This is a genomic window from Janthinobacterium rivuli, assembly GCF_009208735.1.
Classification (GTDB): Bacteria; Pseudomonadota; Gammaproteobacteria; order Burkholderiales; family Burkholderiaceae_D; genus Janthinobacterium.
In genome coordinates this window covers 1-52,550 of the sequence record NZ_WFLJ01000028.1, presented here as the reverse complement: position 1 = coordinate 52,550, position 52,550 = coordinate 1, and the positions used below count along the sequence as shown (strand labels likewise).

Sequence of the window (52,550 nt, the reverse complement as noted above, 5' to 3'; positions counted from 1 at the left end):
AGCGCGTGCCGGGGCCGCCTGGCGCCGCGCCGCGCGCACCGGCGCGGCCGCCGGCGCCTTCAGTTCCAGCAACGACTCCTTGGTGGCGCCGCCCGTGGTGACGGGCGCCGGATCGACCTGGTTGCGCAGCACCAGCGACAGACTGCCCACGCTGCGCGCCAGGTCCAGCTTTTCCACCTGCTCCGGCGTCAGCTCCAGGGTCACGGCATTGACCACCTTGGGCTTGTTGTCGTCGCGGCCGGATTCCTGCGCCACGGCCAGCACCAGGATGCGTTCGAGCACGATCTTGGAAATGGCCAGCGGCCCGCCGCCCGCAGGCCTGGCGCGGTCATCCTGCGTATGCACGAGAATGTCGACGAAATTGCCCGGCAGGGCGAAGCCGGCCACGCCCACCACGTCATTGACGCGCACGGTCATGGCGCGCTTGCCGGCAGCCACGATGGCCGACAGGCCGCCCGTGGCGCCGGGCGGCGCGAGCTTGCTTTCCAGCACAGGCTCGCCCCTGCTGACGGCCGTGCGCGTGATGCGCCCGTCCAGCGCGCCGGCCTCGCCAAACGCGCCCGGCGGCATGGCGCCCGCCGGCCAGTCCATGCCGCGCAGCATGGCCGGCGTCACCTTCGCGCCCACGCCGATATTGACCAGCGCGACCATCACCGTCTGGCTGGCCGGCGTGCCTTGTCCAGCCATCCAGCGCGCGGCCGCCAGCACGGCGCCGCCCGCCATCAGCAACGCCAGCAGCAGCACGATCGCAACGCGGCTATTTCTCATGATTTTTCCTCTTGGTAAAACTTGGGTTTCCGGACGGGCACATCATGCATACCCGCCGGCTGCCAGGGCCAGCCAGATGGCGGTGCCGGCGGCAATGGCGATCGCGTATGGCAAGTTGCCACCCGGTACGGCAGGCGCGCCGACACGCGGCACCTCGCCTGCCGCGGCGCGCAGCCAGCCTTGCAGCAGCAATTGGCGGGCATTGGCCATGGATTGGCGCAGCGTGCCCCGGCACAGGGCGACGGCCAGCGCCAGCACGCCGCCCGCGAGCAGGCTGCACAGCACGGCAAACACGACGGGGCGCGGGCCAAGAAACGCCCCCACCATCGCCATCAGCTTGACGTCGCCCGCGCCCAGTGCCTTCATCGCATACATGGGCAGCAGCAAGCCCAGGCCGACGGCCAGGCCGCCCAGCGCCAGCCACGGCCCGGCCGGCGTCGCCCCGGGCAAGGCCAGGCTGTTGAGCAGCACGCCAAGCAGGGCGCCGGAAAACACCAGCCGGTTGGGAATGCGCCGGCGGCGCACGTCATGCCAGACAGCCGCGGCAAGCAGCCCCCACAAGACCATGGCGGGGCTGAACGTCCAGAAAGAATGAGGGTCCATCGTGTACCTGATGCAAGCCGAGCGCATGACGGCATGCGCATCGTTGGGCGGGAAGTCGGCAGGCCGCCGCGCATGGGCAGCGGCCTGTCGGGGTGCAGCGCGGTGGGCGGGCGCCTTAGATCGCCGCGCCCGTCAGCTTGGTGCCGATCGCCTTGAAGGCGCCATCGAGGCCGGTGGTGAAATAGCCGACGGCCGTGACCAGCGCCGCAGCCACCAGCGCCGCGATCAGCGCATATTCGATGGCCGTCACGCCATCTTCTTCGGCGATAAAGTTTTTAATGCAATTCATATTATTCCCTTTCAGGTCAAGTTTCAAACATGATAAAAACTGAAAATACAGTCTGAAAATAAAAACATCATCCTTGTTTTTATTTGCCAATTTCTGATGCGTGTATTTTATATAAACAAACATAAAATCGAATCAGAGAAAAGTCATTTTATGCGCAGTACAAACCATCTTAATTTTTTGTCTATAATCAGTACATATGTACTGTCATTCCGCGTGGACGGGCTCGGCCAGCCGGTTGCGGGTGGCGTACACATATAATTCCAGGCGGTTGGTGACATCGAGCTTGCTGTAGATCGATGTCAGATGATTACGCAAGGTTTGCTCCGAGATAAAAGCGCGCTGGGCTATCGCACGGTTCAGCGCGCCATTTCCTTCCACCATCATGGCAACGATCTTGCGCTCCTTCAGCGTCAGCCTGGCGATCCGCTGCTCTTCCGGATCGGGCGCCGCCTCCGGCTTGTTCAGCACGCCCAGCATGCTGTCGAGCAGTGCCGGTTCCAGGCACAATTCGCCCCGATGCAGGCGGGCGATGGCGTCGACCATTTGCTTGACGGACGTTTCCTTGCCCAGCACCGCGCGCGCGCCGCTGCGCACGGCGCGCCCGCATGCGGCCTGGTCCTGCGTGCCGCTAAACAGCAATGCGCGCGACACGCCATTGCCGAGCAGCTGCGGCAGATAGTCGATGGCGCAGGCGCCGCCGCAGCCAAGGTCGGCGTCGAGCACGATGACGTCGGGACACAGGGTCCGGGCCAGCAGCAGCGCGCTGTCGATCTCGGTGGAACTGGCCACCACCTGCATCGCCGGCTGGGCGCCGGCGAGCAACTGCTCCAGGCCCCACAGCCAGGTCTTGTGGTCCGACACCAGCATGACGCGGATGACATTGTTTGTTGACATGCTTTACCTCTCTACTTGTAGCCCACTCCCATCGGGGAATGCTGTTGATCCGAATCGGCTTGCCTGCCTCGTCCGCGCGCGCCTTCTGCTGCCGCGCGCAGGGGAAAGAAGTCATGGGGGCACAAAGGAAGAGGCCTTGGGCCGGCACCCGCCGACGCGGTGCGTGCCCAAGGGCAGCGGTCGCCGCATGCCGGGTGGGTGCCGATGGATGGGCAGCGTGGCCAGGGCGGGAGCGCCACGGGCGCGCCATCGCTGCTGCCACCGCTGCTGTTGCTTACATTGCAGCATTTTTGTTGCATCACCTTGCAAAACAAGTCCTTGCCTGCACGCAGGACAATCCTGACACCAGGCCTGTTTTCATATCCGCGCATATTACTCCCGGCCCTGTCGGGACGGAGCATGCACGTTTGAAATAGCGCAGTTAATTACGATTATCTTGACCTGTAATAATTTAAATGGCGGACACACCCTTGAAAATCGATATAGAATAATCGCCAGTCAAATGGCGAAATGCCAGCCGCCCGACATTCGTCCTCGCGGAACTTAACCGGATTATTCCCATGCGTTTAAAACAGGCCGATTCCCGCATATTCCGCAAGCCTGGCGGACAAGGCGGCGCCACCCTGGTTGAATTGGCCCTGATAACACCGGTCTTTCTCATGCTGATAATCGGCGTCATCGAATTGAGCATGGCCTATTTTGCCAACATGACCATGCAGCACGCGGTGCGCGAAGGCGCGCGCTATGCCGTCACGGGGGCCAAGGACCTCGACCCCGACAGCGCCAACCAGCAGCGCTACCAGGCCGTGATGCAAAAAATACGCGACAGTTCCATGGGCATGTATGACAAGGTCAGCCCCGTGATCTCCGTCAACGGCAGCGATGCGGTGGGCGCCGCCATGTTCGGCCAGGCCGGCGATATCGTCGTCATTTCCGTCGATTGCCGCTGGGCATTCGCCACGCCTTTGATCCGTGCCCTGTTCCGCGACGGCCAGGCGCATTTCGTGGTGGCCGCCACCATGCGCAATGAAAGCTTTGGCGGCCTGTGATGCGCGCGCCAGCCCCCCGTTTTCCGCGCCGCGCCGCGCGCGGCATCGCCGCCGTCGAATTTGCCATCGTGCTGCCCTTGCTGGCCTTGCTGCTGTTCATGCTGGCCGACCTGTCGCGCGCCATCCAGGCCAAGACCATCCTGCTCAATATCAGCCGCGAAGGCGCCAACCTGTCCGCGCGCGCCACGTCCGACCTGAGCGCCTCCAGCCAGGGCATCATGAATGCGCTGGCGGCCACCACCCCGCCGCTGGACATGAAGGGACGCGGCATGATCTACATCACCAAGATCATGGGCTACACGGCAAAGAGCGGCTTGCGCAATATCGTGCTGGAACAGTACCGCTGGGAGGCTGGCGCGCAGGCCAGCGGCTACCTGCCCGCCAGCCAAGTGTGGCGATGCGGCAGCTGGAGCGATGGCACGTGCAGCGGCATCGCCAGGGACGAATACGCCCCCACGGTGTCATTGATGCAGAACCAGCTGGCCGACGGCGAACTGATTTACGCCGTGGAAACTTTCTACAATTTCGACATGCTGTTCGGCACCTTGAAATTTGGCAACAGCACGACGCCCGTGCTGGCGCCCAACCTCACTTCGATGACGGTATTCTGATGCGCATTCCACACAAGCGGCAAGGCGGGCAAGTACTGGTCATGGTGGCGCTGTCGGCCGTCGTCCTGATCGCCTCCGTGGGCCTGGCCATCGATTCGGCCCTCGGCTACTTCGTCAAGGCCAAGCTCAACGCGGCCGTCGACGCGGCCAGCCTGGCGGCCGCGCGCGGCGTCACCGCGGGCAGCTCGGAAGAGGCACAGCGGGCCAGTGCGCGCCGGTCGGCAAGGGATTTTTTTGACATCAATTATCCGGACCACTTCCTGCTGTCGACGCCGACCCTCGATCCCGTCGACGTCACGTTCGACAGGGGTACCGTCACCATCGACGTTTCCGCCAGCGCCTCGCTGCCCGTCTCGCTGATGGGCGTACTCGGCTTCAAGACCCTGAACGTGGCGGCCAGCGCGCAAACCATCCGCAAGGACCTGGACATGGTGCTGGTGATGGACACGTCGCGTTCGCTGGAAAACAATGCGGACGCCGTGCGGGCGGCGGGCAAGTCCTTCCTGAACAAGTTCAACTCCACGGTCGACCGGGTCGGCTTGCTGCATTTCGCCTCGGAAGCGCAAATCGACGTGCCGATCAGGCAGGTCGAGCGCGGTTTCGACCGCGGCGGCATGACCATGAAAGGCGGAAAGATCGATCAATTCACCTTTGTCGGCGGCACCAACTCTTCCGCCGGCATGTTCCAGGCACGCAAACAGCTGAACGACATCGCCCAGGTCGACCGCTCCAGCCTGCGCGTCATCGTGTTTTTCTCCGATGGCTCGCCGGCGGCGTTTTCCGCGTACTTTCCCAACAAGGACAACAAATGCGAGGAAGCAGGCGGCCTCGCCACCTTTCCGAAACTGCAAAACCCCGCATTGGCGGGCCTGTACAGGATGAAAGTGAGCGACTCGCTCCAATACGGCGATTGCGCCGCCAGTCAGATCACCGCGCTTCCCGCCTGGTATAACGCGAATAATGACGCGGCGCGGCGCGAGTTTCCCATCGTCACCAATACGCCCCGCGTCGTGACCGCGTCCACCGCCTCGGCGCAGGCGCAATGGACGAATGTGCACCGCGCCTCGCGCAACCTGGTCGAAGCGATGGCGGCCAAGGCGCGCCAGGAAGGCATTTTCGTCTTTACCCTGGGCATGGGCGCATCGCTGAAGACCAGGGAAGGGCCGGACAACGAGCTGGGCGAAGACTTGCTGCGCTGCCTGGCCAATACCACCGATGCGAAAGCGGCTTGCCGCAAGCCGGCCGAACCCGTGGGCCTGTACTGCTATGCGGCCACCGAGAGCGAGCTGAGCCCATGTTTCACGCGGCTCGCCTCGGCCATCCTGCGCATTTCCAGGTAGCACCTGGGCGCCGCCTGGAAGGCGAAGCAGCTGCAACCCAAGGTACCCCAGAAGCCGGAAAAATCGCTGATCGGCACGGCCGACTTGCAAAAACCCGGCCCCGCCGGCAGGCGGCGGAGACGGTATCCGTGAACAATCAATGGCCTTCGCTGGCGTTGAACATGGATTTGGCGTAGATCAAGCCCAGGCCATAGCCGCCGCCGTGCGCCACGGCCGTCGCCACCGTCTCGTTGTAGGTCTCGCCGCGGGCCCAGTCGCGCTGCAGTTCCAGCAAGTATTGCACTGACGTCAACGGCTGCGCGCCCGCCTGTATCATGCGCTGCATGGCCATCGCATGGGCTTCATCGGAGACGTCGCCGCTGGCGTCGGCGATCACGTAGACCTCAAAACCCTGTTCCAGCGCCGACAGGGCTGGCCCCACGATACAGACGGACGTCCACAGGCCGGCCAGCACGATCTTGCCCTTGCCGTAGCCATTCACCTTGTCGGCGATGCGCGGATCTTCCCAGGTGTTCATGCTGGTGCGGTCGATCGGCGCCTGCTCGGGGAAGACGGACTGGATTTCGTCAAAGATCGGGCCGGAGAACGACTTGGCCGCCACTGTTGTCAAAATCGTCGGCACCTTGAATTCACGCGCCGCCTTGGCCACCAGGGCCGCATTGTTGCGCAGCAAGGCCAGGTCGATGGAGCGGGTGGCGAACGCCATCTGCGACTGGTGGTCGATCATGATCAGGGTATGATCGTTCGGGGTCAGCAGTTTTTGGGCGGCTTGGGCGGTGGCGATAGGCATGATGTTTTCCTTAGTGAAAATAATTGAATATGAAAAAGAAATCTCGTTGTACGGTGTTTCTGCTCCTGCCCTTGCGTCACGCTGTGTGTGCCGGGCCAGTGCTATGCAGTATGGACGAGATACTTTGAAAACAAAAACGGAAAGAATGCCAAGCTATATGCAATTTTTTCGATGATACGAAATAAACGCAACAGCAACCCACACATCAAGGAGAAAACATGGGATTTGAATTCAGGATCACGGCCAGCCTGACGCCGGAACAGCGCCAGCACCTCGCGCAGTTGCCAGAGTTGGCGGCGCCGGCGCCGCGCCCGCCCGGCAGCGCCAGGCCCGATACCGAAGCCAGGCTGACGGAAGCCGGCCTGTATGTCTGCCAGCACCTGCGCCCGGACCCGTGGCACGGCCTGGCCGTCCTGCGCGCCTGGCTCGATGCGCAGGGCGTGGATTACGCCGTCGCGGAGATCGACGACTAAGAGCCTACAGGGAACCTTCGAGCATGATGCGCAGCATGCGGTAGCTGCCCGCATCGACCGTGCGCAGCAGGCTGCTGCCGCCGTCCGCATACAGGCTGCGCGTGCGCTCAAGCTGGCGCAGCAGATTGGCGCCCGACACGCGCAGGCGCAGCTGGTCGCTGAATTTCCACAAGGCGTACAGATCCAGTTCGCGCCGGGCACCCTGCCAGGCCAGCAGCTGGTTTGACTCGCGCGACGGTCCACCGCCCTGGTAATGCAGATTGCCGCCCAGGGTCAACGGCTTGCCGGCCAGCCGGTAATCGGCGCCCAGGTTGGCGCTCCACGGCAACTGGCCATCGAGGCGGTTGTCCGGACCGGCGACGGCGTCCACCGTCGACCAGTTGCGCGCCACGTTCGCCCGCAGGTCCAGCGCGGGGGCGCCCGCCCACAGCGCCGACAGCGGCAGCTTCGCCTCCAGTTCGATGCCGCGCACCTGCGCCCTGCCCTGATTGACGGGCGTGGCCACCCAGCGCCCCTTGTCCTGGTACAGCCGGTCCAGCATCACATCGCCGATGCGCCGCAGCGAGGCGCTGGCGCCCAGCATGGCGCCTTCCGCAGGATAGTATTCGTAGGCCGCGTCCAGGCCCCACGCCAGTTCCGGACGCAGCGCCGGGTTGCCCTGGTTGTCGGGGTTCACGGGGCTATTGCCGTTGTCGTTGAGGTAGGGGCGCGGGATCAGCTGGAAAATCTGCGGCGCCTTGTAAGTACGCGTGACGGCAAGGCGCAGCTGATCCTTGCCGGCCAGCTTCCACAGGCTTTGCAGCACGGGACTCCATACCTGCGCGCGCACATCGACGGGGCCGGCGCCACCGGTGGCGCTGGCCGTGCGCCAGGTTTCCCAGCGCAGCCCCAGATACAGCGACCAGCGCGCGGAGACTTCCCATTCATCCTGCGCGAACAGGGCCAGGCGCCGCACCGTGGCCGCATAGTCTTCGTCCGGCAGCACGGGTGGCCCGCCCGACGACAGCTGGCGTTCGCGTCGGAACTCCGTGCGCCGCCGGTTGCCCGCATCCCAGCCCGCCGCCAGCGCATGCCCCTCGCCCAGCGTCCGCCGATAGGTGCCGCTGGCCTGCATGCCCACATCGTCCACGCCTGCATCGACCCGGCGCACATTCGCCGGCCCGGGCGCGGCGCCGACACCCTGGAACAGATAATCGCTGCCGCGGTGATTGGCATCGAGGCCCAGTTTCATATCGAGGCTGGCCCCCTGTCCGAGCTTGCGCAGCCAGTGCAGATCGCTGCGCACGCTGCCGCTGTCCTGACTGAAGGCGGCGTCATTGTCCGGATAGTCGGTATGCCCGCCCAGGTAAGACGTTTCCACCACCTGGCGGCGGCTGGCCAGGCGGCGCCAGGTGACCAGGCTTTGCCAGGCCAGGCTGTCTTCGCCCGCCAGCGCCCATTGCAGGCGGGGCGCCAGCTCCAACGTATCGCTCTTCACGCGTTCCGTCAGCGGCATATGGCGCACCACCGTGGGTTTGCCATCCGCATCGTATGCGCGGTTCCATTCATCGGACAAGCCCCGACGCCCCGTGTGAGCGAGCGTGCCGGCCAGCGCGTAGGACAGGCGGCCGTCCTGGTCCGCCCACTGCACGGTGGCGCTGCCGGCGGGCATGCCATGGCTGCCGGACGCCCCCAGCTTGAAGGTGCGTTCGCGCCGCTTGCCCGATTTTTTCAGCACGATGTTGATGGAACCGGCGATCGCCTGGGCGGAAAATTGCGCCGTGGCGGCGCGCATGATTTCCACGCGCTCGACCAGTTCCGGGTCCAGCGAGTCGAGCGAAAAACCGGGCGACACGGGCACGCCGTCGAGCATGACGAGGGTGTAACCCTGGCCCAACCCGCGCAGCTGGAGCTGCCCGCCCTGCCCCGTGCCGGCTGGCGCGCCGATGGAAATGCCGGGCAGGCGCTTCAGGGCATCGGCCAGCACGCGGTCGCCCTGGCGTGTCAGTTCCGCGTGGCCGACGACGATGGCGGCCACGGTGTCGTCGCGGCGCTGGTCCGCCTTGCTGGCGGTGACCGTCACGGAAGGCAGGACGTCCTCGGCACGGACGTGCGCCGTCAACGGCAGCGCAAGGCTGCACAATAAAATACTCAATCGCATGGGGAATCCTGAAAGGTCGATGGTGGTGTCGGGTGTGCGCTCGCGCGCACACCCGACCTGCGGCCTGATAACACTAGCGGCCGAACTGCTCCTTGCGCAGGCGCAGGGCGCGCGCGGTGGCCTTGGCATCGAGATCGGCCAGCCACTGTTGCGGATCCTGCAAGCGCCCGTCCCGGGTGACCTGGAAATGCAAATGCGGCCCCGTCGCCAGGCCTGTGGCGCCCACCGTGCCGATGGCCTGCCCGGCCGTGACGGCCGTGCCGGTGGTGAGCGTGACCCGATCGAGATGGGCATACAGCGACTCGATGCCGGCGCCGTGGTCGATGCGGACGGCCTTGCCAAAGCGCGCATCTTCGCTGACGCTGGCGATGCCGTCGGCCGCCGCATGCACGGGCGTGCCGCGCCTGGCGCCCAGATCGATGCCGCTATGGCCTTGTGGCGTCATCTGGCGCACCACGCCAAAGAAGCCGGTCACGCGCATGCTGTCCAGTGGATTGCGCCAGACCGCGGGCGCGGGCGCCGACGCCGGCGCAGTGAGCATGCTGGCTGGCGTCGCTGCCACGGCCCACGCCAGTGCCGGCTGCAGCGCCAGGCTGGCCGCGCCGATCGCGCACAGCAACAGCGCCATCAACGCCCGCAAGGCGGGAGCCGGGCGAGCCTGCCCGTCCCGCATGCGCAGCAGGCGCTCGGCCATGCTGCCGCCGCCAAAGGCCAGTCCCGGCAGCGGCTGCGCCTGCAGCCCGAGCTGCCTGACCAGGGCCGCCGCATATTGCTGGCGCTGGCGCGGCGCGCGGCCGGCCAGGACCTGGCGGTCACAACCGAGCTCTTGCGCCCAAGCCAGCTGGCCGGCCAGCCAGCGCGCGACCGGATTGAACCACAGCAGCGCCTGCAGCATGGTGGCCAGCAGCCGGAGCAAGGGGTCGCGCCGGCGTGCATGGGTCAGCTCATGGGCGATCACCAACTGCCGTTGTTCCGGCGTAAATTGCGCCAGGTGCGCCGGCAACAGCAAACGCGGCCGCCACACGCCCACCAGCATCGGCGAGATCGGCGCATCGACTTCCAGCACCTCCAGGCCATGCAGCCGCCGGCGCCGCGCCAGTTGCATCAAGGCGCGCAACATGGCGTGGCCACGCCGCCAGCGCCAGGCTGCGCAAGCGACGCCCAGCAGATAGATCAGGCCCCAGGCGCAGGGCACCAGGGCCAGCCATGAAGCGGCGGATGGCAGCCCGGCCGCCGGCACAGCCGTGGCCAGCGGCACGTCGGGCGCCGCGCTGGCCAGCGAAACAGGCACGCTCACCTCGGGCACCACGCTCAGCTGCCGCGTATTAGGCAGCAGCGGCAGCACAAACACGGCGGCCAGCACCAGCTGGGCGCCGAGCCACACGCTGCGCTGCGCCGCCAGCGCGGGCCAGCGCCGCTGCGCCAGGCTCAGCATTGCCCACAGCAGCGGGCCGGTCGCGAGACAGGCGGCGCTGGCCTGCAACAGCGTGAGGGAAAACAGCAGCATCGCTTATTCCTTTCCCTCGAGCGGCCAGTCCTGCAGCAGCTGCTCCAGCGCCACCAGTTCCTGCTGGTCCACCAGTTTGCTGCCTGTAAACATACTGACCGGCAAGGGACTGTCGATTTCCATCACGCGCCGGCCAAAGTCGTGGGCAAACGCGGCCAGGGTCGCCACCTTGTCCACGTTCGCCTCATACACGAGCACGCCATGCACGCTGCGCTGCAGCAGCATGCCCTTGTCCAGCATGCGTTCGAGCGTCTTGCGCGTGGATGAAAACGACCACCCCAGCTCTTCCTCGACGCGGGCGTGCAGTTCGCGCGCGGACAGCGGGTGGTCTTTCCACAAGGCTTTCAATAATGATAATTCGGTAACGGATGGCGTGGCCATGGAAATCCCCTCATGTGACGAATGAACCAATTATGCGACATGCGTCACATGCGCGCAAGCGAAACTTGCGACACATGTCGCAAGGCCAGCCTGCCCGCTCCTGGCCTTGCAAACTTGAAACAGTTGGAACGCTTTTTTGCCAGGCTGTTATACTTCGCGTGTGCGGCACATATGACCAGTCCCCTTGCCGCTGTCTTTCGACCCCTAATCTGATTGCCTGCGACTGGCGCCTCACGATGGCGACAGGCCGATCTCACAATAAAGTTACCATGTCCTTTTCCTCCCTCGGATTGTCCGACGCTATCGTACGTGCCGTTACCGAACACGGCTACACCGTGCCTACCCCCATCCAGTCGCAGGCGATTCCCGCCGTGCTGGCTGGCGGCGACTTGCTGGCCGGCGCACAGACCGGTACCGGCAAGACGGCCGGCTTCACCCTGCCCGTGCTGCACCGCCTGTCGACGGACGCCAATGGCGCATCCATCACCAGCAACACCTCGACGCGCCCGATCCGCGCCCTGATCCTGGCACCGACGCGCGAACTCGCCGCGCAGGTCGAGGAAAGCGTGCGCGCCTACAGCAAGTACACCAAATTGAACTCGACCGTGATCTTCGGCGGCGTCGGCATCAACCCGCAAATCAAGCAGCTCAAGCATGGCGTCGACATCCTCGTCGCCACGCCGGGCCGCTTGCTGGACCACATGGGTCAGGGCACGGTCGACCTGTCGAAAGTGGAAATCCTGATCCTCGACGAAGCCGACCGCATGCTCGACATGGGTTTCATCCGCGACATCAAGAAAGTGCTGGCCGTGCTGCCGCCGAAACGCCAGAACCTGCTGTTCTCGGCCACGTTCTCGGAAGAGATCAAGGCCCTGGCCGACGGCTTGCTGAACAAACCGGCCATGATCGAGGTGGCGCGCCGCAATTCGACCGTGGAAGTGATCAAGCAAAAGATCCATCCGGTCGACCGCGACAAGAAGCACCCGATGCTGTCTTACCTGATCAAGTCGAACAACTGGACGCAAGTGCTGGTCTTTACGCGCACCAAGCATGGCGCCAATAAACTGGTCGAGCAGCTGGGCGCGGACGGCATCGGCGCCCTGGCCATCCACGGCAACAAGAGCCAGTCGGCGCGCACGCGCGCGCTGTCCGAGTTCAAGGATGGCACCCTGCAAGTGCTGGTCGCCACCGACATCGCCGCGCGCGGCATCGATATCGACCAGTTGCCGCACGTCGTCAACTACGACTTGCCGAACATTCCGGAAGACTATGTGCACCGTATCGGCCGCACGGGCCGCGCCGGCGCCAAGGGCGAAGCCGTGTCGCTGGTCTGCGTGGATGAGCACGAAATGTTGAAAGACATCGAAAAGCTGATCAAGCAAACCCTGCCGCGTGAAGTGATTCCGGGCTTCGAGCCGGACCTGAACGCCCGCGCCCAGCCTGTGCAATTGCGCAGCGGCACCGGCGGCCACCGCAACAACAGCCGCGCGCCAGCCGGCGCCGTGGTGCGCGTGAAAACCGGCGGCAGCGGCGCCAAGCCACGCAGCGCCGGCCCGGCCGGCGGCGGTGGCGGCGGCAACCGCAGCGGCAATGCGCCGCGTTCGGCGGCGTCGCATCGCTCCGGCGGCCGCGGCCGCTAATACCCGCTGGTAAGCGTATCGCAGGAATAAAAACCGTTCCAGGACTTGCTTCTGGAACGGTTTTTTCATGCACGCCACCATTTGCCGATTTGGGCTAGGATAGTGTCCATCATCCTCACCTGCGTACTGCCATGCCGAACTTCGCTGCCAACCTCAGCATGATGTTTACCGAACTGCCCTTCCTCGACCGCTTTGCCGCCGCCAGGGAAGCGGGCTTCGATGCCGTCGAATTTCTTTTCCCCTATGCCGTCGAGGCGCGCCAGATCGCCATGCGGCTGGAGCGCCACCATCTGCAGCTGGCCGTCTTCAACTTCCCGCCCGGCGACTGGGAACACGGCGAGCGGGGCATCGCCTGCGATCCGCGCCGTGGCGACGAATTCCGCACGAACGTGCAGTTGGCGCTCAATTACGCGCTGGCACTCGGGGCGAAACAGCTGCACTGCATGTCCGGCATCGTGCCGCCCGGCATGAGCCTGGAACGGGCGCGGCAAAGCCTGATCGGCAACCTGCAATATGCGGCCGACGCCTGCCGTCCGCATGGCATCAACGTGCTGATCGAGCCGATCAACCGCTACGACATGCCAGGTTACTTTCTCAACCATAGCCAGCAGGCGGCCGACATCATCGCCGACTGCCAGCGCAGCAATGTGTTCCTGCAGTACGACATTTATCACATGCAACGCATGGAGGGCGAGCTGAGCAACACCATCCGCGCCCTGCTGCCGCTGATCCGCCACATCCAGATCGCCGACACGCCGGGCCGCCACGAACCGGGCACGGGCGAGATCAACTACCGGCATGTGTTCAAGCTGCTCGACCAGGTCGGCTACGCTGGCTGGGTCGGCTGCGAATACCGTCCCGCCAGCGACACGGTGGCGGGCCTGGGCTGGCGCGAGCAATTGACAGGCACGGCGGCCATCGCTGGCACGCCGGGCGCCTGATCGCAGCGCGCTTGCGCCCGCACAAGGCGGGCGGCGCGGACCGGCACGACAATACCTTTCCATACAGTATTTTCTGTCGAGAGGTGACGTGTCCGCCCTGCCCGCCCGCCATCGCCGCGCCCTGCGGCTGTTCCCTGGCCATCTGCACCTCTGCCTGGCTATCGTACTGTGCGGCTGCGCCACCGCGCGCCCCGAGCTGGCGCAAGTGCGCGCCCTGGCCGCCGGCACCGGTGCCGTGACCGCCTTCAGCGAGTTGTCGGAGCGCCACGTGGACACCTACCAGCGCGCCCGCCCCTACCTGTCACCCGCCGAAGACGCGCGCGAACGCCTGCTCGATGCGCAACGCCGCGCCGCGCAGGCCGATGTCGCGCGCCTGGCGCAGGCCGTGCGCCTGTACCTGCAGGCGCTGGGCCGTCTGGCCGATGCCGATGCGTATGAGGTGCAGCCGGAACTGGCCGGCGCCGGCGCCGCCATCCGCGCCTGGCCCGGCAGCGGCATCGACGACCGCCATGTGAGCGCCTACACGCTGTTGCTGCAGCAACTGTCGCGCCTGGGCGGCGCGGCCAGCCAACAGGCGCACCTGGGGCAAGTGCTGCACGATGGCGACGCGCCGCTGCAAGCCCTGCTGGCCGTGCTGGCGAAAAACATGCAGCAAAGCAAAACCGAGGAATTCCGGCTGTTTGGCCTGCGCCATACGCTGACGCGCCGGCAACTGGCGGCACTGGCGCGCGAACACGCCCGGCTCGCCGCCGCCCTCACCACCACGGAGGCAAGATGGACGGATCGGTAAGCAGCGAACGGCGCGAGGCTGCTCTCAGCAGCGCCATGCGCGTCGAGCAACTGGCAGACAGCCTGTCGCAGGCGGCCGTCACCCTGCACGGCGCCGTCATGCGCGCCATCCGCAAGCGCGCCAGTCAGGGCGAAAATGGCATCAGCCACAGCCAGGCGCAAGCCGTCTTCGCGCTGGAAGTGGCCTTGCGCCAGCAAGCCAACCAGCTGTATGCCGATGCCGCCGGGCACACGGTGGCGGGCCTGGACACGGCGCAGCGCCAGCTCAGCGGACTGCTCGACACGGTGCGCCTGCGCATCGCCCGCAACGACGACGTGCGGCACTGGATCAGCCTGGCGACGAGCTTGTTGCACCTGGGCAGCGCCGTCCTCGCCGGCAATCCCGAGCGCATCCTCGGCACCCTGGGAAAGGTGCGTGAGCGGCTGCAAGAGATGGCGCCGGACTGATTGAAATCGGCTGGCAAGCGCCTATACTGGGACGTCCCCGCCTGGCAATCGTGCCTGCGGGGCGATGACCAGAGGAGGCCAATATGCGTATCGAACCGTATTTGCAATTCGATGGAAACTGCGCGCAGGCGCTGGAATACTACCGCCAGCACCTGCATGGCACGGACCTGTGCCTGATGCCGTATCGGGGCTCGCCGGCCCAGGAGCAAGTCAAGGAAGACTGGTATGACAAGATCATGCACGGCTCCGTGCAGCTGGGGCCCACCATGCTGATGGGCTCGGACGGCGGCTGCGACGAGGGCGCCAAGGGCATGAGCGGCAGCGCGATCTGCCTGACCGTCGAGACGCCGGAGGAGGCGGAACAGGTCTTCGCGGCGCTGGCGCGTGACGGCAAGGTCCAGATGCCGCTGGAGGAAACGTTCTGGGCCAAGCGCTTCGGCATGCTGAAAGACCAGTTCGGCGTGGCCTGGATGGTCAACTGCCTGAAAGAGCCAGCATAGAACGGCCGCTGCCAGCCTGCGCCGCGTCAAACGCGGCGCGGGTAGTAGCGCAAGCAGAACCGCCCATCCTGGACTACCATATAGGAGAGATTCCCGAGGGGTGATGGCCATGAATGGATTGCCGCAAGACCAGCTGCAGCGCCTGCAGGGCGTGCTGGAGCAACGCAAGCTGGCACTGCTGGAACAGATCGAGAACGAAGCGGCCGAAGCGGACGCGCGCGCCTCCTTGCTCAATGAAATCGAAGCCTCGCCGGCCGACAATGCCAGCGTGCGCACCTTGAACGCCCTCGTCAGCGAAGCGGCCGAGCACAACGTGGCGCAGCTGGCCATCATCAAGCAGGCGCTGGCCAAGTTTGCCGATGGCAGTTACGGCCTGTGCGACAACTGTGGCGAAGCCATCGGCCTGTCGCGCCTGAACGCGCGTCCCGAAGCGCGCCTGTGCATCGATTGCCAGACGCGGCTGGAAAAAGCCCGGCGCGGGCTACCATGACTGCGCAACAACAAAGGGCAAGGCATCGCTGCCCTGCCCCCTGTTTCCCAGCGTGACTGCCATGCTGCCTGCCGTCCCCCGCCAGCATCGTGCGTGACGGCTGGGTGGACGGGTCTCCTCTACTGCCATTGCCCTACTGCAAGCGCCACGCTTGCTAACTCATGTGCTGTCCGCCATTGATGGCGATATTCGCGCCCGTGACGAACGCCGCCTCGTCGGACGCCAAGTAAGCCACCAGGGCCGCCACCTCGTCCGGCTCGCCCAGGCGGCCCAGGGGAATCTGCGGCAGGATCTTCGTTTCCAGGATATCGGCCGGCACGGCCGTCACCATCTGCGTGCGCAGGTAGCCGGGCGAGACGGTGTTGACGGTAATGCCGTGGCGCGCCACTTCCAGCGCCAGCGCCTTGCTGAAGCCATGCACGCCCGCCTTGGCGGCCGCGTAATTGCATTGGCCAAACGCACCCTTCTGGCCATTGACGGACGAGATATTGATGATGCGGCCCCAGCGCTTAGCCAGCATCGGCTCGAGCACCTGCTTGCTCATGTTGAACAGGCTGTCGAGATTGGTGCGCATGACTTCTGACCAGTGCGGCAATTCCATCTTGCGCATGCTCTGGTCGCGCGTGATGCCGGCGTTGTTGACCAGCACGTCGATGCGGCCGAACCGCGCCAGCACGCTTGCCACGGCTTCGCTGCAGGCGGCGAAGTCGGTCACATCGAGCGCCAGCGGATGAAAATAGTACTGCTGCGATTGCTGTTCGTCGAGCCAGCCAGCCACCCGTGCATTGCCCGGCGTATGCGCCGCCACGACGGCAAAGCCCGCCGCATGCAGCCTGCGGCACAAGGCCGTGCCCAGGCCGCCCATGCCACCCGTGACCAGCGCTACCTTTTGTTCTTTCATTGCTGTCTCTCCCGCTTGTTATGGTTGTTCTGCGTGGGATCAAGTGTAGGTGGCACTTTTGAAACAGGCCTTGCGCCAGATCAAAGGCTGAGTCTGCATACATCTGCGCAGCATCCATGCAAGGAAAATTATCAAAATTATACTCACCGAGGAGGTGATGGCACCTCGACAGGCAAGTCGTGCCGACTTTGCTTGACGGTCAGACTCACACGGAGAACGCGATGGAAATCCAGGACGACACAGAAGCATTGAGGGATTTGTTCAACGACATCAATCCCGGCATGAGCGACGTGGAATCGGTGCATCAGGCGGAGCTCGATCCACAGCATGCGCTGGCCCTGATGGCCAATCCGAAGGCGGCCTTGAAAGCCATGGGCATCCCCGTCAGCGATGCCTCGCAAGTGCAGGTGACGATGAAGAACCGGGCCAGCCGCAGCATGCCGGACGTGGCGCAAAAGGCGGCGCAATTGCGGCGCATCATCGTCATCGTGATTCACTACCGCAACTGCGACGCCGACATCATCATCATTGCCATGAGCTGACGGGCAGGGGCAACGGCCGCTCGCGTGCGCGGCCGTTGCCCGTGACTGTGCCAGAATGGGGCTTACTCCACAGCGAGAGGCCAGGCCATGACGTACAAGACCGTATTGCTCCACATCGACGACAGCGCCGGGCGCGCCGCCCGCATCGAAGCGGCGGCCAGCGTCGCCCAGGCTTGCGGCGGCCACCTGACGGGCGTGGCCCTGACGGGCGTGTCGCGCCTGCTGTACCAGAACCAGCCCGACCTCGATGCGGACCCGAACCTGAGCTTGCATCTGAACTTCCTGCGCGAACGGGCGACGCGCTCCCTCGACGGTTTCGAGCAACAGGTGCGCGCGGCCGGCGTCGCCTCGTTCGAACAGCGCGTGCTCGACGACGAGGCGGCGGGCGGCATCAGCCTGCTGGCCCGCTATGCGGACCTGGTCGTCATCAGCCAATACAACGCCAAGGATAAATCGCCATCCGTGATGCGCGACTTTCCCGCGTACGTGCTGCTGCATTCGGGGCGCCCCGTGCTGATCGTGCCGTATGCGCCGCCGCTGCCCCTGCTGGCGCCGCCGGCGGCCGCGCGCAATGTGCTCATTTCCTGGAACGCCAGCAAGGAAGCGAGCCGCGCCGTGAGCGCCGCCCTGCCCCTGCTGCAGCGTGCCGGACAAGTCCACGTGGCCATTTTCGATGCCCAGGTGCATGCCGCCGAGCACGGCGAACAGCCGGGTGCCGAGCTGACGCACTACCTGGCGCGCCACGGCGTGGAAGCGCGGCTGCATTTGCTCGATGGCGGGGGCGTGCGGCGCGGCGACATCGGCGAAGCGCTGCTGTCGCAGGCGGCCGACCTGTCGGCCGACTTGCTGGTGATGGGGGCATATGGCCATTCGCGCCTGCGTGAAACCATCCTCGGCGGCGTCACGCGCACGATCTTGCAAAGCATGACGATCCCCGTGCTGATGGCGCACTAGACCTTTGGAAAGACGGCGGGGCTAGCCGCCCTGCCAGGGCTGGCTGCGGATCTTCGCCACCTGGCGTTGCGCCAGCCACTGCCACAGCTGCTGCGCGGTGTCCTGCGGCACGGCCGACATATGGCGCGGGGGAGCCAGGGCGATTTCGCAATCGCGGTCCGACCATTCCTCGAAAGTGACTTCGCCTCCGCTAGCGACTTCGACCTGATACATCAAGCCGTCGTCGTAGCCGAAACGCAACACGACGGCGGCCGGGCTGCCGTCCGGCGCGACGGCGCCAACACGGTAGACCTCGGCCAGGGCATCGGCCAGCTGTGCCGGCGAGGGCGCGCAGATGTCGCGCCCATCGGCCCGTGTCAGAATGAACCATGCCTGTGTCATGACGCGCCCTCCTATCCATACTCGTTAGCATGCGAGGCAAGTACTACAGGCAGTCACCTTGGTCCAGTGTCACTTCGGGCGCGCGGAAACTATCCCTGTCGGCATTGTTTACCAATCATTAGCAATACTAACAAGGATCATACCTAAATTTCATGCAGCGCGGAATTTATGCATCTTGCGCCACAGAGGCGCCGGTTCACGCCACCAGCACGGGAATGCTGAGCGGGTCAAAATCATGCCAATCGCCATTGGCGATCGTGCCTTCCGCCTCCTCGATATGTTCGGCGCCCAGCCGGTGCAGCGCTTCGAGCGCCCGTTCGCGCTCGTCGAGGCCGCCTAGCGCGACGGCGATCAGCATGCCCGGATGGCGTGGCTGGCGGCGGTTTTCGCCGTTGTTTTCGCCATGCTTCTCCGCTTCGCCCGCATCCTTCATCTTGTTGAAACTGTAGAGAGAACCCACGTGGGCGCCCACCAGCGCGCCCACCACCGGACCCAGCGGCCCCGTCGCCAGCGTGGTGGCCGCGCCGATGCCCGCACCAATGGCGGCCCCGACGGCCACGCCTTCCACCACGCCTTCCGGCGTTTCCTTCGCCCCCGGCGAGATGTCGCGGTCGCCGCCCAGCGCGTGCAAGTCGTGCTGGCCCGGCTGGTTGACAAAGAAGGCGCTGATGCGGCTATCGGGAAAGCCCGCCTGATTCAGGGCGGCGCGCGCGGCGTCTATCTGCTCCTGCAACTGAAAATGACCTGCGATGATGCGTGACATGATACGGCCCTCCTCGTCGGCTGCTGGCGCACCATGCGCCGCCTCGATAGCGTGCGCCGGACAGCGCCAACAGACCGTTCGCTTGCGCACACAGCAACTCAATCATGCGCTCATTCATGCGCTCGTGCTGAACGGGCTGCGGATATCCGACAGGAACTGTTGTGCGCGCGCAGTTTGCGGCCGCGCAAAGAAATCCTCGGGCGCGGCCCGTTCCAGCACTTGCCCGTGGTCCATGAACCAGACGCGATCCGCCACTTCGCGCGCAAAGCCCATCTCGTGCGTCACGCACACCATCGTCATGCCGCCCTGCGCCAGGTCGCGCATCACTTGCAGCACCTCGCCCACCATTTCCGGGTCCAGCGCGCTGGTGGGCTCGTCGAACAGCATCAGCGGCGGCTGCATGGCCAGCGCGCGGGCGATGGCCATGCGCTGCTGCTGGCCGCCGGACAGGGCCGCCGGCATGGCGCGCGCCTTGTGCGCCAGCCCCACGCGTTCGAGCAGGGCCAGCGCCCGCTCCTGCGCGTCCTTGCGGCTCAGGCCGCGCAAGCGCTGCGGCGCCAGCGCGCAATTGTCCAGCACCGATAAATGGGGAAACAGGTTGAATTGCTGGAATACAAAACCGATGTGCGAGCGGAAGGCATTCACGTCCAGCCCCGGCGCGTGGATGTCCTGGCCCGCCACTGTGATGCGGCCCGACGCGATCGGCTCCAGGCGGTTGATGGTGCGGATCAGGGTCGACTTGCCAGAACCGGACGGCCCGCATACGACCAGCACCTCGCCCTTGGCGACGTGTTCGTTGATGCCGCTCAAGGCGTGATAGTCGCCATAGTATTTGTTGACGTTGTCAAAGGTGATCATGCCGCCGCTTTCAAGAGTCGCGCCTGACGCCGCTCGAGCCAGAAGGCGGCGCGCGACAGGCTGAAACATAAAACAAAATACGTCATGCCCAGCAGGAAATACACTTGCACGGGTTTCGTCAGCACCAGGCCATTGACTTGCGTAGCGATGAACGACACTTCGGCCAGGCCGATGATGGTGCCAAGCGAGGTTTCCTTGATGGTCGAGACGAACTGGTTGACCAGGGACGGCAGCATGTGGCGCAGCGCCTGCGGCAGCACGACCTGGCGCATGCTGTCCAGATAGTTCAAGCCCAGCGAACGGGCAGCTTCCACCTGTTCCTTGGGCACGGCTTGCACGCCGGCACGCACGATTTCCGCCAGATAAATGCCGTCGAAGATGACGAGGGCGGCCAGCATGGTGCCGAATTGCCCGCTTTCATGGCCCGTGATGCTGGGCAGGAAGAAATACGCCCAGAAGATCACCAGCAACAAGGGAATCCCCCGCACCACGTGGATCAGCGCGGCGACGGGCCAGCGCAGCAGGCGCCAGGGACTCAGGCGCGCCAGCCCCAGCAGCAAGCCAACGGGCAGGCTGAGCACCAGCGCCAGGCTGGCCAGCAGCACCGTCAGCGCCAGCCCGCCCAGCGGCCCCTCGGGATAGCGTCCCACAAGAAAATACAGCCAGTAATCGTGGATCAGTTCCAGCATCAGAACACCTTCCTTTGCAGCAAGGCAGCCAGGCCCGCGATCAGCAGGGAGACGGCCAGGTACGCCACGCTGGCAAAGACGAAGGCCTCCACGCTGCGGAACGAGGCCGCTTCCACGCGCTGCGTCTGGTACATCAGCTCGGCCACGCCGATGACGGTGGCGATGCTGGTGTTTTGCCACAGGTTCAGGGTTTGCGACAGCAGCGGCGGCGCGGCCAGCCGCAGCGCCTGCGGCACGATGCACAGACGCATGGTGGCGAGAAAACTCAAGCCCAACGCCCGGCCCGCCTCGAATTGCTGGGCAGGAATGGCGCGGATGCCGCTGCGGATGTCTTCCGCCATGTAGGCGGCCGTGTAGACAGTCAGGGCCGTGACGGCGCTGACGGCTTCGATATTGCCGGCATACAAGCGCTCCTTCCACGCCTCGGGCAGCAGTTCGGGCGCGCCGAAATACCAGAACAGGAAGTGGGCCAGCAAGGGCACGTTGCGGATCAGCTCGACATACGCGGCGCCCAGGCCGTTGAGCAGGCGCGATGGCGCCAGGCGCAGCATGGCCACGCCGCACGCCAGCGGCAGGGACAGGAGCAAGGTGATGCCCATCAGGCGCAAGGACAGCAGCAAACCGGACAACAACCAGTCGCGGTAGTCGCCGGCCAGCAAAAAGTTCAGATCAAACATGCGGAAGAGTCAGGCAAGGTTCAGGCGTCGATCTTGTCCGATTCAATTTTAAATGTGCGTTTCTGGAATTTCACATTGCTCGTCGGGCCATACCATTTGAAGAACAGCTTTTCCGCCTCGCCCGATTTTTCCAGTGCGCGCAGCACCTGGTCGACGGCCGTTTTCACGCCCGTCTCGCCCTTGCGGATGCCGAAGGCAAACACTTCCTTGCTGATGTTCTGCGGCAGCACAAGATAATCCTTTTGCGCGGCGCCCAGCTTGGCGTAGTTGTTGAGCAGCGAGACTTCATCGTCGACATAGCCGACGCCCTTGCCTTGCTGCAAGCCGAGATAGGCCTGCCCCGCCGTCTCGAACGTCACCACATCCACGCCGGGCACGGCCTTGCGGATATTCGGTTCCTGCGTGCCGCCCTTGACGGTCAGCACTTTCTTGCCGGCCAGGCCAGCGACCGTCGTGATATTGCTGCTTTTTTTGACCAGCACGCGCTGGCCCGTGTAAAACGTGGAGAGGGAAAAATCGACCAGCGCTTCGCGTTCCTTGTTGTGCGTCAGGGACGCCGTCAGGATGTCGATGCGGCCCTGCTGCAATTCGGGGATGCGGGCGGCCACGGCCAGCTGCTTGATCACCGGCTTGACGCCCAGGCCTTGGGCGATGGCGCGACACAGGTCCACTTCATAGCCGACCAGCTGGCGCGACTTGGCGTCGATGAAACTGTTTGGTTCGTCCGTGCCCAGGGTGCCGCAGACCAGCTCGCCCTTCGCCTTGATGGCGGCCAGCTGGTCCGCTTGCGCCACCTGCGTGAAGGCGATGGAGGTGAAAAGAAGCGCGGCGAAATGAAGACGGGTCTGCATGGAATTCCTCTGGTGGATAACGAATTCCGCCATTAGACCGCAGCGCTCTTATTTCCAAAAAGGAATCTTTTCACCCTTACTTATAAGCAAATCACCTAAGGGCGTCGCCTCGCTACCAGTGCTGGACAAAGTTGGGGAATGGCGAGGCCATGTGCTCGGCTTCCACAGGCGGCGCCATCCAGTCGCGCGGGTCAACCTTGTAGTACTGCAAGAATTGCGCATACAGTTCTTCGTGGTGCTCGGCCATCTGGTACGGCTTTTCAAAGAAGGTTTCCGTGGCCACGGCAAAGAATTCGGCGGGATTCGTGGCGCCGTAATGGTCCATCACGCTTTGCTGCTGAACCATGGCGTCGTGGCGCAGGTTGTCGAAGTCGCGCGACAGCACGGTGGCCCAGCTGCGGTAGCTCGACACGCTGGGCAGGTAGGGCGCGCCATTCGCGGCGCCCGATTCGCTGTCGAGCTGGTGGGCGAATTCATGCAGCACGACATTATGGCCATCGGTCCAGTCGGCCGCCCCGCGCTGCACGTGGTCCCAGGCCAGTACCACGCGGCCGTCGCCCCAGGATTCGCCCAGCAAGCCGTTGGCCGATGGCGTCACCACGCCGCCCGGCCCCACTTCATCGCGCGTGACGATGAATTCCGTGGGATACACGAGGATGGTGTCGAGCGCGGGATACACCTGCGTCTGGCGGTTCAGCAGCAGCAAACAGGCCTGGCCGGCGATGGTGTAGCGCATCTCGTCCGTGATCTCCAGGCCGCCGCAACCGACGAATTTCTTTTGATACAGGAATTGCACGACGAGCCGGCGCAGTTGCTGCTGCAGCGGCGCCGGCATGCGGGGATACACGGGAATGTTCTTTTCCAGCACGGCCAAGCCTTCGGCCGGCAAGGGCTTCGCGAGAGCCCGCCTCAGGCGCCAGCGGGGGAACCACAGCGAAAAGACGATGGCGGCCGTGACGAAGGCGATCCACAGAAGAGGGTTCATGCGGAGTCCCGTTTCAGGCAGGGCAGTGGCGGAGACGATAACAGGGCGGCGTAGGCAGACAAGGACAAGCTCCTTCGAATGAACCCGCATCGGAACGGGCGGGCAGTCCAGCCCACATGGGGTTGATTAACATCTTTTCAATCCGCCAAGGTCAACGGGCGAGCACCAACGCCAAAAGCCGGGATGTCACCCGGCTTTCATTGCAACGTCACAACGCCCGACAACAACGTCGGGGGTTACTCGGCAGATTTTTGCTGTGGCGCTCCGAACAATGCGGCGACCAGCGGATCGCGCGTCACGGGACCGCGGTTGACGCGGATGGCGTAATGCGTGTCATCGGCCAGGATGTGGAAGTGACGGCCGCTGCCTGCCATGCTCTGCTCGCGCAGGCCGGGACGGTCTTTGCGCGGTGGCGCGCCTTCGCGTTTCGGCTGGACGATGGCGGCCAGGAAGGCGCGCACGCGCTCAGGGTCCGGCGTCAGCTGGTACACTGCCTTGCCCAGGTAGGTGGCGGTGCCTTCGATGTAGCGGGCCAGTTCGATCACGCCCGCTTCGCGCAGGTCGCGGATGTATTTGCGGGCGCCCGATGGCGAGAACTTGAGGAACCAGGCGATTTCGTCGGCCAGCATCTCGTGCAGCGACAATTCGCCGATCAGCTTTTGCATGTTTTCGATGCGACGCAGGGTGGCCGACGTCGAACGCACGCGCTCGATCGGTGCCATGGAAATGGGATTCATGCGTTCCGGGGGGATGGGTGCTGCGCGTTCTACCATTTGCGAGCCTTTTTCGGGGCTACGAAGTTCCTGGTGCGCTGCCTTTAATTCGCTCTTCACGTGAGACTGAGTCATTGCATGCATTTGAATACTCCTTTTAAACGATTGCCGGTAGCCCGGATTGTTAAGTTCTTGGCAATTTTTATACCAGAACACCACGAATCCTGAGCGTCTGGGCACAGAATGCCATCCTGCTCCTCACTGGTCTGTGCGTTAACGAACATTAGAAGCAAGAAAGTGAAAAATATTGCCCCACTGAATTCTTTCTCTCACGGCATCTAAAAATGACATCCAAAAATGACATCCAAACCCCGCGGCATTCCCACTTTGCGCCGCCATGCATGGCGCAAAGTGAAATAGCGAACAGAAGCGGAATCTCCATTGCAATAGATTCAAGCTTCGCACGCGGCGCACGCCGCCCGCATCGCGCACCTTCGACTCTTGCAAAGGAAACATCATGAAAATGCCTGCCCTGTTGGCCGCCGCCTTGCTCGTCACTTTGTCCGCCTGCAAGAAACCGGCCGAAGCGCCCCTGCCCGAAATGGCGCCCAACCCCGCTTCCACCCCACAAGTCACGCCAGCCATGCCGGAAACCGGCCCGGGCAGCACGACGCCGCCCGCGCCGCTGACCGATCCCGCCACCGCGCCCGCCCTGCCGCCGGCCACGGCGCCGAAGTAAAGCCTAACGGCGAGGCCGCCGGACGGCGATCGATCGGGCGCCCCTGCGGCGCCACCCCTACTCCACGGGGGAGTTACGCGTTGCCAGCCTGTTTGCAACGCGTTTTTTTACGATTGGAGTCGGCCACGCCATTTAGGTTCACATGCAATGCATCGGCCAGTCGACGGCGAAACCACCGCCAGGAATGCGGCAATCCGCACACCCTTTCCGCCCGCCGTGCGGAAAAACGGAATATCGCCATTTCCCATTTTCAATAGATTCAAATTAAACCTTTATAAACAATCACTTGCAATAAACGTCAAAATGCGCTCCACTGGCACGGAAGATGCTTTTATATTTTCATAACCGCCACCAGAGCGGCAGCCTGACCCACTATATAAAACCATCTACCTTTTGGAGACAACAGCATGGCACGCACCTTCCGCATCTCGTCCTTCCTCAACACCAAGGCACTGACCGTGGCCGTCGCCCTGGCCGCGCAATTCCCGCTTGCCGTCCATGCGGCCGACCTGGTCCGCCTGGGCAACCTGAAATTCGCCCATTACGGCGCCGTCGCCTACATGAAGGAAATCGCGCCGAAATACGACCTGAAGATCGAGGAACGCATCTTCGCCAAGGGCCTCGACATCGTGCCAGCCATGATCGCCGGTGAGATCGACGTGTCCGCCAGCGCGCTGGAAGCGGCCATCACGGGCCGCGCCACGGGCTTGCCCGTGTACCTGGTGGGCGGCTTCGCCAAGGGCGGCGTGCAGATCGTCGGGCGTCCCGACCTGAACATCAAGGGCATCGCCGACCTGAAAGGCAAGAAAGTCGGCGTCACGCGCGGCGGCCCGCAGGAAATCCTGCTGTTTGCCGAGCTGACCAAGGCCAAGCTGACCTGGTCCGACAAGCCGGGCAAGGACGTGCAGATCCTGTACATGGGCTACCCTGACCTCAACCAGGCGCTCTTGACCAAGGATATCGACGTCATGAGCCAGTCCGAGCCCTACTCCACGCAAGCCATCCACAAGAAATACGGCGCGGCCATCATCAAGCCCTACGACACGCCGCTGGGCGAGCCCGTGCGCGCGCTCGTGATGACGGAAAAGATGTACAAGGAAAAGCCGGCCGTGGCCCAGCGTTTCATGGATTGCTTCGTCGCCGCCACGCGCGCCTTCCTGGCCGACCCGAAACTGGCGGAAAAATACGTGCGCGAATCGATGTTCAAGAACCAGATCACGTCCGACGATTACCGCGACGCCATCGACAACGCCATCTTCACGGAAGACATCACGCAAAGCCACGTGCAGCTGACCACCGACTACATGGTGAAATTCGGCGTGGGCCGCATGGCCAAGGCGCCTGCCGCCAAGGATTGGGTCAAGCTGGACCTGCTGGAAAAAGCCAAGAAGTCTTATGTCCCACGCTAATCACGACCTCGCTAATCTGAAAGTGTCACGATGAATATTCAAATGATGAAACGCTTCGCGCACGGCGCCGCCGTGCCCGTGGCCGTGCTGCTGCTGTGGCAAGCCATGTCGACGTTCGGCTGGATCAATCCGCAAATCCTGCCCTCGCCCGTGGCCGTGGTGGTCAAATGGTATGAATACCTGATTCCCATGCAGGCGTACACGCCCGAAGCGGGCAATTACCTGGTGTGGATGTTCTCCGGCGAATTGCCGCACGACGCCTGGGCCAGCCTGTCGCGCGTGCTGGGCGGCTTCGCCATCGGCGCCGGCCTGGCCTTGCCGCTGGGCTTGCTGATGGGCACCAACAAGACCATCTATAAACTGTTCGACCCGCTGGTGCAGGTGCTGCGCCCGATCCCGCCCATCGCCTACATCCCGCTGGCGATTTTGTGGTTCGGCCTGGGCAACCCGCCCGCCTTCTTCCTGATCAGCATCGGTTCCTTCTTCCCCGTGCTGATGAATACCATCGCCGGCGTGCGCCAGGTCGACGGCATTTATATTCGCGCCGCGCGCAACCTGGGCGCCAGCCAGATGACGATGTTCCGCCGCGTCATCCTGCCAGCGGCCACGCCCTACATCCTGGCCGGCGCGCGCATCGGCATGGGCACGGCCTTCATCGTCGTGATCGTGGCGGAAATGATCGCCGTCAACAGCGGCCTCGGTTTCCGCATCCTGGAAGCGCGCGAGTACTTCTGGTCCGACAAGATTATCGCCGGCATGTTCACCATCGGCCTGTTCGGCCTGGCCATCGATATCGCCATGAATGCCCTGAATAATCATTTGCTGCAGTGGCACCGCGGCCTGGAACACTGAGAGGAACGGCCATGACCACGATCAATATCAATGCAGTCAATAAAATCTTCACCACGGGCGGCGCGGACGTCATCGCCCTGAAGGATATCAACCTGGAAATCGCCAGCGGCGAATTCATCTGCCTGCTGGGGCCATCCGGCTGCGGCAAGTCGACCCTCTTGAACGCCATCGCCGGCTTTTCGCAGCCGACGTCGGGCCAGATCCTGGCCGGCGGCAAGCTGATCACCGAACCCGGTCCCGACCGCGGCATGGTGTTCCAGGAATACGCGCTGTTCCCCTGGATGAGCATCGAAAGCAATATCGCTTTCGGCCTGGAAATCGCCGGCAAGACGCCGGCCGAGATCAAGGAACGGGTCGACATGCTGCTGAGCATGCTGGGCTTGACGGAATTCCGTGCCCGCTACCCGAAAGATTTGTCGGGCGGCATGCGCCAGCGCGTGGCGATCGCCCGCGTGCTGGCCCTCGATTCGCCCATCATGCTGATGGACGAGCCGTTCGGCGCGCTGGATGCCTTGACGCGGCGCAACCTGCAAGATGAATTGCTGAAAATCTGGAAAGTCTTCGGCACCACCATCGTGTTCGTCACGCACTCGATCGAGGAATCGATCTACCTGGCCGACCGCACCATCGTCATGACCTACCGTCCCGGCACCATCAAGCGCGACGTGGCCATCGAGCTGCCCCGCCCGCGCGACCCGAGCGACCCCGAGTTCAACCGCCTCAAGCGCATGCTGGGCGAGATGGTGATGGAAGAGCAGCAGCGTCATCACAACGCCGAAACCATGGCAAGTACGGCAGATTAGTCGTCGTGCGACCATACCCCAAAGCAAGTGCCGGGGTCGGACCTTAAGGTCCGACCCCAGTCTTCGACTTGCGGGTTTCAGCTTTACAATACCGCCGTATTCAACCCGACACACGGAGCACCATGGCATTCGGCAAATGGACCCTGAGACCCGCGCTCGGCCCCCTGCTGGCCGTGGGCTCGCTGGTCGTGCTGACGTGGGCCTCGTATGCCTGGGTCCAGCAGCGCCAGCTCGATGAGTTGCACCGCACCCTCGATTCGCGCGCGGAACTGTATGCGGCGTCCATCGGCGGCGCCCTCAACAAGTACGAATTCCTGCCCCTGGCCGTGGCCCAGAGCGATGCCGTGGCGCAGCTGCTGGAGCAGCCCAGCGCCGACAAGGTCACGCAGATCAATGCCTACCTGGTCGACATGAACCGCCGCGCGGGCGCCTTTGCCGTCTACGTGCTCGATGACAAGGGCACCACCCTGGCGTCGAGCAACTGGCAAGACCGCAGCTCGTATGTGGGCGTCAACTATGGCTTCCGGCCCTACTTCAAGGATGCGTTCGCGGGCGGCATCGGCCGCTTTTACGGCATCGGCTTTTCCACCTTCGAGGCCGGCTATTTCATTTCGCAGCCCGTGCAGCGCGATGGGCGCATCATCGGCATCGTCGCCGCCAAGGTCAACCTGGACTGGATCGAGCAATCGTGGCGCACGCCCGGTGCGGGCGAACAGATCTGGGTCAAGGATGCGAATGGCGTGATCATCCTGGCCACCACGCCCACCTTCAAGTTCAAGACCCTGGCGCCCTTGTCGGCGGCCGCCAAGAAAGACATCAGCGAGCAGCGCCAGTTCCTGCAAGAAAATCTGCCCATCTTGCCGCACCAGGTGCAGCGCCAGTTCGCCGACGGCGCCAGCGTCATGACCCTGGAGCGCCCACAGGCTGGCGACACGCCGGCCCTGTCCGGCAGCGCCGACAAGGTGAACTATCTGGCCGTGAACCGAGCGCTGGGCCCGCTGCAATGGCAAATCACCGTGCTGGCCGAGCTCGACCAGGTCGACGAGGCGGCGCGCAACGCGGCCATCGCCGCCGCGCTGGGCTGGGCCCTGCTGCTGCTGGCCCTGATGTATGCGCGCCAGCGCCGGCGCCGCATCGCCGACAAGCTCAATGCGCAACAAACGCTGGCGCGCGCCTATGAACAGCTGGAAATCAAGGTCGAGCAGCGCACGGCCGACCTCGTGCATGCGAACGGCCGCCTGCAGGCCGAGGTGGCCGAGCGCGAGCGGGCCGAGCAAACCTTGCGCTATGCCCAGGCGGAACTGGTGCAAAGCGGCAAGCTGGCGGCCATCGGCCAGATGGCGGCCGGCGTCACGCATGAGCTGAACCAGCCGCTGGCCGCCCTGCAAACGTTTTCCGACAATGCCAAGGTCTTCCTGGCGCGGGGCCAGATCGACGATGCGCTCGACAACCTGTCGACCATCTCCGACCTCGTCAAGCGGCTCGGCTATGTCACGTCGCAATTGAAGGGCTTTGCGCGGCGCAGCGACGATGCGCGCAAACCCGTCAGCGTGCGCCAGGCATTTGCGCAAACCATGCTGCAAATCCGCACGCGCAAGAACTCGCAGCGCCTGACCCTGCATGAAAGCTGGCTGGAGGACGACATCACCGTGCTGTGCAACGCCATCGGGCTGGAACAGGTGTTTACCAACCTGATCACGAATGCCATGGATGCCGTACCGGAAAGCGAACCCGTGCAAATCTGGTTCCAGGTGCGCCGCGAAGGCGACCTCGCCGTGCTGCATATCACCGATAATGGCCCGGGCATCCCGCTCGCTTCGCTCGACAAGATCTTCGACCCCTTCTATACCACCAAGGAACACGGGCTGGGCTTGGGATTGTCGATCAGCGCTGGCATACTGCGGGCGGCCGGCAGCGCATTGGCCGTGCGCAACCGCAGCGCGCAGGAAGGGGGCGGCGCACAATTTACCATCACCCTGAGCTGCGCCCCGGGGGAAAAGAATAAAGAGACTGAGGAAACGCCCGATGCACGAGAATAATTTTGAAGGCATGCAAGTGCTGCTGGTGGAAGACGATGCCGTCGTGCGCAAGGGCGCCCGGCAATCGCTGGAACTGGCGGGCTTGCAAGTGACGGCCGTCGCCACGGCCGAGGAAGCGCTGCCCTACCTGGTACCCGAATTTGCCGGTATTTTATTGAGCGACATCAAGCTGCCCGGCATGGATGGCTTGAAACTGCTCGATATCGCCGTGGCGCAGGATGCCAGCCTGCCCGTCATCCTCGTCACCGGTCACGGCGACGTGTCGATGGCCGTGGGCGCCATGCGCCGTGGCGCCTACGATTTCATCGAAAAACCGTTTTCCGCCGACTTGCTGGTGGAAGTGTGCCGCCGCGCGCTCGACAAACGCCATCTGGTGCTGGAAAACATGAACTTGCGCCGCCAGCTCGAGCAACGGGTCGGCATCGAGGCGCGCATCGTGGGCCGCAGCGCGGCCATGGCCAAGGTGCGCCAGCTGGTGCTGAACCTGGCGCCGAAATCGGCCGACATCATCATCCTGGGCGAAACGGGCACGGGTAAGGAACTCATCGCGCGCTGCCTGCACGACTTCAGCGAGCGGCGCGACCACCCCTTCGTGGCGATCAACTGCGGCGCCCTGCCCGAATCGATCTTCGAGTCGGAACTGTTCGGCCACGAGGAAGGCGCGTTCACGGGGGCGCAGCGCCAGCGCATCGGCAAGATCGAATATGCGAACGGCGGCACCCTGTTTCTCGATGAAATCGAAAGCATGCCGCTGGCCCTGCAAGTGAAACTGCTGCGCGTGCTGCAGGAGCGGCAAGTCGAACGCCTCGGTTCCAATAAACTCATTTCCGTCAATTTCCGCGTGATCGCCGCCGCCAAGGAAGATTTGAGTGTCTTGGCGGAACAGGGGAAATTCCGTCCCGACCTGTATTACCGCCTGAACGTGGCCAGCCTCACCTTGCCCGCCCTGCGCAACCGGCGCGAGGATATCCCGCTGCTGTTCGAATTTTTCGTGCTGCAAGCGGCCTTGCGCTACGGCCAGCCGGCCGCCCTCGTCAGCGGCGAACTGATCGCCTCGCTGATGGCGCAGCGCTGGGCCGGCAATGTGCGCGAGCTGCACAATGTAGCCGACCGCTTCGTGCTGGGCTTGCTCGACGACACCCTGAGCCCGGCCGGCTGCCGCGAGGCCTCGCTGGCCGAGCAAGTCGACACCTTCGAGATTTCCATCATCGAGGAAGCCTTGCGCCGCCACAATGGCAACGTCATCGACGCGGCTGCCAGTCTGAATATCCCGAAGAAAACCCTGTACGACAAGCTCAAGCGCTTCGATATCTCGACGGAACAATTCCGATAAGCACTAGCAACTAGCCGACACGGCCATGAGGCGGCGTCCTACCCATGCCGATGGACTCCTGTGGGAGAATGCAGGCTCAACTTCTGCACAGGACACCGCCATGAAAACCGCCGCTCTCTTGCTGGCCGCCACCCTGATGACCGTGGGCGGCGCCTGGGTGCAAGCCCAGTCGACGACCAATGTCAACCAGACGGGCAACCACACCAACAATCCCAACGACCCGGGCCAGCAATCGGACCAGTCCGACAAGCTGGACAACAAGGGCAAGCTGATCCACGACGGCAAGGCCAGCAAAACTCGCACGGACAAACGCAGCCGCCGCGGCAAGCCCGTCGCCACCTCGGACAACCCGGCCGCCAGCGGAGCGGCCACCTCGCCGCCAGCGACACCGGTAGCACCGGCGCGCTAAGTCCACCTCCAGCGCTGCGCCACATTGCTTCAAGGCACGCTATCATCCTGCCTTTACAAGATAGTCAGGATGGCAATGAAAGCAGCATGGCAAACGATGGTGGCGGCAGGCGTATTGGCCGCCGCGAGTGTACAGGCGGCGCCCACGGTGGGCGAGTGCATGGAACTGACGACGGGCGTCAAGTTCAGCAAGAACAATGGCGACGCGCAAGTCAACGTCGAGGAAACCTTCGAAGGCAAGAAGCTCAAGGGCACGCAGTTGATCCTCGACGGCGGCGTGCTGCTGGCCACGTCCTACCAGGACATCCGCGACGGCCAGGTCTTCCTGACGGGCACGATCCATTACAACGAAGACGGCACCGTGCGCAGTAAGAACGTCTACGCGCCGCAATCGGCCATCCCCGCCAGGATGCGTCCAGGCCAGGAGGTGCGCGTGCAGTTCACGGACACGCAAACGAGCACCCACTACCCGCTGGCGGGCCTGTCCGACAAGATCACCACCTCCACGCGCACCGATAAACGCGATTTTTCCATCACCTTCCTGGGCTGGGAGCGCCTGGAACTGGGCGGCCGCCGCTTCCCCGACGCCTGCAAGTTCGAACTGCGCGACGTCGGTGGCAAGAGCAAGGGTCAAAGTGGCGAATACGTGTGGTACGCGCAAGGTTTCGGCGTGATCATGACGGACAAGCTGGACAAGGATGGCGAGGTGCAGCCGGCGTACCGCATCGCGCTGACGAACATCCTCAGTGCGCCGTAATTTTTGGCAATTTTTGCGCTAGAATCGCTGACACACACTTTTTTAGGAAGCCATGTCGCCCATCGAACGCAAATGGTGGTTCATGCTGCCCGTCATGACGGTTGCCGCCGTCGCCACGATGTTCCTGCTCGATAGTGCCCACGTGCCACACACGAACCCGTTCGCGCGTGGCCTGATTTTCGGCCTATGCTTTGTGGCGCTGCACCGGGGCCTGTCGTTCTGTGTCTGGCTCGGTTTGCTGTGGGGCTTGCCGGGGTTGGCCGACAAGACGCTGGCCAAGCGGTAGCGCCATCGTTCCCGGCATCACTGCCATCTTTTCCGCAAAGTTTGCGTCAGCGCAATTAATCAGCCGTTTCGCCCCTCTACACTGACCTGTCTGGCCAGCATGGAGCGGCGATGGCGTATCCTAAACTTCCCTACACCAGCGGCAAGCGTACCGCCCTGCTGCACTGCGACCGCATGCAGGAAGCCATCGTGCGCATCCGCCCTGAGCTGCCCGGCAATGTGATCGTCATCCATGGCGTCAATGACGTGGGCACCAGCTTTGGCGCCGTGGAAAAAGGCCTGTGCCAGGGACTCGATGCGCGCATGTACGGCGGCGGCCATGTTTTCACCCCGGCCACCTACCGCCTGCCGCAGGAGGCCGACAAGCGTGAAACCATCGCCGATCCGGACGCCATCTTTTTCAAGCGCCAGCCTGATGACACGACGTACAGCCCCGTGATTCCGTTTTACTGGGGCTATCGCGAACAAGGCAACGCCAGCAAAGTGGTCAACGGCCAGAACACGGACCGCTACGGCAACCGCCTGGACAAGGACATGTCGAAAAACGGCGGCCCGTTCGGCAACGCCACCAACACCCTGCCCGACATGTGGAACAAGGGGCTGTTCTCTCCGTACGACGTGGGCGGCGATCCCGTGCGGCCCCTGATGACGGCTCCGGGCCGCATGTACATGGTACTGGCAGCCAAGCGCCTGGCGGCCCTGATCGCCATGATCCGCGATTACGACAGCAACGATGTGGTGTCCATCGTCGCGCACAGCCAGGGCTGTCTGATCTCGCTGCTGGCGCAAGCCTTCCTGCTCGACGAGGGCAAGCGCCCCGCCGACACGCTGATCCTCACGCATCCGCCCTACAGCCTGGAGGAAGACACGACGATGTTTTTCGGTGCGGCGGAAGCGAGCCGCATCTTCGGCGGCGGCCGCGATGCGGCGATGGCAGACCAGTACGACGCCATCGACAACCGCCAGACCCTGCATGCGCGCCTGCAAACCCTCGTGCGGATCGTGCAAGGCGTGGTGGCAAAAAAGCACGCCACGCCCGCCTTTGCGCAGATCAAGGATCACACGATATGCCATGGTATGGCGGGCGCGGCGTGGCGCGCGGAGGCGGATCGCGACAACCGGGGCAAGGTGTATCTGTACTTCTGTCCCGAAGACATGACGGTAGCGCTGGACAATATGCAGGGCATCGGCTGGCAAGGCATACCCGACCACATCGACGGTCATGGCTTGTCCAAAACCAAGGGCAAGACGGCCAAAAGCATCTGGGGCGATGGTCCCACCTACTGGGAAAAGGAATTCCAGCGCCGCCAGCCGCTGGAGGAACTGGGCAAGGGGTTTTACCAGCGCGTGTTAACCAACAAGCAACGCTTGGATACCGCCGGCAAGAACAACGGAGCGGTGCTGGTGGGCCAGCCGCCGCACGACTTCGCCCTGCGCCTGGACGGCGAGGACGACCATGCCCATGTGGCGGGCGCCAACCGCGGTCATCGGGGCAACCATGCCGAGACACAATGGCCACCCGTCAAACCCGCAAAATGGAATATCTTTTCCACGGAAGCTGGACGGCGCGAAGGCTTGCGCACGATTAATGGTGAAGCGCTGCGCGTGCCCAAGGCGGCCGTGCTGGACGGCGGCGAGATGCGCCCTGGGCAATTTCCGAAGGATTCCGATCAGGCCAGGCTGCCGCGCGACCAGCAAGGACCGTGCGAGGAAGTCGACCCGATCGACGCGGCCATCGCGGTGACCAGCAAGCAAGGTTTGCGCATGCGCAAGCAGGAAATCATCGCCGACCCGCGTCCGCTACAACACCGCATTCCCGAATTCGGCGCCGGCATGTTCGGCGCGGGCCAGCGCGAGCAGGTGGAAAAGGCCCTGAACCTGGGCAAGGAAGCGGGCGACCAATGCAAGCTCGACCGAGTCTCGCGCCATCCGGGCGGCGGCGACAGGCTGATTGTCGACCGCGAAGAAACCCCGAACGAGGCCCGCAAGCGCTGGCAGAACGAGGTCAGCCCCAAATCCTTCCACGGCGCCATCATCGGCAACGCGGAAAACCACCGCAACGTGACGGCGTATGACGTGGCCATCGGCAGCGGGAAGGCGAGCAGTGATCCGCAGTTCTATCAGTATTTGTGTGCGGTGGCGGATTGGCGGCTGCAAAACGACAAAAAAAATCCTATAAGAAAATCCATCCTGAGATGGGAGGATTTCATAAAAAAATTTGCAATCTATTGGGCTGCAGAACCTCTACAACGCAAGCAAATCATTGAAGGTAATGCACATTACTACAGTTCGGGAGACTTACCGGCCTTTGTGCCAACACTGCAAGCAGGCCTGCCGTCTACCGTTGTTTGTGAAACAGTGAATGGCAGGCGTACCGAATCGGTCGTCACTCCTTTTGTACATAAAGCCAGCGATGACATTCCAAGATGAAAAACTTTTTCCCAAACTTGCTCTCTCCCTTCTGCGTTGCCCTCGCATTGATGACTCTGCTATTGCTTGGGTTTGTATTGATCAGTCCTACTTATTTACAGGAGTCCACGATGAGCAGCAAAATATGGCGGCACCTGCAATGGCTGTTGCTGATCCCGCCCATCGTCGCGGCCACATTGCTCGGCTCTCGCTGGCTGCATGCGTCCAAGCCTGTGGCCGTCGCACAGCCGCAAGTGCAGCAAGCGGCGCCCACCGAACAGGACAAGCGGGAATATGTGCTGGAAGTCATCGGTCTTGGCGTCACCCTGGACAAATACCGGCAGGGAAAACTGTGGGAGGCGCTACAAAAGGGAAATGCCTATGCCAGCATTCGCGAACAGGACAAGGAAAAATACACCTGGGACGCCATGCAAAGAGCTGGGATAGCAGGTGGCCGCGGCGGCGACACGCTGGAGAATGGGGCGAGGGATACTCCCATGTATTTCGGCGTCCCTGTTTTCAATGCTGAGCCACCGATCTTCAATTCGCGCATGCTGGACAGCCCCGACTCGCCAGCCATAGGCCTGGCCGGTGGCGCCGCGTCGTCCGGCCTGCACTGGCATCTGTTCGCCAGTGGTCCACGCCGCCTGAGCGAACATCCGGACCGCATCCTGGAAGAGGTATTCGCCTTTTTCGATGCCCATCCCGACGTGCCTTACATCGTGCTCAATTCCGAAGACAGCATGCCAACGCGCAACCTGTACAGTCCTGACAACTCTCCGCCGCTCACACATGACGGCCGCTACATTCCCGAAATGCCCGACGCCTCGGCCCTGTTCGTGCTGGCCCGGCGCGATCGCATCGACGCCGTGCGGAAGTTTGCATATGACGATGCGCCGCCCGAGGACAGCGTCGATGACCTCAACACCTATGGCGTGGCGCGACGCCTGTACCTGGCCTACTATGATTTGATGGGTACCGTGCCGCAGGAACGTCTGGAAACCGATCCGGCGGCCATCACCCGGCGCCAGCCCTCAATCGCCGAATGGCTGTCCGTCGCCGCACAATTCGCGCAGCGCCCCGACATCCGTGGCACGGGCAGCTTCAGCATGGTCGACAGGCTCAAACACAAGACTTATCAGCCACCGAAAGACTGGCAACCCACGCCCTGGTTTCCTGTGCCCTTCAACAAGGAACAGCTGGCACAGCTGGACCGTCTGCCGACCTTCGGCTTCATCCATCGGCCCACGTTCGTCAGGATGACGGATGAACACGGCAAACCGCTGACGCGCCGCGACCGGCGCGAACACGCCTTGCAGGCGGGCTGGCAGGAGGCTCTCCGCAGCCTGCCGGAAAGCGAACGTCCCGCCGCGCCGGCGCGCCTGGTCGCCGCCACGGGCGGCAATCAGGCGCAACTGATTGCATTGCACAAGACCTTGTTGAAACATGCGGAAGATGGCGGCACGGAACTCGACAGCGGCAACATGGCGCAGTGGATCGATACGGACCAGCGCCTGGGCAACACGGGCGCGGCCACCCTGTTCGTACAGATGGCCATTGGCGTGATGGGCAGCTACCGCGACGGCGGCGTCAGCGCCGTGGTGAATCTGCGCAATGCGGAAGAAGCGACTATCGTGCTGGTCAGTCCGCCATCGGACGAAAAACGCCGCACGCAAAAACACCCGCACGGCGGCGATGTGCTGCGGCATTACGTCACGCCAGCCATCGACCCGGCGAATTATCCATCGAACTGATTATTTTCCCTGTGCGGCAAGCTGCGCCAACGCATTGCCCCGCACCTGGAACGCCACCTGCGCCACCCTCTTGCCGGCGCCATCGACAAGGGCCAGCGCGTGCTTGCCCGGCACGGGGCGCCAGCTGATGCTCTCGCTTGCCGCGCCCAGATCCTTGCCGTCGAGCACCCAGCGCAAGCCGTGGCTGCCCTGGGCCTGGAAGAACACGCGCTGCAGGGCGGGCGGGATGTCGGGGTCGATGGCGAGGATGCTGTCCTCGGCCGGATACACGATGGCGGCCGGCTTCACCGTGTCGCCCAGCACGGCGATGACTGGGCTTTCCGTGCCTGCGATAAACCATTCGCGGCGCGGCGCTTCCAGCGCGGGCTGGTACGCCACCATCTGCTGCAGCACGCCGGGCGGCGCTTTCGGCGCATGGCTGGGCACGTTCTTGTGCAGGTAATCCATGACGTCGCGCCACACGGGCGCGGCGCCCGTCACACCCGACACGTCCCACATGGGCTTGCCGTCGAAGTTGCCGACCCACACGCCCACCGTGTAGCGCGCCGAATAGCCCATGCACCAGTTGTCGCGCATGTCCTTGCTCGTGCCCGTCTTGACGGCGCTCCAGAAATTCGTCCCCAGTTCGTTGCGCAAGCCAAAGGTCATGCTGCGCGCGGCGCGGTCGGCCAGGATGTCGCCGACGATGAAAGCGGCGCCCGCTTCCATCACGCGACGTTTATCCTTGCCAGCCTGTCCCGGCTGCAAGCTGGCCGTGCTGTACAGCCCGCCATTGGCCAGCGCGCGATAGGCGTTGGCCAGTTCCAGCAGAGTCACCTCGGACGAGCCCAGCGCCAGCGAAGGGCCATAGTATTCGGCCGCTTCCGTCAGGCTGGACAGGCCCACTTCCTTCAGGCGGTTATAAAAGCCGTCCTGTCCCGTCAGCAGCACCGTGCGCACGGCGGGAATGTTGAGCGAGCTGGCCAGGCTGGTGCGGGCGCTGACGTAACCCTTGAAATTGCGGTCGTAGTTTTGCGGCGCATACATGCCCGACGCCGTGGCGACGTCGAGCGGCGAGTCGTCCATGACGGAGGCGGCCGTCATCAGCCGGCGTTCGATGGCCAGTTCATACAGGAAGGGTTTCAAGGTGGAACCGGCCTGGCGCAGGGCCGCCACGCCATCGACGTGGCTGCCGCCCGCATTGCCGACATAGGCGAGAATCTCGCCGCTGCGGTTATCTAAAACGATGATGGCGCCATCGTTGACATTGCGCTCGCGCAAGGATGCCAGTTGCTGGCGCAGATTGTCCTGCGCGAAACGCTGCAAGGCGCCATCCAGGGTGCTGGCGACTTGCGCGCCCGGCTGTTTCAACAGTTGCTGCGCCACTTGCGGCGCCGGCGCCAGCTCCGCATTCATGGCGTTGCGCTGCAAGGCCGTCTGCACGCGCTGGCCGATCAGCTGGCAACTGCTGTCCATGCGCCATTCCTTCGCCAGCGCGCAGGCGCGGCGCGTGACGGTGGCCGGCGGCGCGTTCGGCGCCCGCACGAGGCTGGCCAAAATGATGCCATCCGTCTGGTTCAGCCCGGACGGCGCCTTGCCGAACAGACTGTACGAGGCGGCCGCCACGCCCTGCAGCTCGCCACGGAACGACACGAGGTTCAGATACGCTTCGAAAATCTGCGCCTTGCTCCAGCTATCCTCGATCGCCTGGGCGGCACGCATCTGGTCCCATTTCTGTCGCAGGCTGCGTCCGCCCGAAGACGCCTGCAAGTCCGCGTCCAGCTGGCCCGCCAGCTGCATGGTGATGGTCGACGCGCCCCGGGGTTTCCTGGAAAACAGATTGTCCCAGGCGGCCGTGGCCAGCGCGGACACATCCACGCCGCCATGGCGCATGAAGCGCTGGTCTTCCGCCAGCAGCACGGCCTGCTGCACGGCCGGTGAAATGTCGGCCAGCGGCACCCAGGGCAGACGCCGCACTTTCATGTCCACGCGCAAGGATTGCAACGGCGCGCCGCCGCGGTCCAGCAGCTGCGCTTCCGAACTGCGGTAAGCGGCCTGCACCTGGGCCGGCGTCAGCACCGCTTGCGCGGAAGCCGGGCCGGCCAGCAGGCAGCCCATCATCAATGCCAGACGTCTCACTGCCCCACCTTCACATTCGCGTTCGGCGACTCGCCGAACATCTCGGGCGCATACATGGCCTCGATGCGCGTGGCCGGCAGGCTGAAATCCCCGGCGTTGTTCAAGCGCACCGTGTATTCCACGCTCCAGTTACCCTTCGGCACGAAGTCGTAATACGCGCGGAAAGCGTCGAACGCCCGTTCCTCGAACGTGGGCCAAACCCAGCCAGTGGATTTTTCGCCGGCCGTCAGCAACTGCGAATCGCGCCCCAGGCCATTGCCCAGCACCGTGGCGCTGGCGGGAATCGGATCGTCGACCACCACCCAGCTCATGTCCGCCTGCGCCGATAAATCCAGGCGCACGCGGTAGACGTCGCCGCGCGACCACTGGCCTGTCGTCTGCTGTTCCACGGGCGTGATGGTTTTCTTGATCGTGTAGCCGCTGGAGACGGGCGCCTTGAGCGGGATGGCCGCCAGACTTTGCACGGTGGCCCACGGTTTGCCCGTGCCGCTGTGCGCCAGGCCCAGGGTGTCCGTGCCTTTCGGCCACGCTTGCAGCACGGGTCCGACTTTCGCCGCGCCATTCCACACGAGCGCTTGCGTATCGCCGCCCAGCTTGACGGCGCTGGCGCCCGTCACGGGGGTGGACTCGAACTTGGCCGAGAACTTGGCGATGGCCAGGGTGCCCCAGGCGTTGGCCACGGTCGTATCCCAGCGGCCCTTCTTCTGGCGGCCCATGCTGCCGCGCACCAGGCGGCCGATATCATCCTTCCACGCCGGATTGTCCAGCACGGCCAGCAATAAACGGTTGGCGTTGACGTCGCCCGAGACCATCAGCCACCACCAGTTATCCTTGCGCTCGGTGGAAAAGCCCATGGTCGTGCCCTGGAAGTTCAAACGGCTGCGCAAAATCTGCTGCGCCTCGGCCTGCAGCGCATCGCGGCGCGCCAGGCTTGGCGTGCGTTGCAGCAACAGGCTCCAGTCGATGACGGCGGACGTCGGCCACAGGTTCGGGCTGATGCTGATGCTCTCGAGCGCATCGGGCGGCACCTTGCCGGAGCGCGACAGCGCTTCCAGCGCGGCCAGCTTGCGCACGGCCAGGTCGGTCGTGGCCAGCGCGGAACGGCGCACGATCTTGCCCTGCACGAAGGCCGTCAAGGCTGCTTCCATGCGGTTTTTCGTCTGTTCCGGAATCGCATAGCCCGCCTCTTTCGTTGCCGACAGTACATAGGCCGTCAAGCTGTCGCTGCCCTGCTCCATGATGGGGAAGTATTTCAGCATGCCATCACTGTCCAGGTAAGCGGGCAAGCTGGCGGCCAGTTTGTTCCACGCCTCCTGGTCTTGCAGGGCGATGGCTTTCGACGTGTTTTGCTCGAAGCAGGTGTAGGGGTAGGCCGCCATATACTCGCGCACGCCGGGCAGCTCGCCGCCCAGCTTGGCAACAAAGCTGGTCTGCAGGCCGCCCCGGCCCGGCAAGGCGCCGGCCGGCATTTGCACGGACATATTGATGGGCTTGTCGATCTGCTGCAAGGTGGCTTGATACGTGCGCACGGGCGTGGCCTGGCCCACCTTTTGCGTGATTTTGAGTTTATCGCTATGGTTGCCCGCCTTCGCGCCTATCTCCCACACAATCTGTTGCGCACCGAGCGGCACCTGGTAATCCCAGCCCACTTCGCGCGCTTCGCCCGCCGCCAACGTCAGGCTCTGGCGCGGCAAGGCCTTGCCGGCCGCGCTGGCATTGAGGTCCACGCTCAAGGATGCGGCCGAGGTGTTGCGTACCGTAAAGCCGGCGCGCAACTGGTCGCCCTCGCGCACGAGGGTCGGCAAGCCCGACAGCAAGATCAAGTCTTGCGAGCTGCGGATATCCGTGCTGCCCGTGCCAAACAATTCCTTGCCGGCGCTGGCAATCGCAACGATGCGGAAGGCCGTCAAGGAATCGTTGAGCGGCACTTGCACCGTCGCCTCGCCCTTGGCGTCGAGCTTGACGGTGCCCTTCCAGAACAGCAGGGTGTCGAACAGTTCGCGGCTGGCACTCTTGCCGCCGCCACCGCCGGCCGGGAAGGCCTTGCGGCCGAAATGGCGCTTGCCGATCACCTGCATCTGCGCCGTCGCCGTTTCCACCTGCAGGCTGCGCTGCGCCATCATGGTATCGAGCAATTTCCAGCTATCGTTGGGCATCAATTCCAACAGCCCCGTGTCGACGGCCGCCAGCGCCACTTCGGCGCCGGCCGGCAGCGGCTTGCCATCGGCGCGGCGCACGCGCACGGACACCTCCGCCTTGTCACGCGTCTTGTACACTTCCTTGTCGGACACCACCATGACGTTCAGCTCATGCGCCTGCCAGCCCACGTTCAGCGGTGCGATGCCCATCTTGTAGGCCGGCTTGCCCAGGTCCACCAGGGCCGTCGGCTGCACGCCATCGACGCGCCCGCGCACGACAAACACGGACACATACACATTCGGCGCGTAATTCGGTTTGACCGGGATACTCACCACCGGTTCCCGGCCATTGAGCTGGCGCACATAGGTGTCGAGGATGCCTTCGCGCTCGACCGTGATCAGGGCCATGCCTGAACGGAACGGCATGCGCACCTGCAAGCTCGCTACCTGGCCAGGTTCGTAGCGTTTCTTTTCAGGCAAGACGTCGATGCGGTCATTGTCGCTGGCGTTGAACCACCAGTCGCCGCTGCCGGCCACCCAGGTGTCGCGGTTGGCGACGGCCGCGTTGCCGGACGCATCCTGCGTGCGCGCGCGCAGGATCAGATTGCCGCTGGCGGGCGCCTTCACGTCGCACATCAACAGGCCCTTGTTGTCCGTCTTGCCATTGCAAGCCGGGCCCAGCTTGACGACTTCGCTGCTGTTTTCATACGCATAGAAGCCGCCGATCAGGCGCCGTCGGTGCGAATAGCTGTTGCGCTGGAAGAAATCCACGGCGACCGGTGCGTTCGCCACCGGCTTGCCATTGGTGCCCAGCACGGCCACCGTGAACTTGAAGGCATCCTTGCTCAAGGCCCAGGCGTCGGGCTTGATGCCGATCACATAGTTGGACGGCCACAGCGGCACGCGCGTGGCCACCGAGGCCGTCTCGCCATTCGCATCCTGGAACGCCATTTCCGCCACCAGGTCGCGCGGCGTGGACAGCTGCGGCAGCTGGTCGATGACGATGCGCGCGCCGCCCGCCTTGTCCAAGGTCAAGCTTTGCGTGCGCGCGGCCGTCGCGCCGGCGCCGGGACCACCCGCGCCATGGCCTTCGTCCTGCCACTCGCCTTCATCGTCGTCGTAGCCCGTGCCCTGCTTCACCAGGCCTTCCTTCACGTCGCCATTGCTGAAGCTATAGTCGGGATAGTCGGCAAACGTCACGCTCTTGTCTTGCAGTACCGTGCGCAGCTTGACGGGCGCATTCGTCGCGGCACCGCCGGCCAGATACGTGATTTGCGCATCGAGGGCCAACTGCTTCGCCTGCACGGCGGGCGCTTTCGGGCCCTGCAGCACGGCTTTCATGGTGGGCACGCGGAACGCCTCGACCCGGAAACTGCCGGACGGGCGGCCCGCCATCGTCACGCTGTACTCGCCCTGCTTGGCGTCGGCGGGGATGACCCAGTCGCTTTCCGCCGTGCCGCCGGCGGACCAGCGCAGGGGCAGCTGATAATTCTGGTCGCTGCCCTGGTGCGTGATGACTATGGAGGTGGCGCTGCCGGGGCCGTTGTTCTTGTCGACCAGGCTCATGCCTTCGCCCGTGTGCTTGCGGATGAAATGCTTCATGTGCACGGTTTCGCCGGCGCGCAGCAGGGTGCGGTCGAATACCGTGGCCAGCAGGGTGTTGTCGGCGCGCGTGTCGTCCGTGGGCAAATTGAAACGCCAGGCTTCGATGCCGCCCACCCAGTCCGACAGGGTGAACGTCATGTCGCCGCCGCTGCGCGCACTGATAAAGTAGCGGCCATTGTTCTTGCAGCTGGAATTGGCCAGCTCGCCGGGGATGTGCGCCACGCCATCCGCGCCCGTGGCGCCTTGCCACAGCAGCTTGCCGGCGCAGTCGCGCACGGCCACTTGCGCTTTCGCGACAGGCGCGCCCTTGTCGAGCGACGTCACCCACACGAGCGACGATTGCGCGCCATGCTTGAAATGGGCCGCCAGGTTGGTCACCAGCGCGGCCGTGCGGATGTAGGCCGTGCTCGGTTTGCCCAACAGCACCTTGCCCAGGATGGGGCTGGCCAGCTCGACCACATAAAAGCCCGGCTTCGGCAAAGGGATGCCGATCACTTCAAAGGTTTTCCTGCCATCGGGGCGCGGCAGCTTGATGGGCCGCGTGCCGGACGCGTCGGCCAGTACGGATTTGCTCATATTGCCCGCATACTGGGCGTACGGCTGCCAGTATTCGCCCCCGTCGCCATTGCCGGCCAGGCGCTGCATCCACTCGATGATGAACTTGTCGTCATTGTCGGGCACGCGCAAGGTGGCGCCCGTGGCGGCCGGCGCCGTGGTGGTGGCCGATTCTTTGGCGACTTCCTTGCCCGACAGCACAGGTTCGATATTGCGCACCGTCACGGGCAACAAGCCGTCGCCCTTCGCTTCGATGATGCCGAACGGGGCCGGGAACTTCAGCAGTGGCGGCTGTTCGCCCGTACGCACCGTCATGGGAAAGCGCGCGCGGTTGAGCAAGGCGCGACCCGCATCGTCCGTCAGCTTCGGCGGCAGGCTCAGCACGAAACTGGCTTGCACGGGGAAGGGACCGTTGAAGGTGGCGCCATACAGGAATTCCGCCTTTTCTTCCTCTTTTGCAATCGTCGGCGCATACGTCTTGCCGCCGCCCTTCAAGGTCATGGCGCGCACCTGCGCCGCGCTCACGGGGGCGGAAAACTGCACGCGCATGGGCAGGAAGGGAATGCACTGCTCCTTCGGATTGCTGCGCTCGCAGCTGAACTTGGCCGTGAAGTCGGGGCGCGTCTTGAATTGCAGCGTTTGCGCCTTGTCCGTGGCGATGCCGCTGGCGCTGGCGATGCCCTCGCCCCACACGAGCGACACCTTGGCGTTGGCGGGGAAGCTGCGCTTGCATTGCAGCACGGTGACGGGCAGCGGCGGCGCGCCCTTGCTGGCAACGGGCATGCCCACTTTCCATATGACGCCCCGCTTCTTGAAATACACGGTCAGGTAGCGGTCAACAAAATTCTTGCGCAGCGCCAGCACCTGCTCCAGTTCCTTGCCTTTGAGCAGGCGCACGGGAATCTTTTCATTGATGCCATCGGCGCGGCAATACGCGTTGGCGGCCACGCTGGCGTCGTTCGGCGCGGCGTCCAGGCCCAGCACGAAGATCTGGTTTTCATCGATATACGGCTGGCCGTCATACGGTACGGCCTCGATGATGGCCGGCCCGCCCGTGGAAAAGCGGTAAGCGCTAGTGCCCTGCAAGGCCTGGCCCGCCAAGTCCTTCAGGCCCGGCTTCAAGGTAAAGCTGCACGCCACGCCGGCCGGCAAATCGCGCTCGAAATCATAGTTCCAGTTGCGCTCGTCGGCCCAGCGGCCCGCGCCCGCCACGACGGCCGGCTCGGCCTTGCCGCAATCGATGGCGAACGGCGCCGGCAAGCCCATGTCGCCAAACGGCACCATCGGCGTGGCGAACTGGGCCCGCACCTGGCGCACGGCCTTGACCGTGCCGCTCGGGGAAAACAGGGACACGCCGCTATCGGCCCAGGCCGGCATAGCCAGGCCCAGCGACAGCAGCAGACCTAGCCGACCCAGTTTGCCAAACAGCGGGGAAGAAACAACACGGGGGTGATCAGGCACGGGTGACTCCTTGATGAAAAGTGGCGGAGCTGGCTGCGGCGCACAATAGTTGCCCGGGAGAAGCCCGGCATGGCAACAGAACGCGGCAGGAATACAACATCAATGTAATATTTGTTATCAAGCTCATCATTGTTGCTAATATACAGTGGCACGCCGGTAACAAGTCGTACGATTGCCTCTGGTCGCGGCGCCAGGAAGTGGCCGTGATGACAAAAATTTCCCGAGGCGAATTAGTTTTTTTCAACACCGAAGTCTTTGTCGTGAATCTGCAACACCATTGATATACAACAATGCTTTGTGCGCTAACGCACCGACCACGTGAACCTGCAATCGTATTCTCTAGTCCAACAGCAGTGCATTTATCGCAAGAAAGCGCACCTGGAATTGTTGTCTACCTCTAGCAATAGCATGTCTGGCAGTTGTCGCATTGATGCAGTAGAGAAAATCTCTTATCAACGTTGGGAGTTACTTGTGAATAATCTAAAAAAAATCGCCGTTGCCGCCGCAGTTCTGTGCTCCGCCCTCGGCGCACAGGCCCAGGAAATCAATCCTTCCTGGTACATTCAACCCAGCCTCAACGCACTCAAGCCAGATTCCGACTTCGCCACGGATAAAACCGGCTATGGCGCAGGCTTGCGTTTCGGTAAACCCGTTTCCCAGGACTGGGATATTCAACTGGGCACCACATATGCCCGCTCCAAGGATGGCGGTCAGCGCTACCAGCAAAATACGCTGGGCGTAGACGGCTTGTACATGTTCTCGCGCAAAGCCTTCCGTCCCTTCCTGCTGGTCGGTGCCGGTATGCAGCGTGACAAGGACACCAGCTTCGCCTTCGGTGAACGCAGCAAGAGCTCGCCATACGCCAGCGTCGGCCTGGGTTTCCAGTCCAGCATCACGGAACAACTGTCGCTCCAGGCTGACGTGCGCAATGTGCACGGCTTCCTGCGCGGTAACACTTTCGATCCAAGCAGCAAGTCCAATAACTACTACGTCACGGTGGGCCTGAACTACGCGTTCGACAAACCGGCTGCGCCACCACCTCCGCCACCACCGCCGCCAGTGCGTGAAGAGGTCGTCGTGGTCGTACCGCCGCCACCACCGCCACCACCGCCAGCACGCTTTGAAAAAGTGACGATGTCGGCAACGGAACTGTTCGCGTTCGACAGCGCCAAGCTGGGTCCGACACAGACCAAGCTCGACGAAATCGCCCGCGTGCTGAACGCCGCGCCGGACGTCAACAACGTCGTCATCAGTGGTTATGCCGACCGCATCGGTTCGCCCAAGTACAACCTGAAACTGTCGCAGCAGCGCGCTGACGCGGTCAAGGAATACCTGGTCGCCCACGGTGTCGCCGCCAACCGCCTGACGGCCGAAGGCAAGGGCTCCACCAATCCTGTCGTCACCTGCGATAACAAGAAGCGTGCCGACCTGATCAAGTGCCTGGAACCAAACCGCCGCGTTGAAGTGGAACAGATCACCATCGAACGCCGCGTGCAGTAAGCTAAACAGTGGTACGCCACTTGTGAATAAAAAAAGGGGCTCGCGCCCCTTTTTTGCATTGAAAGTCACCATGAATTATTCTACCCGCTATCCCAAACTGGCCAGCCTGGCGCCGTTCAGCAAGCAGATGCGCAGCGTCATCGTCTGTTCCGTCACGGAATGGCTGGAACACCGCGCCTCGAGCAAGGGCGCCGCCCTCGCCTATTACACCCTGTTTTCCATCGCCCCCATCCTCGTTCTGGTGATCGCCATCGCCGGCTTTTTCTATGGCCCGGCCGCCGCGCGCGGCGAGCTGATGGGGCAATTGCAGGGCTTGCTGGGCACGCAGGGCGCCGAAGCCATCCAGCTGGTGCTGGCCGGCGCGAAGAACCATGACCAGGGGCGCATCGCCACCCTCATCGCCAGCGCCCTGTTGCTGTTTGGCGCCACCAGCGTGTTTGCCGAACTGAAAGCCAGTCTCGATGAAATCTGGCAAGTGCCGCCGCTGAAGGAAGCGGGCGCCTGGGACATGCTGCGCACGCGCTTGCTGTCCTTCGGCCTGGTGCTGGTACTGGCCTTCCTGCTGATGGTGTCGCTGGTAGTCAACGCGGCCATGGCCATCCTCGCCAACTTCTGGGAAGGCGTGTGGAAAGACACGGCCGTGCTGTTTACCATCCTGTCGAACCTGATCGGCTTTGCCGTCATCGCCAGCCTGTTCGCCGTCATCTATAAGATGCTGCCGCGCGTGCGCCTGTCCTGGCGCGACGTGGTGATCGGCGCCGTGGGCACGGCCTTCATGTTTTCACTGGGAAAATATGCGATTGGCGTATATATCGGCAATAGCGGCGTGGCCAGCAGCTATGGCGCGGCCGGCTCCCTGGTGGCCCTGCTGCTGTGGGTGTATTACTCGGCGCAAATCTTCTTCCTCGGCGCCGAATTCACGCGCCAGTTCGCCCTGCAGCTGGGCAGCATGCGCGATATGCCGAAGACGGAAGACGGTGACGTGCAAGTCAAAATATTGAAACGTCACCAGTCCTGATTGTCCGCAGCACACGCAACAACGGCGCCCGCGGGCGCCGTTTTTCTTGAGTTACCGCGAGCTATTCGCCCAGCAGTTCGGCCACCACTTCCATGCCCTGCACGCGCTCGGCCACCACCTTCACGATGACGATGATCGGCACGCCCAGCAGCAAGCCCCAGACGCCCCACAACCAGCCCCAGAACAGCAGGCTGATGAACACGGCCGTGGGATTCATGCGGGCGATGCGCCCCGTCATCCAGGTGGTGACAAAGGTGCCCACCAGGGTGGCGATGGCCATCGACGTGCCCGTGACCAGCAAGACCATTTCCAGCGATTCGAACTGCAGGAAGGCGACCATGCCCGTGGAGATGGTGATGAGCAAGGGCCCGAAATACGGCATGATGTGCAGCAAGCCGGCCACGATGGCCCAGGCACCCGCGTTTTCCAGGCCGATCACGCGCAGGGCGATCCACATCAGGACGGCCAGCAAGCCATTCGTGACGAGCAGCATGAACATATAGTTCTGGATCGAGGTATTGATGTCTTCCAGGATGTGCACGGTGACCTTCTTGCGGCTCAGCGAGGGTCCCGTCAGCTTGACGAGCTTGCGCTTGAAGGTATCGCCCGACAGCAGCAGGAAAAACACGAGGAAGATGACCATGGTGGCCTGGCTGAGGAAGCCCACCAGGCCCAGCGAACCGGCCCAGACCCAGTCCATGATCTTGAAATTGGGTGCTTCGGCGGCGGCGGCGCGGCGGTTGTTGCGGCGCGCCTCGGCGCCGGCGGCCACTTGCTCGATTTCATTGGCCACGGCCTGCATCTTCTGGAAGGTGCTGTTCTTGCCGCCCGTATTGGCGGCGATCAGGCGCGACAGTTTATGTGTGGCGGCCGGCAACTCTTCCACGATGGATTCGAATTCGCCCTGCACGCGTTCGACCACGACGAAGGAGCCGAACAGGATCAGCGCCGTGACGGCGGTGGCGGCGATGGCGCGCGGCAGGCGCAGCTTTTCCAGCCAGGCGACGACGGGATTGAGGGTGTAGGCAATGAAAATGCCGAAAAGAACGGGAATGAGGAATTTCTGTGCCCACTGCAGCGCATAAATGAAGCTGACGGTGGCGATGATGCCCAGGGCCATGCCACGCGCATGGACGTGCAGCGGCAAACGCAGGGATGCGTCCGGGTGCTCCACTGGCGCATCGGGAGGTGGCCCGGCAGGCTCGGTGGAGACAGCCGCCACCGGCTCGGGCGGGGTATCTGTAGGCTGGATATGCATGCGATTCCCGCGACGGTCGGTGGAGGGCCGCAGGGCCAGCCGTAGGGCTGGCCGCTGCGGCAGGTCAGGCCATTACTTGACGCGGATGTCGTTTTTCACCGACTTCACGCCCTTGACGCCACGGGCGACTTCGCCCGCTTTGGCGGCATCGGCTGGCTGGGCAACGAAGCCGCTCAGCTGAACCACGCCCTTGAAGGTTTCAACGTTGATTTCCGTCGATTTCAAGGTAGGCTCATTGAAGATGCTGGCTTTCACTTTGGTGGTGATGGCCGCGTCGTCGATGTACTCGCCCGTGCCTTCTTTGGTTGGGGTCGAAGCGCAACCTGCCACGGCGAACAGGGAAGCGACGAAAAGGCCAGTAGCGATAGATTTAGTGAATTTCATGGTTTTTTCCTTAGGAGTGGTCAATCAATGTGCTCACAATGAGCTTCTTATACCAGTTTGGTGACTGCGCGCCGGAAGGAGCTCAGTAGCCGAACTGGGTTTTTGCAGCCTTGATACAGTCGTCCTTGGCTGCGCCGGCCAATGCATCGCATTTTTCTGTCGCGACCTTGTACTCGGCTTTTCTTTTTGCTTCACGCGCATCGCTGCGCGCTTCGATGACTTTCTTGTCCGCCTTGGCGTCGGCCAGGGCCGCCACCTTGGTGGACTTGGCCAGCTTGACGCAGACATCCTTGTCGTTGCCGGTCAGTGCATTGCAGCGGGCCAGGTCGACGTCGTAGTTCGCATCGGCAATCTTGATGCGCGCCTTGGTGTAGGCACGCAGGGTATTCGTGTATTGCGCCTGGGCCACCGCTTCATCGTAGGCACGCACGGCCTTCGCTTCGGCGATGCAGACATCCTTCGGATTGCCCGTGATTTTTTCGCATTCCGCATGCGCCAGCTTGTAATTCAGGCCGGCCTGTTCATTGGCTGCCTTGTAGGCTGCTTTCGCTTCCGGCGTGGCGGCCACTGCCTGGCCGCCCCAGACGGCGCACGCCAGGCTGACGACGATGGCGGTGAAAAGCTTATTCTTGTTCATGTATTTCTCCCTGGTGGTACCAACCATGTCTGCTTGGCATGACTACCGTTTTACGTGGATCGCCGCCTCCCTTCTGTACGCTGCCGTACACAAGTAATTTATTTTGCAAGCGGGAGGCAAACAAGGGGAAATAACAACGTTTTGCTCGATCGCTCCCGGGGAAAAATACCATTTCAACACGAAATAAGTACGTGCGGCAGCGTACAGACCGGGGACGGGGGCATGACTAAGATGGCACTACACCCTCACCTCGTCAGGAGAATAAAATGAAAACCAACGCCACCTTGGCTGCACTGATGCTCGCCGCCACCGCCGTACTGAGCGGTTGCGCCACCGGCCCTTCTTACCAGTCACAACAACCATACTATCCAGCCAACCAGCCTGAGTCCGCCATGTATGGCACTGTCGATTCCATCCAGATCGTGCAGGGCGGCGGACAAACCAGCGGCGCCGGCGCCGTGGTCGGCGGCATCGCCGGCGCCCTGCTGGGCAACACCATCGGTTCGGGCAGCGGACGCACGGCCGCCACCGTGGCGGGCGCCGTCGCTGGCGGCGTCGTCGGTAACCAGGTGGAAGGCCGCAAACAGCAGGCGCAGGCTTACCAGATCAGCGTGCGCCTCGACAACGGCGAATACCGCACCGTGGTGCAGGACAACGCGAATGACTTGCGCCCAGGCAACCGCGTGCGCGTCGTCGACGGCCGCGTCTACCGCTATTAATTTTCGGCGGAGCCTGCCAGCCTGCCAGCAGGCTTCCACCATCCCGCATGCGTCGTACGATAACAAGGAGTTGCCATGGGCACCATCATTCTGATCATCTTGATCCTCGCCCTGGTCGGCGTCCTGCCTACCTGGCCGCATAGCCGCAACTGGGGTTACGGCCCCAGCGGCATCGCCGGCCTGGTCGTAGTGATACTGATCCTGCTATTACTGACAGGCAGGCTGTAAAAAAAGGCGCTTCGGCGCCTTTCTTATTTCAAGGAGGAAATATCATGACTATCCACAACACACTGTTGGCCACCCTGTTCGCCTGCAGCCTGGCGCCACTGGCAATGGCCCAGACGGCTGCGCCGCAGCCGGGCGACCCGCAACGCTGGTACCAGGAAGACAGCACGGCACAAGCCCAGCTGCGCACGCTGCGCAAGGAAATCGCCGCCGCCCTGGCCGAGGCCAAAAAAGCCTGCCGTTCGGAACCGTCCGCCGCGCGCGCCACCTGCCTGAAGGAAGCGCAAGACACTTACCGGCAAGACATGGCGAACGCGGAAAAGCTGCGCGAAGCGGCCCATCCGCAGTGATGCGTCGTGCTGTTGCGACGCCGGACAAACCGCAACGCCTGACAAAACCGTCGCGAGCGGAAGGGAGAGGTGGCTAAGAAGCGCAACCGTACTCTGTACGGGGGCGCCGAGCCGGTGAGCATCGCAGGCCGCCTATACCGACGCGCAGCAGATTTTGACAGGCGTCACTAAGAGCCTATCCCAGTAGGGAGCGTCTTCTGCTGGCAGTTCATCAGGAGCGCGGACAAGGCGTGAGGAGGACGCGTGGCGAGCCACGCGACGACGATCAACGCCGTCCCCGCTTCTGAGGGGCGCCAGCAGGGGATGTATTCATCTACTGGGATAGGCTCTAAGCCGCGTCGCGCTCATAGGGCGGGAGTTCGTGCACCACGAGCGGCGTGTCTTCCGTGACAAAGGCGAGCCAGCCAGCCGCCTTGATCGCGCGCAAGCCGTCCTGGTAGCCCTGCTCCCAGCGCCACTCGATGGAGCCCTTGGAAAAATTGATATCCTTGGCCGCCATGTGCCAGTCGCGCCCCGCGTACGGCAGGCGCACGATGTGCATGGTGCTGTCGCAGCCCAGCGCTACCAACTCTTCCGTCTGCTGGCGGTTGTGCGCCGTATCGGGCAGCTTGGCATACAGTTCGCGCAATTTGCGCTGCAAGGTGTGCGTATTGACATAGTCGGCGATATGCCGTTTCGAGCGCGACGCGAAGGTGACGTCCTTTTGCCGCGTCTGCACTTCATCCAGGGTGGTCGGTTCCGGCCCTTCCGAGCTCCACAAGTCCACCATGAAGACCAGGGTGTCGACGTGGGGCGTGTCGTCAAGCACGGTTTCCAGCGGCGTGTTCGAATACAGGCCGCCGTCCCAATATAAATCGCCGTCGACGCGCACGCCGGCAAAGCCGGGCGGCAAGGCGCCGCTGGCGCGGATATGGTCCGCCGTCAGGGGCAGCTGATGACTGTCAAAACTGGTGAGGCTGCCGCATTTGACGCGCAGGGCATTGACCGTCAGGCGCATGCCGCCGGGTTGGTTCAGATAATCGAAATCGACCAGTTCCTCGAGCGTGCTGGCCAGCTCGCTGGTGTCATAAAAACTGGCCTCTTCCGGCTTGACGGCGATTCCGGCGGGAAACAAGCTGAAGCTACGCGGCTTGAAGAAGCCGGGCACGCCGCGCAGCACCGTATCGAGCGTGGCCAGCCAGATGTTGGAACGGCGCTGCTGGTCGGACACGAGGTTCATGTCGATGCTGTCGCGGTGCGCGACGCGCTGCCAGAACTGTTTCAGGCGCACGAGCCTGTCCTCATGCTTGTTGCCGGCCAGAATGGCGGCATTGATGGCACCGATCGAGGTGCCCACCACCCAGTCGGGCGCCAGGCCATGCTCGTGCAGCGCGTGGTAGACGCCGGCCTGGTAGGCGCCCAGCGCACCACCGCCTTGCAGCACCAGCACGATACGCAGGCGCGAGGGATTTAACTGATTGATCGGTGTCTTCGAATTCGTCATCAAGATGGCCCCTCTGTCCGCCGCGCAATATGCGGCGTGAATCATTGTAAGGGATTGCGCCCGTGAGCGCCGGACGTTGGGCACAAGCAAAAAAAAGCTATGTCACCGTCAGATGTGGGAATGCGCCCAGCGTTGCTTTCAATAACGTTTCGGGTGAGCGGATGCGTCTGGCGTCGAGTATCCAGCGCCATGCCAGGTAGTTTGGCAGGTAGCGCGTCGCCACGCCGTGAAACGGCCTTAACCATTCGCGCAGGCGGCTGTGATATGCATTGACGTTCTGCACATGCGCGGCGCCCTGCACACGGATGCCGGCGCGCAAGTTGACGGCCTGGTGGCTGAGGCCCG

The 52,550-nt window shown here is 63.5% G+C and carries 52 protein-coding genes and 1 pseudogene; 28 read left to right on the top strand and 25 right to left on the bottom strand.

The features are described from left to right. From cpaB to GCN78_RS27545, 4 genes are all read right to left on the bottom strand, one after another. On the bottom strand, nt 1-768 hold a 768-nt coding region (gene cpaB, locus GCN78_RS27560), incomplete at its 3' end, for a Flp pilus assembly protein CpaB (RefSeq protein ID WP_152254539.1). 42 nt (nt 769-810) lie between these two features. Beyond that, nucleotides 811-1,371, bottom strand: a complete 561-nt coding sequence (locus GCN78_RS27555) for an A24 family peptidase (protein WP_152254538.1) — start codon at nt 1,369-1,371, stop codon at nt 811-813. A 115-nt stretch (nt 1,372-1,486) separates the two neighbouring features. After that, nucleotides 1,487-1,660: a Flp family type IVb pilin gene (locus GCN78_RS27550; protein ID WP_070304077.1), complete on the bottom strand. Its 174-nt coding sequence runs from the start codon at nt 1,658-1,660 to the stop codon at nt 1,487-1,489. 204 nt (nt 1,661-1,864) lie between these two features. Next, nucleotides 1,865-2,554, bottom strand: coding sequence for a LuxR C-terminal-related transcriptional regulator (locus tag GCN78_RS27545; protein ID WP_226939853.1), 690 nt, complete (start codon nt 2,552-2,554; stop codon nt 1,865-1,867). Nucleotides 2,555-3,114: 560 nt separating this feature from the next. On the opposite strand from GCN78_RS27545, the gene GCN78_RS27540 reads away from it, so the two are divergent. From GCN78_RS27540 to GCN78_RS27530, 3 genes are read left to right on the top strand one after another with little or no spacing between them, the layout of a single operon-like run. Next, the gene (locus tag GCN78_RS27540) at nt 3,115-3,603 is read left to right on the top strand and encodes a TadE family protein (RefSeq protein ID WP_152254537.1); all 489 of its coding nucleotides are present in this window, start codon (nt 3,115-3,117) and stop codon (nt 3,601-3,603) included. Next, nucleotides 3,603-4,214 carry a TadE/TadG family type IV pilus assembly protein gene (locus tag GCN78_RS27535; protein WP_152254536.1) on the top strand — a complete coding sequence of 204 codons (612 nt, stop codon included), beginning with the start codon at nt 3,603-3,605 and terminating at the stop codon, nt 4,212-4,214. Before GCN78_RS27540 ends, GCN78_RS27535 begins: the two co-directional genes overlap by 1 nt. Then, nucleotides 4,214-5,554, top strand: a complete 1,341-nt coding sequence (locus tag GCN78_RS27530) for a vWA domain-containing protein (RefSeq protein WP_152254535.1) — start codon at nt 4,214-4,216, stop codon at nt 5,552-5,554. The genes GCN78_RS27535 and GCN78_RS27530 overlap by 1 nt, the downstream gene beginning before the upstream one ends. Before the next feature lie 136 nt (nt 5,555-5,690). Here GCN78_RS27530 and GCN78_RS27525 read toward each other — a convergent pair whose 3' ends face one another. Next, on the bottom strand, nt 5,691-6,344 hold the full coding sequence (locus GCN78_RS27525; RefSeq protein ID WP_152254534.1) for a hydrolase: 654 nt from the start codon (nt 6,342-6,344) through the stop codon (nt 5,691-5,693). Nucleotides 6,345-6,562: 218 nt separating this feature from the next. On the opposite strand from GCN78_RS27525, the gene GCN78_RS27520 reads away from it, so the two are divergent. Then, nucleotides 6,563-6,817, top strand: a complete 255-nt coding sequence (locus GCN78_RS27520; protein WP_152254533.1) for a hypothetical protein — start codon at nt 6,563-6,565, stop codon at nt 6,815-6,817. A 4-nt stretch (nt 6,818-6,821) separates the two neighbouring features. Here GCN78_RS27520 and GCN78_RS27515 read toward each other — a convergent pair whose 3' ends face one another. From GCN78_RS27515 to GCN78_RS27505, 3 genes are all read right to left on the bottom strand, one after another. Next, nucleotides 6,822-8,957: a TonB-dependent receptor plug domain-containing protein gene (locus GCN78_RS27515; protein ID WP_193316890.1), complete on the bottom strand. Its 2,136-nt coding sequence runs from the start codon at nt 8,955-8,957 to the stop codon at nt 6,822-6,824. Nucleotides 8,958-9,030: 73 nt separating this feature from the next. Beyond that, nucleotides 9,031-10,464: a M23/M56 family metallopeptidase gene (locus tag GCN78_RS27510; protein ID WP_152254531.1), complete on the bottom strand. Its 1,434-nt coding sequence runs from the start codon at nt 10,462-10,464 to the stop codon at nt 9,031-9,033. Between the two features lie 3 nt (nt 10,465-10,467). Next, nucleotides 10,468-10,845 carry a BlaI/MecI/CopY family transcriptional regulator gene (locus tag GCN78_RS27505; protein ID WP_152254530.1) on the bottom strand — a complete coding sequence of 126 codons (378 nt, stop codon included), beginning with the start codon at nt 10,843-10,845 and terminating at the stop codon, nt 10,468-10,470. A gap of 269 nt (nt 10,846-11,114) precedes the next feature. Here GCN78_RS27505 and GCN78_RS27500 point away from each other — a divergent pair, with 269 nt between their 5' ends. The 6 genes from GCN78_RS27500 (at nt 11,115) to GCN78_RS27475 (ending at nt 15,652) form a co-directional block, all read left to right on the top strand. Continuing rightward, a complete protein-coding gene (locus tag GCN78_RS27500) occupies nt 11,115-12,485 on the top strand; it encodes a DEAD/DEAH box helicase (RefSeq protein ID WP_152254529.1) in 1,371 nt (456 codons plus the stop codon). A gap of 131 nt (nt 12,486-12,616) precedes the next feature. Beyond that, complete coding sequence (gene otnI, locus GCN78_RS27495; protein WP_152254528.1) at nt 12,617-13,426, top strand: 2-oxo-tetronate isomerase; 810 nt, start codon at nt 12,617-12,619, stop codon at nt 13,424-13,426. Between the two features lie 88 nt (nt 13,427-13,514). Beyond that, entirely contained in the window at nt 13,515-14,216 is a 702-nt protein-coding gene (locus tag GCN78_RS27490) for a hypothetical protein (RefSeq protein ID WP_152254527.1), read from the top strand. After that, entirely contained in the window at nt 14,201-14,662 is a 462-nt protein-coding gene (locus tag GCN78_RS27485; RefSeq protein ID WP_152254526.1) for a hypothetical protein, read from the top strand. The genes GCN78_RS27490 and GCN78_RS27485 overlap by 16 nt, the downstream gene beginning before the upstream one ends. An 83-nt stretch (nt 14,663-14,745) precedes the next feature. After that, nucleotides 14,746-15,162 carry a VOC family protein gene (locus tag GCN78_RS27480; RefSeq protein ID WP_152254525.1) on the top strand — a complete coding sequence of 139 codons (417 nt, stop codon included), beginning with the start codon at nt 14,746-14,748 and terminating at the stop codon, nt 15,160-15,162. A gap of 109 nt (nt 15,163-15,271) precedes the next feature. Further along, on the top strand, nt 15,272-15,652 hold the full coding sequence (locus GCN78_RS27475; RefSeq protein ID WP_226939852.1) for a TraR/DksA family transcriptional regulator: 381 nt from the start codon (nt 15,272-15,274) through the stop codon (nt 15,650-15,652). Nucleotides 15,653-15,806: 154 nt separating this feature from the next. Here the strand turns inward: GCN78_RS27475 and phbB are convergent, their stop codons facing one another. Beyond that, nucleotides 15,807-16,553 carry an acetoacetyl-CoA reductase gene (gene phbB, locus GCN78_RS27470; RefSeq protein ID WP_152254523.1) on the bottom strand — a complete coding sequence of 249 codons (747 nt, stop codon included), beginning with the start codon at nt 16,551-16,553 and terminating at the stop codon, nt 15,807-15,809. A 221-nt stretch (nt 16,554-16,774) separates the two neighbouring features. On the opposite strand from phbB, the gene GCN78_RS27465 reads away from it, so the two are divergent. Both GCN78_RS27465 and GCN78_RS27460 read left to right on the top strand, forming a co-directional pair. Further along, nucleotides 16,775-17,095, top strand: coding sequence for a hypothetical protein (locus GCN78_RS27465; RefSeq protein WP_152254522.1), 321 nt, complete (start codon nt 16,775-16,777; stop codon nt 17,093-17,095). Nucleotides 17,096-17,182: 87 nt separating this feature from the next. After that, the gene (locus GCN78_RS27460; protein WP_152254521.1) at nt 17,183-18,049 is read left to right on the top strand and encodes a universal stress protein; all 867 of its coding nucleotides are present in this window, start codon (nt 17,183-17,185) and stop codon (nt 18,047-18,049) included. Between the two features lie 21 nt (nt 18,050-18,070). Here GCN78_RS27460 and GCN78_RS27455 read toward each other — a convergent pair whose 3' ends face one another. The 9 genes from GCN78_RS27455 to GCN78_RS27415 all read right to left on the bottom strand — a co-directional run bounded on the left by GCN78_RS27455 (nt 18,071) and on the right by GCN78_RS27415 (nt 24,485). Further along, entirely contained in the window at nt 18,071-18,430 is a 360-nt protein-coding gene (locus GCN78_RS27455) for a hypothetical protein (RefSeq protein WP_152254520.1), read from the bottom strand. Between the two features lie 196 nt (nt 18,431-18,626). Continuing rightward, a complete protein-coding gene (locus tag GCN78_RS27450; protein ID WP_152254519.1) occupies nt 18,627-19,193 on the bottom strand; it encodes a glycine zipper domain-containing protein in 567 nt (188 codons plus the stop codon). Nucleotides 19,194-19,307: 114 nt separating this feature from the next. Next, on the bottom strand, nt 19,308-20,051 hold the full coding sequence (locus GCN78_RS27445) for an amino acid ABC transporter ATP-binding protein (RefSeq protein WP_152254518.1): 744 nt from the start codon (nt 20,049-20,051) through the stop codon (nt 19,308-19,310). Then, a complete protein-coding gene (locus tag GCN78_RS27440; protein WP_152254517.1) occupies nt 20,048-20,740 on the bottom strand; it encodes an amino acid ABC transporter permease in 693 nt (230 codons plus the stop codon). Before GCN78_RS27440 ends, GCN78_RS27445 begins: the two co-directional genes overlap by 4 nt. Then, nucleotides 20,740-21,417, bottom strand: coding sequence for an amino acid ABC transporter permease (locus GCN78_RS27435; protein ID WP_152254516.1), 678 nt, complete (start codon nt 21,415-21,417; stop codon nt 20,740-20,742). The genes GCN78_RS27440 and GCN78_RS27435 overlap by 1 nt, the downstream gene beginning before the upstream one ends. Nucleotides 21,418-21,437: 20 nt before the next feature. Then, nucleotides 21,438-22,268: a transporter substrate-binding domain-containing protein gene (locus tag GCN78_RS27430; protein WP_152254515.1), complete on the bottom strand. Its 831-nt coding sequence runs from the start codon at nt 22,266-22,268 to the stop codon at nt 21,438-21,440. A 112-nt stretch (nt 22,269-22,380) separates the two neighbouring features. Next, nucleotides 22,381-23,253: a M90 family metallopeptidase gene (locus GCN78_RS27425; RefSeq protein WP_152254514.1), complete on the bottom strand. Its 873-nt coding sequence runs from the start codon at nt 23,251-23,253 to the stop codon at nt 22,381-22,383. A 236-nt stretch (nt 23,254-23,489) separates the two neighbouring features. Then, on the bottom strand, nt 23,490-23,990 hold the full coding sequence (locus tag GCN78_RS27420) for a winged helix-turn-helix domain-containing protein (protein WP_223278908.1): 501 nt from the start codon (nt 23,988-23,990) through the stop codon (nt 23,490-23,492). A gap of 249 nt (nt 23,991-24,239) precedes the next feature. Continuing rightward, complete coding sequence (locus GCN78_RS27415; protein ID WP_152254513.1) at nt 24,240-24,485, bottom strand: hypothetical protein; 246 nt, start codon at nt 24,483-24,485, stop codon at nt 24,240-24,242. Here GCN78_RS27415 and GCN78_RS27410 point away from each other — a divergent pair. The 11 genes from GCN78_RS27410 to GCN78_RS27360 all read left to right on the top strand — a co-directional run bounded on the left by GCN78_RS27410 (nt 24,484) and on the right by GCN78_RS27360 (nt 36,754). Then, entirely contained in the window at nt 24,484-24,705 is a 222-nt protein-coding gene (locus tag GCN78_RS27410) for a hypothetical protein (protein WP_152254512.1), read from the top strand. The two genes, GCN78_RS27415 and GCN78_RS27410, sit on opposite strands and share 2 nt — an antisense overlap. A gap of 407 nt (nt 24,706-25,112) precedes the next feature. Continuing rightward, nucleotides 25,113-26,114: an ABC transporter substrate-binding protein gene (locus GCN78_RS27405; protein WP_152254511.1), complete on the top strand. Its 1,002-nt coding sequence runs from the start codon at nt 25,113-25,115 to the stop codon at nt 26,112-26,114. A 42-nt stretch (nt 26,115-26,156) separates the two neighbouring features. Then, nucleotides 26,157-26,966 (top strand): ABC transporter permease, encoded by an 810-nt coding sequence (locus tag GCN78_RS27400; protein WP_413465245.1) that lies wholly within the window; start codon nt 26,157-26,159, stop codon nt 26,964-26,966. Nucleotides 26,967-26,977: 11 nt separating this feature from the next. Then, nucleotides 26,978-27,769, top strand: a complete 792-nt coding sequence (locus GCN78_RS27395) for an ABC transporter ATP-binding protein (RefSeq protein ID WP_152254509.1) — start codon at nt 26,978-26,980, stop codon at nt 27,767-27,769. A 122-nt stretch (nt 27,770-27,891) separates the two neighbouring features. Further along, complete coding sequence (locus GCN78_RS27390) at nt 27,892-29,808, top strand: sensor histidine kinase (RefSeq protein ID WP_152254508.1); 1,917 nt, start codon at nt 27,892-27,894, stop codon at nt 29,806-29,808. After that, entirely contained in the window at nt 29,795-31,141 is a 1,347-nt protein-coding gene (locus tag GCN78_RS27385) for a sigma-54-dependent transcriptional regulator (RefSeq protein ID WP_152254507.1), read from the top strand. The genes GCN78_RS27390 and GCN78_RS27385 overlap by 14 nt, the downstream gene beginning before the upstream one ends. A gap of 100 nt (nt 31,142-31,241) precedes the next feature. After that, on the top strand, nt 31,242-31,550 hold the full coding sequence (locus GCN78_RS27380; protein WP_152254506.1) for a hypothetical protein: 309 nt from the start codon (nt 31,242-31,244) through the stop codon (nt 31,548-31,550). Between the two features lie 75 nt (nt 31,551-31,625). Next, the gene (locus tag GCN78_RS27375; RefSeq protein WP_152254505.1) at nt 31,626-32,306 is read left to right on the top strand and encodes a hypothetical protein; all 681 of its coding nucleotides are present in this window, start codon (nt 31,626-31,628) and stop codon (nt 32,304-32,306) included. 52 nt (nt 32,307-32,358) lie between these two features. Then, a complete protein-coding gene (locus tag GCN78_RS27370; RefSeq protein WP_152254504.1) occupies nt 32,359-32,592 on the top strand; it encodes a hypothetical protein in 234 nt (77 codons plus the stop codon). Nucleotides 32,593-32,702: 110 nt separating this feature from the next. Beyond that, nucleotides 32,703-35,021, top strand: coding sequence for a T6SS effector phospholipase Tle3 domain-containing protein (locus GCN78_RS27365; RefSeq protein WP_152254503.1), 2,319 nt, complete (start codon nt 32,703-32,705; stop codon nt 35,019-35,021). A 110-nt stretch (nt 35,022-35,131) separates the two neighbouring features. Beyond that, nucleotides 35,132-36,754, top strand: coding sequence for a type VI lipase adapter Tla3 domain-containing protein (locus tag GCN78_RS27360; RefSeq protein ID WP_193316889.1), 1,623 nt, complete (start codon nt 35,132-35,134; stop codon nt 36,752-36,754). On the opposite strand, the gene pbpC is transcribed toward GCN78_RS27360, so the two are convergent. Together pbpC and GCN78_RS27350 are read right to left on the bottom strand one after the other, a co-directional pair. Next, a complete protein-coding gene (gene pbpC / locus GCN78_RS27355) occupies nt 36,755-38,851 on the bottom strand; it encodes a penicillin-binding protein 1C (protein ID WP_152254541.1) in 2,097 nt (698 codons plus the stop codon). It abuts the gene before it with no gap. Nucleotides 38,852-38,868: 17 nt separating this feature from the next. Then, on the bottom strand, nt 38,869-44,631 hold the full coding sequence (locus GCN78_RS27350) for an alpha-2-macroglobulin family protein (RefSeq protein WP_226939851.1): 5,763 nt from the start codon (nt 44,629-44,631) through the stop codon (nt 38,869-38,871). A gap of 471 nt (nt 44,632-45,102) precedes the next feature. Here GCN78_RS27350 and GCN78_RS27345 point away from each other — a divergent pair, with 471 nt between their 5' ends. Further along, on the top strand, nt 45,103-46,131 hold the full coding sequence (locus tag GCN78_RS27345) for an OmpA family protein (protein WP_152254501.1): 1,029 nt from the start codon (nt 45,103-45,105) through the stop codon (nt 46,129-46,131). A 70-nt stretch (nt 46,132-46,201) separates the two neighbouring features. Further along, nucleotides 46,202-47,149: a YihY/virulence factor BrkB family protein gene (locus GCN78_RS27340; RefSeq protein ID WP_152254500.1), complete on the top strand. Its 948-nt coding sequence runs from the start codon at nt 46,202-46,204 to the stop codon at nt 47,147-47,149. A gap of 61 nt (nt 47,150-47,210) precedes the next feature. Here GCN78_RS27340 and GCN78_RS27335 read toward each other — a convergent pair whose 3' ends face one another. The 3 genes from GCN78_RS27335 to GCN78_RS27325 form a co-directional block, all read right to left on the bottom strand. Next, nucleotides 47,211-48,407: an AI-2E family transporter gene (locus GCN78_RS27335; RefSeq protein WP_413465243.1), complete on the bottom strand. Its 1,197-nt coding sequence runs from the start codon at nt 48,405-48,407 to the stop codon at nt 47,211-47,213. 72 nt (nt 48,408-48,479) lie between these two features. Continuing rightward, on the bottom strand, nt 48,480-48,791 hold the full coding sequence (locus GCN78_RS27330; protein ID WP_034758914.1) for a BON domain-containing protein: 312 nt from the start codon (nt 48,789-48,791) through the stop codon (nt 48,480-48,482). A gap of 82 nt (nt 48,792-48,873) precedes the next feature. Next, nucleotides 48,874-49,428: a hypothetical protein gene (locus GCN78_RS27325; protein ID WP_152254499.1), complete on the bottom strand. Its 555-nt coding sequence runs from the start codon at nt 49,426-49,428 to the stop codon at nt 48,874-48,876. A 266-nt stretch (nt 49,429-49,694) separates the two neighbouring features. Here GCN78_RS27325 and GCN78_RS27320 point away from each other — a divergent pair, with 266 nt between their 5' ends. The 3 genes from GCN78_RS27320 (at nt 49,695) to GCN78_RS27310 (ending at nt 50,722) form a co-directional block, all read left to right on the top strand. After that, on the top strand, nt 49,695-50,147 hold the full coding sequence (locus tag GCN78_RS27320; RefSeq protein ID WP_152254498.1) for an outer membrane lipoprotein: 453 nt from the start codon (nt 49,695-49,697) through the stop codon (nt 50,145-50,147). A 75-nt stretch (nt 50,148-50,222) separates the two neighbouring features. After that, on the top strand, nt 50,223-50,375 hold the full coding sequence (locus GCN78_RS27315) for a DUF3309 family protein (protein WP_010396415.1): 153 nt from the start codon (nt 50,223-50,225) through the stop codon (nt 50,373-50,375). 44 nt (nt 50,376-50,419) lie between these two features. After that, nucleotides 50,420-50,722, top strand: coding sequence for a hypothetical protein (locus tag GCN78_RS27310; RefSeq protein WP_152254497.1), 303 nt, complete (start codon nt 50,420-50,422; stop codon nt 50,720-50,722). Between the two features lie 328 nt (nt 50,723-51,050). On the opposite strand, the gene GCN78_RS27305 is transcribed toward GCN78_RS27310, so the two are convergent. Together GCN78_RS27305 and GCN78_RS27300 are read right to left on the bottom strand one after the other, a co-directional pair. Next, the gene (locus GCN78_RS27305) at nt 51,051-52,205 is read right to left on the bottom strand and encodes a patatin-like phospholipase family protein (RefSeq protein ID WP_152254496.1); all 1,155 of its coding nucleotides are present in this window, start codon (nt 52,203-52,205) and stop codon (nt 51,051-51,053) included. A 97-nt stretch (nt 52,206-52,302) separates the two neighbouring features. Next, a pseudogene (locus GCN78_RS27300) lies at nt 52,303-52,550 on the bottom strand (IS1595 family transposase); the annotation flags it as partial.

What these genes read in the sequence shown, in the direction of transcription:
- GCN78_RS27555 (WP_152254538.1), bottom strand. Translation starts at nt 1,371, where the DNA reads ATGGACCCTCATTCTTTCTGGACGTTCAGCCCCGCCATGGTCTTGTGG.
- GCN78_RS27550 (WP_070304077.1), bottom strand. Translation starts at nt 1,660, where the DNA reads ATGAATTGCATTAAAAACTTTATCGCCGAAGAAGATGGCGTGACGGCC.
- GCN78_RS27545 (WP_226939853.1), bottom strand. Translation starts at nt 2,554, where the DNA reads ATGTCAACAAACAATGTCATCCGCGTCATGCTGGTGTCGGACCACAAG.
- GCN78_RS27540 (WP_152254537.1), top strand. Translation starts at nt 3,115, where the DNA reads ATGCGTTTAAAACAGGCCGATTCCCGCATATTCCGCAAGCCTGGCGGA.
- GCN78_RS27535 (WP_152254536.1), top strand. Translation starts at nt 3,603, where the DNA reads ATGCGCGCGCCAGCCCCCCGTTTTCCGCGCCGCGCCGCGCGCGGCATC.
- GCN78_RS27530 (WP_152254535.1), top strand. Translation starts at nt 4,214, where the DNA reads ATGCGCATTCCACACAAGCGGCAAGGCGGGCAAGTACTGGTCATGGTG.
- GCN78_RS27525 (WP_152254534.1), bottom strand. Translation starts at nt 6,344, where the DNA reads ATGCCTATCGCCACCGCCCAAGCCGCCCAAAAACTGCTGACCCCGAAC.
- GCN78_RS27520 (WP_152254533.1), top strand. Translation starts at nt 6,563, where the DNA reads ATGGGATTTGAATTCAGGATCACGGCCAGCCTGACGCCGGAACAGCGC.
- GCN78_RS27515 (WP_193316890.1), bottom strand. Translation starts at nt 8,957, where the DNA reads ATGCGATTGAGTATTTTATTGTGCAGCCTTGCGCTGCCGTTGACGGCG.
- GCN78_RS27510 (WP_152254531.1), bottom strand. Translation starts at nt 10,464, where the DNA reads ATGCTGCTGTTTTCCCTCACGCTGTTGCAGGCCAGCGCCGCCTGTCTC.
- GCN78_RS27505 (WP_152254530.1), bottom strand. Translation starts at nt 10,845, where the DNA reads ATGGCCACGCCATCCGTTACCGAATTATCATTATTGAAAGCCTTGTGG.
- GCN78_RS27500 (WP_152254529.1), top strand. Translation starts at nt 11,115, where the DNA reads ATGTCCTTTTCCTCCCTCGGATTGTCCGACGCTATCGTACGTGCCGTT.
- otnI (WP_152254528.1), top strand. Translation starts at nt 12,617, where the DNA reads ATGCCGAACTTCGCTGCCAACCTCAGCATGATGTTTACCGAACTGCCC.
- GCN78_RS27485 (WP_152254526.1), top strand. Translation starts at nt 14,201, where the DNA reads ATGGACGGATCGGTAAGCAGCGAACGGCGCGAGGCTGCTCTCAGCAGC.
- GCN78_RS27480 (WP_152254525.1), top strand. Translation starts at nt 14,746, where the DNA reads ATGCGTATCGAACCGTATTTGCAATTCGATGGAAACTGCGCGCAGGCG.
- GCN78_RS27475 (WP_226939852.1), top strand. Translation starts at nt 15,272, where the DNA reads ATGAATGGATTGCCGCAAGACCAGCTGCAGCGCCTGCAGGGCGTGCTG.
- phbB (WP_152254523.1), bottom strand. Translation starts at nt 16,553, where the DNA reads ATGAAAGAACAAAAGGTAGCGCTGGTCACGGGTGGCATGGGCGGCCTG.
- GCN78_RS27465 (WP_152254522.1), top strand. Translation starts at nt 16,775, where the DNA reads ATGGAAATCCAGGACGACACAGAAGCATTGAGGGATTTGTTCAACGAC.
- GCN78_RS27460 (WP_152254521.1), top strand. Translation starts at nt 17,183, where the DNA reads ATGACGTACAAGACCGTATTGCTCCACATCGACGACAGCGCCGGGCGC.
- GCN78_RS27455 (WP_152254520.1), bottom strand. Translation starts at nt 18,430, where the DNA reads ATGACACAGGCATGGTTCATTCTGACACGGGCCGATGGGCGCGACATC.
- GCN78_RS27450 (WP_152254519.1), bottom strand. Translation starts at nt 19,193, where the DNA reads ATGTCACGCATCATCGCAGGTCATTTTCAGTTGCAGGAGCAGATAGAC.
- GCN78_RS27445 (WP_152254518.1), bottom strand. Translation starts at nt 20,051, where the DNA reads ATGATCACCTTTGACAACGTCAACAAATACTATGGCGACTATCACGCC.
- GCN78_RS27440 (WP_152254517.1), bottom strand. Translation starts at nt 20,740, where the DNA reads ATGCTGGAACTGATCCACGATTACTGGCTGTATTTTCTTGTGGGACGC.
- GCN78_RS27435 (WP_152254516.1), bottom strand. Translation starts at nt 21,417, where the DNA reads ATGTTTGATCTGAACTTTTTGCTGGCCGGCGACTACCGCGACTGGTTG.
- GCN78_RS27430 (WP_152254515.1), bottom strand. Translation starts at nt 22,268, where the DNA reads ATGCAGACCCGTCTTCATTTCGCCGCGCTTCTTTTCACCTCCATCGCC.
- GCN78_RS27425 (WP_152254514.1), bottom strand. Translation starts at nt 23,253, where the DNA reads ATGAACCCTCTTCTGTGGATCGCCTTCGTCACGGCCGCCATCGTCTTT.
- GCN78_RS27420 (WP_223278908.1), bottom strand. Translation starts at nt 23,990, where the DNA reads ATGAATCCCATTTCCATGGCACCGATCGAGCGCGTGCGTTCGACGTCG.
- GCN78_RS27410 (WP_152254512.1), top strand. Translation starts at nt 24,484, where the DNA reads ATGAAAATGCCTGCCCTGTTGGCCGCCGCCTTGCTCGTCACTTTGTCC.
- GCN78_RS27415 (WP_152254513.1), bottom strand. Translation starts at nt 24,485, where the DNA reads ATGATGTTTCCTTTGCAAGAGTCGAAGGTGCGCGATGCGGGCGGCGTG.
- GCN78_RS27405 (WP_152254511.1), top strand. Translation starts at nt 25,113, where the DNA reads ATGGCACGCACCTTCCGCATCTCGTCCTTCCTCAACACCAAGGCACTG.
- GCN78_RS27400 (WP_413465245.1), top strand. Translation starts at nt 26,157, where the DNA reads ATGATGAAACGCTTCGCGCACGGCGCCGCCGTGCCCGTGGCCGTGCTG.
- GCN78_RS27395 (WP_152254509.1), top strand. Translation starts at nt 26,978, where the DNA reads ATGACCACGATCAATATCAATGCAGTCAATAAAATCTTCACCACGGGC.
- GCN78_RS27390 (WP_152254508.1), top strand. Translation starts at nt 27,892, where the DNA reads ATGGCATTCGGCAAATGGACCCTGAGACCCGCGCTCGGCCCCCTGCTG.
- GCN78_RS27385 (WP_152254507.1), top strand. Translation starts at nt 29,795, where the DNA reads ATGCACGAGAATAATTTTGAAGGCATGCAAGTGCTGCTGGTGGAAGAC.
- GCN78_RS27380 (WP_152254506.1), top strand. Translation starts at nt 31,242, where the DNA reads ATGAAAACCGCCGCTCTCTTGCTGGCCGCCACCCTGATGACCGTGGGC.
- GCN78_RS27375 (WP_152254505.1), top strand. Translation starts at nt 31,626, where the DNA reads ATGAAAGCAGCATGGCAAACGATGGTGGCGGCAGGCGTATTGGCCGCC.
- GCN78_RS27370 (WP_152254504.1), top strand. Translation starts at nt 32,359, where the DNA reads ATGTCGCCCATCGAACGCAAATGGTGGTTCATGCTGCCCGTCATGACG.
- GCN78_RS27365 (WP_152254503.1), top strand. Translation starts at nt 32,703, where the DNA reads ATGGCGTATCCTAAACTTCCCTACACCAGCGGCAAGCGTACCGCCCTG.
- GCN78_RS27360 (WP_193316889.1), top strand. Translation starts at nt 35,132, where the DNA reads ATGAGCAGCAAAATATGGCGGCACCTGCAATGGCTGTTGCTGATCCCG.
- pbpC (WP_152254541.1), bottom strand. Translation starts at nt 38,851, where the DNA reads ATGGGCTGCCTGCTGGCCGGCCCGGCTTCCGCGCAAGCGGTGCTGACG.
- GCN78_RS27340 (WP_152254500.1), top strand. Translation starts at nt 46,202, where the DNA reads ATGAATTATTCTACCCGCTATCCCAAACTGGCCAGCCTGGCGCCGTTC.
- GCN78_RS27335 (WP_413465243.1), bottom strand. Translation starts at nt 48,407, where the DNA reads ATGCATATCCAGCCTACAGATACCCCGCCCGAGCCGGTGGCGGCTGTC.
- GCN78_RS27330 (WP_034758914.1), bottom strand. Translation starts at nt 48,791, where the DNA reads ATGAAATTCACTAAATCTATCGCTACTGGCCTTTTCGTCGCTTCCCTG.
- GCN78_RS27325 (WP_152254499.1), bottom strand. Translation starts at nt 49,428, where the DNA reads ATGAACAAGAATAAGCTTTTCACCGCCATCGTCGTCAGCCTGGCGTGC.
- GCN78_RS27320 (WP_152254498.1), top strand. Translation starts at nt 49,695, where the DNA reads ATGAAAACCAACGCCACCTTGGCTGCACTGATGCTCGCCGCCACCGCC.
- GCN78_RS27315 (WP_010396415.1), top strand. Translation starts at nt 50,223, where the DNA reads ATGGGCACCATCATTCTGATCATCTTGATCCTCGCCCTGGTCGGCGTC.
- GCN78_RS27310 (WP_152254497.1), top strand. Translation starts at nt 50,420, where the DNA reads ATGACTATCCACAACACACTGTTGGCCACCCTGTTCGCCTGCAGCCTG.
- GCN78_RS27305 (WP_152254496.1), bottom strand. Translation starts at nt 52,205, where the DNA reads ATGACGAATTCGAAGACACCGATCAATCAGTTAAATCCCTCGCGCCTG.